The organism is Colwellia psychrerythraea (assembly GCF_000764185.1).
GTDB classification, from domain to species: Bacteria; Pseudomonadota; Gammaproteobacteria; order Enterobacterales; family Alteromonadaceae; genus Colwellia; species Colwellia psychrerythraea_B.
The window spans coordinates 1-57,671 of the sequence record NZ_JQEC01000054.1 but is presented as its reverse complement, the minus strand read 5'-3'; the positions used below and the strand labels follow the sequence as shown (position 1 = coordinate 57,671).

General features: G+C 37.6%; 52 protein-coding genes, 1 rRNA gene and 1 pseudogene (1 of these 54 running past the window's edge). 29 read left to right on the top strand and 25 right to left on the bottom strand.

The features are described from left to right. The 9 genes from GAB14E_RS04560 to GAB14E_RS04600 form a co-directional block, all read left to right on the top strand. Positions 1-422 carry the end of a pilus assembly protein PilM gene (locus GAB14E_RS04560; RefSeq protein WP_033083781.1) on the top strand. 658 nt of this gene lie to the left of the window's left edge, so the window shows 422 of its 1,080 coding nt (coding positions 659-1,080); its start codon lies off the left edge, out of view; the stop codon is at positions 420-422. Beyond that, positions 410-985: a PilN domain-containing protein gene (locus GAB14E_RS04565; protein WP_033083780.1), complete on the top strand. Its 576-nt coding sequence runs from the start codon at positions 410-412 to the stop codon at positions 983-985. Before GAB14E_RS04560 ends, GAB14E_RS04565 begins: the two co-directional genes overlap by 13 nt. Further along, entirely contained in the window at positions 985-1,581 is a 597-nt protein-coding gene (locus tag GAB14E_RS04570; RefSeq protein WP_033083779.1) for a type IV pilus inner membrane component PilO, read from the top strand. Before GAB14E_RS04565 ends, GAB14E_RS04570 begins: the two co-directional genes overlap by 1 nt. Continuing rightward, positions 1,578-2,135 carry a pilus assembly protein PilP gene (locus GAB14E_RS04575; RefSeq protein ID WP_033083778.1) on the top strand — a complete coding sequence of 186 codons (558 nt, stop codon included), beginning with the start codon at positions 1,578-1,580 and terminating at the stop codon, positions 2,133-2,135. Before GAB14E_RS04570 ends, GAB14E_RS04575 begins: the two co-directional genes overlap by 4 nt. Before the next feature lie 11 nt (positions 2,136-2,146). Next, positions 2,147-4,228: a type IV pilus secretin PilQ gene (locus GAB14E_RS04580; RefSeq protein WP_033083777.1), complete on the top strand. Its 2,082-nt coding sequence runs from the start codon at positions 2,147-2,149 to the stop codon at positions 4,226-4,228. A gap of 240 nt (positions 4,229-4,468) precedes the next feature. After that, the gene (gene aroK, locus GAB14E_RS04585; RefSeq protein WP_011041333.1) at positions 4,469-4,987 is read left to right on the top strand and encodes a shikimate kinase AroK; all 519 of its coding nucleotides are present in this window, start codon (positions 4,469-4,471) and stop codon (positions 4,985-4,987) included. Between the two features lie 31 nt (positions 4,988-5,018). Continuing rightward, on the top strand, positions 5,019-6,083 hold the full coding sequence (gene aroB, locus GAB14E_RS04590; protein WP_033083776.1) for a 3-dehydroquinate synthase: 1,065 nt from the start codon (positions 5,019-5,021) through the stop codon (positions 6,081-6,083). Between the two features lie 62 nt (positions 6,084-6,145). Then, a complete protein-coding gene (locus GAB14E_RS04595) occupies positions 6,146-7,588 on the top strand; it encodes an SPOR domain-containing protein (RefSeq protein ID WP_033083775.1) in 1,443 nt (480 codons plus the stop codon). Between the two features lie 58 nt (positions 7,589-7,646). Beyond that, positions 7,647-8,465 (top strand): Dam family site-specific DNA-(adenine-N6)-methyltransferase, encoded by an 819-nt coding sequence (locus GAB14E_RS04600; protein WP_033083858.1) that lies wholly within the window; start codon positions 7,647-7,649, stop codon positions 8,463-8,465. 11 nt (positions 8,466-8,476) lie between these two features. On the opposite strand, the gene GAB14E_RS0123350 is transcribed toward GAB14E_RS04600, so the two are convergent. From GAB14E_RS0123350 to GAB14E_RS04610, 3 genes are all read right to left on the bottom strand, one after another. Further along, on the bottom strand, positions 8,477-8,707 hold the full coding sequence (locus GAB14E_RS0123350; protein WP_231562090.1) for a DUF2970 domain-containing protein: 231 nt from the start codon (positions 8,705-8,707) through the stop codon (positions 8,477-8,479). Next, complete coding sequence (locus GAB14E_RS04605; protein ID WP_033083774.1) at positions 8,679-8,984, bottom strand: hypothetical protein; 306 nt, start codon at positions 8,982-8,984, stop codon at positions 8,679-8,681. Before GAB14E_RS04605 ends, GAB14E_RS0123350 begins: the two co-directional genes overlap by 29 nt. A gap of 96 nt (positions 8,985-9,080) precedes the next feature. After that, positions 9,081-9,749: a TorF family putative porin gene (locus tag GAB14E_RS04610; RefSeq protein WP_033083773.1), complete on the bottom strand. Its 669-nt coding sequence runs from the start codon at positions 9,747-9,749 to the stop codon at positions 9,081-9,083. 294 nt (positions 9,750-10,043) lie between these two features. Between GAB14E_RS04610 and rpe the strand changes: the two genes are divergently transcribed. After that, the gene (gene rpe, locus GAB14E_RS04615; RefSeq protein ID WP_033083772.1) at positions 10,044-10,718 is read left to right on the top strand and encodes a ribulose-phosphate 3-epimerase; all 675 of its coding nucleotides are present in this window, start codon (positions 10,044-10,046) and stop codon (positions 10,716-10,718) included. Positions 10,719-10,803: 85 nt separating this feature from the next. Beyond that, positions 10,804-11,811: a tryptophan--tRNA ligase gene (gene trpS, locus GAB14E_RS04620; RefSeq protein WP_033083771.1), complete on the top strand. Its 1,008-nt coding sequence runs from the start codon at positions 10,804-10,806 to the stop codon at positions 11,809-11,811. Positions 11,812-11,953: 142 nt separating this feature from the next. Here the strand turns inward: trpS and GAB14E_RS04625 are convergent, their stop codons facing one another. Together GAB14E_RS04625 and GAB14E_RS04630 are read right to left on the bottom strand one after the other, a co-directional pair. Further along, positions 11,954-13,009 (bottom strand): FHA domain-containing protein, encoded by a 1,056-nt coding sequence (locus tag GAB14E_RS04625; RefSeq protein ID WP_081967881.1) that lies wholly within the window; start codon positions 13,007-13,009, stop codon positions 11,954-11,956. After that, positions 13,000-14,271 carry a S1 family peptidase gene (locus tag GAB14E_RS04630; protein WP_033083770.1) on the bottom strand — a complete coding sequence of 424 codons (1,272 nt, stop codon included), beginning with the start codon at positions 14,269-14,271 and terminating at the stop codon, positions 13,000-13,002. The genes GAB14E_RS04625 and GAB14E_RS04630 overlap by 10 nt, the downstream gene beginning before the upstream one ends. A gap of 217 nt (positions 14,272-14,488) precedes the next feature. Between GAB14E_RS04630 and GAB14E_RS24925 the strand changes: the two genes are divergently transcribed. The 7 genes from GAB14E_RS24925 (at position 14,489) to GAB14E_RS04650 (ending at position 22,090) form a co-directional block, all read left to right on the top strand. After that, positions 14,489-14,629, top strand: a complete 141-nt coding sequence (locus tag GAB14E_RS24925) for a hypothetical protein (RefSeq protein WP_156115778.1) — start codon at positions 14,489-14,491, stop codon at positions 14,627-14,629. Positions 14,630-14,722: 93 nt separating this feature from the next. Beyond that, positions 14,723-14,872 (top strand): hypothetical protein, encoded by a 150-nt coding sequence (locus GAB14E_RS24920; protein WP_156115777.1) that lies wholly within the window; start codon positions 14,723-14,725, stop codon positions 14,870-14,872. Positions 14,873-15,033: 161 nt separating this feature from the next. Continuing rightward, positions 15,034-17,280 (top strand): TonB-dependent receptor, encoded by a 2,247-nt coding sequence (locus GAB14E_RS04635; RefSeq protein WP_052093965.1) that lies wholly within the window; start codon positions 15,034-15,036, stop codon positions 17,278-17,280. A 326-nt stretch (positions 17,281-17,606) separates the two neighbouring features. Then, positions 17,607-19,715 (top strand): TonB-dependent receptor, encoded by a 2,109-nt coding sequence (locus tag GAB14E_RS04640; RefSeq protein WP_033083769.1) that lies wholly within the window; start codon positions 17,607-17,609, stop codon positions 19,713-19,715. A gap of 36 nt (positions 19,716-19,751) precedes the next feature. Then, a complete protein-coding gene (locus tag GAB14E_RS04645) occupies positions 19,752-21,023 on the top strand; it encodes a sialidase family protein (protein ID WP_033083768.1) in 1,272 nt (423 codons plus the stop codon). Positions 21,024-21,033: 10 nt separating this feature from the next. Beyond that, a complete protein-coding gene (locus GAB14E_RS24275; protein ID WP_052093963.1) occupies positions 21,034-21,564 on the top strand; it encodes a TlpA family protein disulfide reductase in 531 nt (176 codons plus the stop codon). 133 nt (positions 21,565-21,697) lie between these two features. Beyond that, on the top strand, positions 21,698-22,090 hold the full coding sequence (locus tag GAB14E_RS04650) for an MmcQ/YjbR family DNA-binding protein (RefSeq protein WP_033083767.1): 393 nt from the start codon (positions 21,698-21,700) through the stop codon (positions 22,088-22,090). Between the two features lie 35 nt (positions 22,091-22,125). On the opposite strand, the gene GAB14E_RS04655 is transcribed toward GAB14E_RS04650, so the two are convergent. Together GAB14E_RS04655 and GAB14E_RS04660 are read right to left on the bottom strand one after the other, a co-directional pair. After that, positions 22,126-23,658: a tetratricopeptide repeat protein gene (locus GAB14E_RS04655; RefSeq protein WP_052093960.1), complete on the bottom strand. Its 1,533-nt coding sequence runs from the start codon at positions 23,656-23,658 to the stop codon at positions 22,126-22,128. A gap of 443 nt (positions 23,659-24,101) precedes the next feature. Continuing rightward, positions 24,102-24,917, bottom strand: coding sequence for a hypothetical protein (locus tag GAB14E_RS04660; RefSeq protein ID WP_033083766.1), 816 nt, complete (start codon positions 24,915-24,917; stop codon positions 24,102-24,104). Between the two features lie 744 nt (positions 24,918-25,661). Here GAB14E_RS04660 and GAB14E_RS0123340 point away from each other — a divergent pair. From GAB14E_RS0123340 to GAB14E_RS25145, 3 genes and pseudogenes are all read left to right on the top strand, one after another. Continuing rightward, the gene (locus GAB14E_RS0123340; RefSeq protein WP_156115776.1) at positions 25,662-25,832 is read left to right on the top strand and encodes an MmcQ/YjbR family DNA-binding protein; all 171 of its coding nucleotides are present in this window, start codon (positions 25,662-25,664) and stop codon (positions 25,830-25,832) included. A 137-nt stretch (positions 25,833-25,969) separates the two neighbouring features. Continuing rightward, on the top strand, positions 25,970-26,389 hold the full coding sequence (locus GAB14E_RS0123335; protein WP_156115775.1) for a hypothetical protein: 420 nt from the start codon (positions 25,970-25,972) through the stop codon (positions 26,387-26,389). Between the two features lie 126 nt (positions 26,390-26,515). Continuing rightward, positions 26,516-26,659, top strand: a pseudogene (locus GAB14E_RS25145) (MmcQ/YjbR family DNA-binding protein); the annotation flags it as partial. A 125-nt stretch (positions 26,660-26,784) separates the two neighbouring features. On the opposite strand, the gene GAB14E_RS04670 reads toward GAB14E_RS25145, so the two are convergent. Then, on the bottom strand, positions 26,785-28,611 hold the full coding sequence (locus GAB14E_RS04670) for a DUF885 domain-containing protein (protein ID WP_081967880.1): 1,827 nt from the start codon (positions 28,609-28,611) through the stop codon (positions 26,785-26,787). A 943-nt stretch (positions 28,612-29,554) separates the two neighbouring features. On the opposite strand from GAB14E_RS04670, the gene GAB14E_RS04675 reads away from it, so the two are divergent. Continuing rightward, the gene (locus GAB14E_RS04675) at positions 29,555-31,810 is read left to right on the top strand and encodes a YHYH protein (protein WP_081967879.1); all 2,256 of its coding nucleotides are present in this window, start codon (positions 29,555-29,557) and stop codon (positions 31,808-31,810) included. Between the two features lie 93 nt (positions 31,811-31,903). Here GAB14E_RS04675 and GAB14E_RS04680 read toward each other — a convergent pair whose 3' ends face one another. The 6 genes from GAB14E_RS04680 to GAB14E_RS04705 all read right to left on the bottom strand — a co-directional run bounded on the left by GAB14E_RS04680 (position 31,904) and on the right by GAB14E_RS04705 (position 37,510). Continuing rightward, positions 31,904-32,464 carry a hypothetical protein gene (locus GAB14E_RS04680; RefSeq protein ID WP_033083762.1) on the bottom strand — a complete coding sequence of 187 codons (561 nt, stop codon included), beginning with the start codon at positions 32,462-32,464 and terminating at the stop codon, positions 31,904-31,906. A 213-nt stretch (positions 32,465-32,677) separates the two neighbouring features. Next, positions 32,678-33,286: a hypothetical protein gene (locus GAB14E_RS04685; protein WP_033083761.1), complete on the bottom strand. Its 609-nt coding sequence runs from the start codon at positions 33,284-33,286 to the stop codon at positions 32,678-32,680. Between the two features lie 160 nt (positions 33,287-33,446). Further along, the gene (locus GAB14E_RS04690) at positions 33,447-33,977 is read right to left on the bottom strand and encodes a hypothetical protein (protein ID WP_033083760.1); all 531 of its coding nucleotides are present in this window, start codon (positions 33,975-33,977) and stop codon (positions 33,447-33,449) included. Between the two features lie 536 nt (positions 33,978-34,513). Further along, positions 34,514-35,377 carry a THxN family PEP-CTERM protein gene (locus GAB14E_RS04695; RefSeq protein ID WP_033083758.1) on the bottom strand — a complete coding sequence of 288 codons (864 nt, stop codon included), beginning with the start codon at positions 35,375-35,377 and terminating at the stop codon, positions 34,514-34,516. Between the two features lie 279 nt (positions 35,378-35,656). Continuing rightward, the gene (locus tag GAB14E_RS04700; RefSeq protein ID WP_052093958.1) at positions 35,657-36,622 is read right to left on the bottom strand and encodes an NAD(P)-dependent oxidoreductase; all 966 of its coding nucleotides are present in this window, start codon (positions 36,620-36,622) and stop codon (positions 35,657-35,659) included. A gap of 369 nt (positions 36,623-36,991) precedes the next feature. Continuing rightward, positions 36,992-37,510, bottom strand: coding sequence for a putative 4-hydroxy-4-methyl-2-oxoglutarate aldolase (locus GAB14E_RS04705; RefSeq protein ID WP_052093956.1), 519 nt, complete (start codon positions 37,508-37,510; stop codon positions 36,992-36,994). A 170-nt stretch (positions 37,511-37,680) separates the two neighbouring features. On the opposite strand from GAB14E_RS04705, the gene prmA reads away from it, so the two are divergent. Further along, positions 37,681-38,562 carry a 50S ribosomal protein L11 methyltransferase gene (gene prmA, locus GAB14E_RS04710; protein ID WP_033083757.1) on the top strand — a complete coding sequence of 294 codons (882 nt, stop codon included), beginning with the start codon at positions 37,681-37,683 and terminating at the stop codon, positions 38,560-38,562. Between the two features lie 150 nt (positions 38,563-38,712). On the opposite strand, the gene GAB14E_RS04715 is transcribed toward prmA, so the two are convergent. The 11 genes from GAB14E_RS04715 to GAB14E_RS04760 form a co-directional block, all read right to left on the bottom strand. Then, entirely contained in the window at positions 38,713-40,566 is a 1,854-nt protein-coding gene (locus tag GAB14E_RS04715; RefSeq protein WP_052093955.1) for a GGDEF domain-containing protein, read from the bottom strand. Between the two features lie 20 nt (positions 40,567-40,586). Then, entirely contained in the window at positions 40,587-40,865 is a 279-nt protein-coding gene (locus GAB14E_RS04720; protein WP_033083756.1) for a hypothetical protein, read from the bottom strand. A 78-nt stretch (positions 40,866-40,943) separates the two neighbouring features. Further along, complete coding sequence (locus GAB14E_RS04725) at positions 40,944-41,765, bottom strand: SAM-dependent methyltransferase (RefSeq protein ID WP_033083755.1); 822 nt, start codon at positions 41,763-41,765, stop codon at positions 40,944-40,946. Between the two features lie 159 nt (positions 41,766-41,924). Further along, positions 41,925-42,515, bottom strand: a complete 591-nt coding sequence (locus GAB14E_RS04730) for a GNAT family N-acetyltransferase (RefSeq protein WP_052093953.1) — start codon at positions 42,513-42,515, stop codon at positions 41,925-41,927. Positions 42,516-42,568: 53 nt separating this feature from the next. Further along, positions 42,569-44,359: a GGDEF domain-containing protein gene (locus GAB14E_RS04735; RefSeq protein ID WP_052093952.1), complete on the bottom strand. Its 1,791-nt coding sequence runs from the start codon at positions 44,357-44,359 to the stop codon at positions 42,569-42,571. Next, positions 44,346-44,609, bottom strand: a complete 264-nt coding sequence (locus tag GAB14E_RS04740; protein ID WP_033083754.1) for a hypothetical protein — start codon at positions 44,607-44,609, stop codon at positions 44,346-44,348. Before GAB14E_RS04740 ends, GAB14E_RS04735 begins: the two co-directional genes overlap by 14 nt. A gap of 461 nt (positions 44,610-45,070) precedes the next feature. Beyond that, positions 45,071-45,628, bottom strand: a complete 558-nt coding sequence (locus GAB14E_RS04745; protein ID WP_033083753.1) for a GNAT family N-acetyltransferase — start codon at positions 45,626-45,628, stop codon at positions 45,071-45,073. 173 nt (positions 45,629-45,801) lie between these two features. Then, a complete protein-coding gene (locus GAB14E_RS04750; protein ID WP_033083752.1) occupies positions 45,802-46,242 on the bottom strand; it encodes a hypothetical protein in 441 nt (146 codons plus the stop codon). Positions 46,243-46,284: 42 nt separating this feature from the next. Next, positions 46,285-47,151, bottom strand: a complete 867-nt coding sequence (locus GAB14E_RS04755) for an SAM-dependent methyltransferase (RefSeq protein ID WP_052093950.1) — start codon at positions 47,149-47,151, stop codon at positions 46,285-46,287. A gap of 74 nt (positions 47,152-47,225) precedes the next feature. Further along, complete coding sequence (locus GAB14E_RS0123325; RefSeq protein WP_052093948.1) at positions 47,226-47,807, bottom strand: GNAT family N-acetyltransferase; 582 nt, start codon at positions 47,805-47,807, stop codon at positions 47,226-47,228. 44 nt (positions 47,808-47,851) lie between these two features. Beyond that, positions 47,852-49,177, bottom strand: a complete 1,326-nt coding sequence (locus GAB14E_RS04760; protein WP_033083751.1) for a pepsin-like aspartic protease — start codon at positions 49,175-49,177, stop codon at positions 47,852-47,854. A 302-nt stretch (positions 49,178-49,479) separates the two neighbouring features. Between GAB14E_RS04760 and dusB the strand changes: the two genes are divergently transcribed. The 6 genes from dusB (at position 49,480) to GAB14E_RS04790 (ending at position 57,615) form a co-directional block, all read left to right on the top strand. Next, on the top strand, positions 49,480-50,496 hold the full coding sequence (gene dusB, locus GAB14E_RS04765) for a tRNA dihydrouridine synthase DusB (protein ID WP_033083750.1): 1,017 nt from the start codon (positions 49,480-49,482) through the stop codon (positions 50,494-50,496). A gap of 62 nt (positions 50,497-50,558) precedes the next feature. Continuing rightward, positions 50,559-50,846, top strand: coding sequence for a DNA-binding transcriptional regulator Fis (gene fis / locus GAB14E_RS04770; protein ID WP_019029596.1), 288 nt, complete (start codon positions 50,559-50,561; stop codon positions 50,844-50,846). Positions 50,847-50,994: 148 nt separating this feature from the next. Next, the gene (gene purH, locus GAB14E_RS04775) at positions 50,995-52,596 is read left to right on the top strand and encodes a bifunctional phosphoribosylaminoimidazolecarboxamide formyltransferase/IMP cyclohydrolase (protein ID WP_033083749.1); all 1,602 of its coding nucleotides are present in this window, start codon (positions 50,995-50,997) and stop codon (positions 52,594-52,596) included. A 410-nt stretch (positions 52,597-53,006) separates the two neighbouring features. Next, positions 53,007-53,855, top strand: coding sequence for a class I SAM-dependent methyltransferase (locus tag GAB14E_RS04780; RefSeq protein ID WP_033083748.1), 849 nt, complete (start codon positions 53,007-53,009; stop codon positions 53,853-53,855). 40 nt (positions 53,856-53,895) lie between these two features. Further along, positions 53,896-55,191: a phosphoribosylamine--glycine ligase gene (gene purD / locus GAB14E_RS04785; protein WP_033083747.1), complete on the top strand. Its 1,296-nt coding sequence runs from the start codon at positions 53,896-53,898 to the stop codon at positions 55,189-55,191. A gap of 881 nt (positions 55,192-56,072) precedes the next feature. After that, a 16S ribosomal RNA gene (locus GAB14E_RS04790) occupies positions 56,073-57,615 on the top strand. Positions 57,616-57,671: the final 56 nt, after the last annotated feature.

Below are 57,671 nucleotides of genomic sequence, written 5' to 3'. Positions count from 1 at the left end.
GAGATCAAATGTTTGGCGGCGAACAATATACTCGTTCGATTGTTTCATATTATAATAAATCTTTTGAACAAGCTGAAGAAGCTAAGACTACTAACGATTTGCCACCAAATTATACTTTTGAAGTATTAGCACCATTTCACACTGTGCTGATGCAGCAAATAAGACGTGCTATTCAAATGTTTTTAACCACTAGCGGCCAAGAAAAAGTTGATTATTTGTTAATTTCTGGTGGCACAGCCGCATTGGAAGGGCTCGAAACTTTGCTGACTGAAGAATTAGGTATACATACTGTTATTGCTAATCCTTTTAATGATATGTCATTCAGTGACTCTGTTGATCAGGAAGAGCTTGGCAATGTAGCCCCTCAGCTAATGGTAGCGACCGGTTTGGCTTTAAGGAGTTTTTCGCCATGGCATATATAAACCTTCTACCTTGGCGTGAAGCAGCACTCAAGGCTCAACAAAAAGAGTACTTTACGATATTAGGCGCTGTAGGCACTATCGCTCTAGCTCTGGTTTTATCAACTAATTTTTATTACGACACTCGTGTTAATGGACAAAACACTAAAAATCAATATTTAAAAAATGAAATATCACAACTTGATATTCAAATTACCGAAATACAAAACTTAAACGCTAAAAAGGCGGCTCTACAAAAGAGAATTAATGTTGTTGAGCAATTGCAGCGTAGCCGTAATGTAGGAACGCAAGTACTTGATGAAATAGCTAAGATAATCCCTAATGGTATTTATATAATAGAGTTAGAGAAACAAGGTAATACCCTACAGGTTACGGGAAAAAGTGAATCGAATAATCACTTAGCGAACATGATTAGAGCGGTGGAATTATCAGATTTATTTGTTGGTGCTACACCTGAGTCTATTACCGCTGATGATGGTTCACCGAAATTACTGAGCAGTTTTAAAATGAAAGTTAAAATAAAAGGCTTAGTAAATGACGCTACAGTTAATAGAGGGAGCAAATGATGAAGTTCGATGCATCCCAGTTTGATAATCTTGAACTTGATAATATAGGTCAGTGGCCTGCCGCTGCAAAATTATTGTTAGCTATTTTTTTAGCGGTAACTGTGGGGTTTTTAGGTTATATGGGCTTGATTAGTGATCAAGTAAAAAAGCTTGAAGGCGCTTTCGCTGAAGAAATTACTTTAAAGCAATCTTACCGTACCAAATATCATGTTGCGGCAAATTTAGATTTATTTCGCGCGCAGATGGTAGAAGCAGAAGATACTTTTGCTAACCAGCTTCGAAGCTTACCAAATAGTCATGAAATTCCAGGGCTCTTAGATGATATAACTTTTGTTGGTACCACAAGTGGTCTTGATTTTGTTAAATTAGAATGGCAACCAGAAATCAGTAAAGAGATCTATATTGAATTACCAATTGATATTGAAGTAATAGGTCCATACCATTCATTTGGTCAGTTTGTGAGTAAAATTGCTGGTCTTCCAAGGATTGTAACATTGCATGATTTTAAAATTAAAATTGAGAAAGGTGACAATGAGACATTAAACTTGAAGTTGCAAGCTAAGACCTACCGTTATCAAGAGGGGGGTGTTCAATGATAATACAGAATTCTACTTATAAGTCAGTTAAAGTATTTGGGGTGATATCGCTAGCTCTATTATCAGGATGTTTCGATGATACTACTGAAATAAAAGCACATATGGCTCAGGTTAAAGCAACAACAACTAACTACATTGATCCCATGCCTGAGGTAAATCCATTTATTCATATAGCTTATTCTGCTGATGATTTACGTAGCCCGTTTGTACTACCAAAACCTGAGGCTATTCAACAAAAAATGCAACAAATGGCCGGATGTCTCAGCCCTGATACTAATCGTCGTAAGCAACCGTTAGAAAAATATGCTTTAAGTGACTTAATAATGCGTGGCACCTTAGGTGACGCAAGCATGCTCTGGGCTTTACTAGAAGCATCAGATTTAAGTTTACATAGAGTTGCTGTTGGTAACTATATTGGCTTATACAATGGCCGTATCACACAAGTGAGTGCAAAAACTGTGAAAATAATTGAATTAGCCCCAGATGGTGCCGGATGCTGGGCAGAACGAGAAGCAAAATTGAATATCGTACAATCTGAAGAGTCAAATAAGTAAAGGAATTAATAATGCTATTTAATCAAACGAAAAATTATAAAAGCTTTACTGCTATCAAAGGGCTCTGGCTTACTGTACTAATGCTGTTAACAACAAGCTTCTTGTCATTAGCGGCTAACGCAGCAACTGCTAGTAATAATGAATTAGTAGGTATCTCCTATAACACCATTCAAAGTGACCAGATTGTTTTAGTTTTTAGCTTCTCTGAAGACATTACTACTTTGCCCGCGGTGCAGACATCAATGACACCTGCTTTTGTTGAAGTTACATTTGATGCTAACGTGTTTGGTAAGGAGCTACAAGAAACCTTAGTTAACCATGCTGGTGTTAAAAATATTAAGTTAGACGCGACTACAGGTAAAGTTGTAGCTTTAATCAATTTGGAGAAACTTGCTGTTTTTGATGTCGCCCTCAATAATGACAAAGAGTTCGCCATTACTTTTAACTATGGTGAATCTGCTGAAATTGTCGAAACTTTAAGTCCAGCAGGTGAAACATTCATCAACCATATAGAGTCAATAGATTTTAGGTTAAATGCTGATAACGAAGGGCAAGTCTTAGTTTATCTAAAAGATAATATGCTTGCTGCAGATGTAAATGATAAGTTAGGTAAATTAAATGTTGAATTTCATAACACTGAAATTATCGATGATTTATTATATAAATTAGATGTCACTGATTTTGGTACACTAGTTACTAGTATTGAAACTTTTAAAGAAGGTCGTAATGCACGCTTAGTTATTGACGTTGAAAGTGGCTTCATTTTCACTCAAAAGCAAGAAGCAAATTTATTTATTCTGACGATAAAAGAAAAACCTGAAAAAGTTCCTACGTATTTAGGTGAAACTGATGATTTTAATGGTCGAAGTATTTCATTAAGCTTTCAGGATATCCCTGTACGTACAGTTCTACAGATTATCGCTGATTATAATGAATTTAATTTAATTATCAGTGATACGGTGACAGGTAATATTACTTTACGTCTTGATGGTGTTCCTTGGGATCAAGCATTAAGTATCATCCTTAAAGTTAAAGGTTTAGATAAACGAATGCAGGGTAATATCTTGATGGTTGCACCAAGTGATGAACTTGCGGCTCGAGAAGCTCAAACCTTACAAGCAAAACAGCAAGTCGAAGAACTAGCTACTTTATACTCAGAGTACGTGCAAATTAATTATGCTAAGGCTGCTGAATTTGCCGAGTTGATTAAAAATGAAGATACCAGTATTTTATCTGCTCGGGGTAGTGTCTCGGTAGATGAACGTACAAATACATTATTAATTCGAGATACAGCAAAGAGTATTGAAGACATTAAACGCATGGTGACAATTCTTGATGTTCCTGTTCGCCAAGTTGTGATTGAAGCTAGGATGGTTACAGTAAAAGATAATATGAACGAGGAGCTCGGCATTCGCTGGGGTGCAACAAATACCGATGGTGAAGGTACTACATCTGGAAGCTTAGAAGGTGTTGATACCGCTCGTGGTGGCGCGGTACCCTCGTTAACCGATCGATTAAATGTCAACCTACCAGTGGCAACGCCCGCTGGAACAATCGCCTTTCAAGTGGCTAGATTAGCTAATGGCACCATCTTAGATCTTGAACTTTCTGCTCTTGAAAAAGAGAATAAAGGTGAAGTTATTGCAAGTCCACGTATTACTACATCAAATCAGAAAGAGGCGTATATAGAGCAAGGTGTTGAAATACCTTATCAGGAGGCTGCATCAAGTGGTGCAACTGCAACTCAGTTTAAAAAGGCTGTATTGAGTTTAACCGTAACACCTCATATTACTCCGGACGATAAAATAATTTTAGATTTAATCGTTACACAAGATACCGTATCTGAAGTTAAAAGTGGCTTAGCACCAGCAATTGATACCCAGCGTATTGGTACACAAGTTTTAGTCAATAATGGTGAAACTATAGTGCTTGGTGGTATTTATCAGCAAGCGATTATAAGCACAGTAACAAAAATTCCTGTATTAGGTGATATTCCATATCTTGGTTGGTTATTTAGAACAACGAGTCAGCTGAATGAGAAAAAAGAGCTACTGATCTTTGTTACACCAAGAATTGTAACTGAACACTTTTAACTAAGTTGATTAAAAAAATCCATTACATACCGTATTTTTACGGTAGTTAATGGATTTTTTATTTTTTAAATAGAGTTTTTAACCAACTTAGTCGCATTGTACTTGCATTTTGTGGTCAAGACTTGCGATAATTACGCCCTTGAAATTTCCGGGGGAGACCTCTTTTGCGCCAAAAGTAATATTTCAACGAGATATAGGTTTTGGCTGTTCCGTAAACACAACGAGTATTAAGTAAATCTAATGGCAGAAAAACGTAACATATTCCTTATAGGCCCTATGGGTGCAGGTAAAAGCACTATCGGTAGAGAAATAGCCGACAGATTGCATCTTGAGTTTTTTGACTCTGATCAAGAGATAGAGCGTCGTACAGGTGCAGATATTGCTTGGGTTTTTGATCTTGAGGGTGAAGAAGGGTTCCGTAAAAGAGAAGAAACAGTAATCGAAGATTTAAGTGAAAAACATGGTATTGTTTTAGCGACAGGTGGTGGTTCAGTCATCAGCACCAATGTGCGTAATCACTTATCTGCTCGAGGTATTGTAGTTTACCTTGAAACAACAATCGATAAACAAGTTGCCCGAACCCAGAGAGACCGTCGTCGTCCTTTATTACAAACATCAGAAGAGCCTCGTACCGTATTAGAGAACCTTGCTGTTGAGCGTAATCCACTTTATGAAGATATCGCAGATATTATTGTACAAACTGATGATCAAAGTGCCAAAGTAGTCGCGCACAAAATCATAGAAAGACTCGATTTTTAATTTAATTTGCGTTGGAAACTAGTAGTACTATATGGCAACACTTAACCTTGATTTAGGAACGCGTAGTTATCCCATCTATATTGATTCAGGTCTGTTAAGTAAAACAGATCTGCTTTCATCACATATACGCGCTAAACGGGTTTGCATTGTTTCAAATGACCTTGTTGCTCCTTTATACCTAGCATCTTTAAAATCAAAGTTAACCGCCTTCGACGTAGATGAAGTTATTCTTCCAGATGGTGAGGCCGAAAAAAGCCTTGCTAACTTCGATGTCATTATGTCTCACTTGCTTAATAATGAGCATGGTAGGGATACAACACTGATTGCATTAGGCGGTGGTGTTATTGGCGATATAACTGGCTTTGCAGCTGCTTGCTATCAACGAGGTATTGATTTCATCCAAATACCTACAACTTTATTATCTCAAGTAGATTCATCGGTTGGTGGTAAAACAGCAATAAACCATCCTTTAGGTAAGAATATGGTTGGCGCTTTTTATCAACCCAAAGCTGTTTTTATTGATATTGATAGTCTTAGTACTTTACCTGTTCGTGAGTTTAATGCAGGGATGGCTGAGGTTATCAAGTATGGAATATTAGGTGATAAAGACTTCTTTGAATGGCTTGAAGCAAATGTCAAAGGGATAAAATCAAGCGATAAACAACTGCTCGCGGTAATGATTGAAAAATGCTGCAAATGCAAAGCCGATATTGTTGCCAGTGATGAGACGGAAGCTGGAGTTCGAGCGCTACTCAACCTTGGTCATACCTTCGGCCATGCTATTGAAGCAGAGCAAGGTTATGGTAACTGGTTGCATGGTGAAGCTGTTGCTACTGGCATGATACTTGCTGCTAAGTTAGCAGTAGCAATGAATTTGCTTGAAGTGTCAGAATTACGACGAATAGAAAAGTTAATCACAGTATTTGACCTTCCCGTTGTAGCCCCAAAAAATATGGGCTTCGATGAGTTTATCCGTCACATGCGCCGAGATAAGAAGAATATCGCAGGTAAGTTAAGATTTATTATACCAACAGCGATAGGACAGTCTGAAATTCGTGACGATGTCACTCAAGGTACGCTTCAAGAAATTCTATAATTATTTTTTATTATTAACTTTAATGTTTTTAATAAGGGTATACAGCATAGAAAGGATTAAGCATGTCTGCATTGGCAAACACTTCGTCAACAAATCAATTCAAACACACGTTAACGGGTAACAAACCCTTGTCTGCGATGGTTTCAGATATAAGTGTAACTACACGAATTGATTATAATTTACGTTTTACTAAGCAAGCAGTCTTAGTTGTAGCAAATGCTGCTGAGCAATACTCCCAATTAGCTAGCCAATTTCTTGTTAGCCTTTCCAACAGTCAAGCCGAAGAAAATACTAAGCAAATTAATGTGGCTTTTGTCTCAGCATCAACAAAATTGAATGATATTCAAATTCGATGCCGATTGATAGAGCAATTATTTGTAAATACCCTGTTTGATCCCGAGCAATCACTAGCTGTAAGTATATTGAAATTTGCTAAACAGCATGGTGAAGCTATTTCTATAGTGGTAGACCATGCGCAGGCACTTTCTTTACAGGTAAACTATGAATTAAGTCAATTGGTAAGTTTGGCGAAAAAGCAAAAACTAACAATCAATGTTGTTCTATTTGGTTTAATAGAATCGGCTCAAAAATTAACAAGTAATAAAAGCCTGTTTAAAAATAAAATGGTAATTATTGATGCTAGTACCGGGCAAGTACTTAGTTTTGAAGATAAAAAAATCCAACTAGAAAAATCACAACCAGCATTAACACTTTGGCAAAAGGGTGGTTTATGTGTTGTATTATTAGTTCTGTTAGCGATATTGGTCTGGGGCTACCAATTGTTATCTGAGGAGTTTAATAAACAAAGCACTAAGTCTAATTCACTGCCAGTAACAATTGGCGGTAATGATATGGTTTTGCAATCAGTAAGCTCTCCGGAGCAGACTGTAAGGTTGATGAAGAAGAAAGAAAAAAACACTGATATTAATAGCTTCATTGATACTAACTCAATGTCCGATGCAACCAGTGAAGAAATAAATAAAGCTATTTTAGCTCTACCTATCGCCAATCAATATAAGCAAGTAGCTGCCAAAGCGAATGATGTATTAAAGGCGTTATCATTGGTTAATGATTATGATGAACTTCAAGCAGCAGATAGTAGTTCACATGATAACAGTTATAGCCAAGCTGATAACGAAAGCAATGCCGATAAAGTTATCGTTAATAAAAGAGATATTGAATTAGTCAATAAAGCTGAAATTAATAGTAATTATTATCAAAACCAAGCAGTAGTGCACGAACAAGGTTATGTTATTCAAATAGCCGGTTTTACTGACAATAATCTTTGGCAACGATTTATTAAACAACACGGACCCGAAAACCTATATAGTTATCAAAAGTTATTAGCAGACAAAGGTTTTATTGTTGTTACTTCTAAAGTTTACTCCAATAAAACCCGAGCAAGAGCAGCAATAAAGTCGTTGCCAGCAAGTCTTGGGGTACGTAAACCATGGCTGAAGGATATTTCATCGGTAATCAATGAAATAAATACCTTTAAAGGATAATACAAGCTACAATCCGCCTTAAATTTTGTATAGTGAAGTTGCGGGTTTAGTCGGTAGCATGAATAAAAAACATCGGGCATTTTTGAAGTGGGCGGGTGGAAAATATAGCCTATGTGATGTTATATCGAAAATGCTCCCTAATGAGCGTCGACTCATAGAGCCGTTTGTCGGTGCAGGATCCGTTTTTCTAAATACTGATTATGATGAATATATTCTAAATGACATTAATAAAGACTTAATTAACCTTTATAAAATTATCCAAGTACAACCCGATAGCTTTATTGAAGATGCTCGAAAATTTTTCAATCCAGAGCATAATCAAGCTGAGACATACTATCAATTACGCAGTGATTTTAACGCGAGTAAAGATAGCTACTTTCGTTCGTTAGTGTTTTTATATATGAACCGTCATGGTTATAACGGTTTATGTCGTTATAATAAAAAAGGTGGTTACAATGTCCCTTTTGGTAAGTATAAACGCCCCTATTTCCCTGAGTTAGAGCTCAACTATTTTGCTGAAAAATCTCAAAAAGCGACTTTTGTTTGTGAGGGTTATCGTCAAGCTTTTGAACGAGCAGAAAAGGGTGATGTGATTTATTGCGATCCACCTTATGTACCGTTGAGTAAAACAGCAAGTTTTACTAGTTATGCCGGCAATGGTTTTGGCTTAGATGAGCAGGCAGACCTTGCTAATGCAGCAGAAGAGGTAAGCGAGAATGGCACTGTCTCAGTGGTAATATCTAATCATGATACTATCTGGACACGAAAAATTTACGAGCATGCTAATAAAATAAAATCAGTTAAGGTTGCGAGAACGATCAGTCAAAGCGCAAACAAACGTAAGAAAGTGGCAGAGTTATTAGCATTATATAAATAGGCAAGGTCAAATTAGTTTGGCATCACTAAGCTAACAACCGCTATTAATGAAGCGATAAATATCAGTACTGAGATAACCCCGACAATAATAAAGTGGCTCAACTTGCCTTGTGAGAAATCTCGTTTGCGACTACTTTCACTTTGCACACCAAAAAAAGCAGCTGCAACACTTTTAAAAGTATCTTTTAAGCTACTTTGTATGGCAAAAATACCTTTAATGAAAGCTATAATGGATAAGCTCAACTAAATCTAAAAAGTGTAAGTGGGTCGATTTACTGTCACCAGATAACCAGGATAACCAGCTTTTATTTGACATGCCAGCAGCCTGGCAGGGATGATTAGTATGGCTCATCGGTAGGTTTGATTGCACCGCCATACATGAACTTAATAATTGTGCCTGTATCTGTTGGTTGTTTGTGTGCTTACTCAGTGTATATAAAATAACAAGAGTAAAGGTAAAAGCAAAAGATAACTGCTTAAATTTTGAAAATGAAGAGTTTGTCATAATCCGTTTTGACATGGTTTTACACTGTTTACTAATAGAGGTGAACCAGTATAACCTAGATTTACCTCTCTGTCTTTGGCTGTTTTTCCAGCAATTTATCGAAAAACTAACTTATAAAGAAATATCTACCGAGTAAGATACGTAGAATTTCAGATCATCACTACTGCCACCATCATCGTAATCAGTTTTTGAAACACCAAAAGTGAAATTATCTTTGCCTATTGAAACACCAAAATCAGTTGAGTCAGTAGAGAAATCACCACTGTAATTACCAAGGTGAAAATTAATTTCAGCTTCGTTATCAAGGGGTAATGAATAGTCGGCATTAACGTAGACAGAATCACCAGCATCGGAACCTTCAGCTGAAGTTAATACTGCAGCACCTAAAGTTAAACCGCTAAAAGTGAAGCTACCATACACTTCAGAAAAATCAGCATCACCGCTTATTGAATCAGGGTAAGCATAATAAATGAAACCAACATCATATGACATGCTGTCATTGATATCTGCTCCAAAGCCACCGTAAAGATCCAATTCAGTTTTCATGTCACCCCACGAAGCGTTAGAAATCCAAGTACCAACATAAAATCCAGAATCAGACGCATAATCAATACCACCTGAAACTGCTGCAGCACCACCTGTTTGTTCAAGGCCGCGCCATAAATAGTTGTTAGTAGCAGCAAGGTTAGCTGACAAGCCTTCAGTAGCTGATACTTGGAATGAAATAGCAAATGTTGCTAAAAATGATGTCAATGCGATAGTTGTTATTGCTTTTTTCATAAAAAATCTCGTTATAGTTTGTTAAAATGAATATCTACTAATGAAGTTGCAAGCTTAGTGCCTTTATATAAAATTTCATAGATGATTTTAAATTTTATAATTTACTAATAGAATCAGCTCGTTGCATTACTTTTTTACTTTTATCCCAATTAATTAAAACAGGTTTATGGCATCATATGAGCATAAAGGGTGCATTATAAAGTTACATGCGCAAAAAAAGTGCAACAGTCCGGAACTCGCATTTTTAACTAGCATGGGTATAATAGCGGCATATTTTTTTAGGATAACCCACTTATGTCACCATTTTTAATTGCACCCTCTATTTTATCTGCCGACTTTGCTCGTTTAGGTGATGATGTTGCTAAAGTCTTAGCAGCCGGTGCAGACGTTGTTCATTTTGACGTGATGGATAATCACTTTGTACCAAATTTAACGTTTGGCCCAATGATATGTAAGTCATTGCGTGATTACGGCATTACCGCGCCAATTGATGTGCATTTAATGGTTAAAAATGTTGATACGCTCATTCCTGGCTTTGCAAAAGCGGGTGCGGATATAATCACTTTCCACCCAGAAGCGAGTGACCATATTGATAGAAGTTTGCAGTTAATTAAAGACAGTGGTTGTAAAGCAGGCCTAGTACTAAATCCAGCCACACCTCTGCATTGCTTAGATTTTGTTATGGATAAGCTTGATGTCATTTTATTAATGTCAGTTAACCCTGGTTTTGGTGGCCAATCTTTCATTCCTACTACATTAGATAAATTACGTTTAGTAAAAGAAAAAATTAAGCAAAGTGGTTATGACATTCGTTTACAAGTTGACGGTGGTGTTAAAGCCAATAATATTGCAGAAATTGCCGAGGCAGGCGCTGATATGTTTGTTGCTGGCTCAGCAATATTCTCTCAAAGTGACTATAAAGTGGCAATTGATGAAATGCGCACTGAATTAGCCAAAGCTTCTCAATAAAAACTCGTACCAAGCAGGTTAATATAATAATGCGTTTGGTATAAGCAAAAACAAGTTAAGTATTCAGACTTTAAAGGGTAAAAAAATGACAAGTAAACCTATTGTATTAAGTGGCTGTCAGCCGTCAGGCGAGTTAACTATTGGTAATTATCTAGGCGCATTAAAACAATGGGTTAATATGCAGTCAACTCACGAGTGTTATTACATGCTGGTTGACCAACATGCTATCACCGTTCGCCCTAAAGCCGAAGATTTACGTAAAGCTACTTTAGATGGCTTGGCTTTGTATCTAGCTTGTGGTGTTGACCCTGAAAAAAGTACTATTTTCATTCAGTCACACGTACCTGAGCATGCTCAATTGAGTTGGGTGTTAAATTGCTACACTCAAATGGGCGAATTAAACCGCATGACTCAATACAAAGATAAGTCACAAAAAGCTGAAGCAAATATGAATGCAGGTTTATTTACTTACCCGGTATTAATGGCTGCAGATATATTACTTTATGGTGCTAATCGGGTGCCTGTAGGCGATGATCAAAAACAACATCTAGAATTGGCACGAGATATTGCCACGCGTTTTAATAACCTTTATGGCGATATTTTCACTGTACCAGAGCCTTTTATTCCAGAGCATGGTGCACGTGTAATGAGCTTACTTGAACCGACTAAAAAAATGTCTAAGTCTGATACTAATCCAGGTAATTTTATTGGTTTATTGGAAGATCCTAAAAAAATAGCTAAGAAAATTAAACGTGCAGTAACTGATTCTGACGAGCAAGCAAATATATATTTTAATACCGAAGAAAAGCCGGGCGTTTCTAATTTATTATCATTGCTTTCTTGTGCAACAGGCAAAAGCATTGCAGATTTAGTGCCTGATTATGAAGATAAAATGTATGGTCACTTAAAGGGCGATGTTGCTAATGCTGTTGTGGAATTATTAGAGCCAATTCAAGCTAAGTATCATGAGTATAGAGCTGACCAAGAGTACTTAGAAGAAGTGATGCGTAAAGGCGCAGAGAAAGCTTCAGCACGGGCTAGTAAAGTATTGGCTTTAGTATATGAAGCGGTAGGCTTTATTCCACGCCCATAAACCAGGCAAATGAATATCTTGCATTGTAAGGTTTGATAAACATTAATATTAGTACTGCAGCATAATTAGCAGTTCGGCATAACTAAAAAAGGCTTATTTTCATATGAAAATAAGCCTTTTTTGTTTTCACTTAATGATTATATTAATCTTGTTTGGCAGCATTGTTAGCCTGCTCAAATAAGGCATTACTTTGTTTTAAAAACTCATCTACGTTGTTGCTCGGGGCAATTAAGTAACTGGGTGCCATTATGGTAGAGTTGTATTGCGGGTGTGGATTAAAGTCAGGCCTTTTGCTGTATTGATTTAAGTAACTACCACCAAAGAGTAGGGTAGTAATGCATATGGCTACAATCATGCGGCGCTTAGCACTAACATGAAAGCCAATATAGCTATTTAACCAAAATAGACTAAAGGCTAACCCTATGGGGAGTAGGCTAACAGTTACTGTTAAGATTGAATTACTAGCGAAGTTAAAGGAAATAATTTCCTCCAAGAAATCACTGAGCCAAAGCAGAATGAAAAAAGTAAAACTTATGCCAAGTTGAGCTAGTATCCGTGGATCATGTTTGGTGAGATGAGAAACTAATGCTACTCCTGCTGGCCATAACGAAAATAATAAACTCATGCTAAAGGCGCTAACCAACAATTGACTAAGATTAAGTTCAGTTGGCTGGTTTAAATAGGAAATGTTGCCGGCAATTAGCATGAATAACGCAATACTTATAAATACAGCTACGGGGTGGCGAATGAAATCAATGAGTGACTCAAAAGGGCTGAAGGCAATGGTATCTTCCACCAAATGAGTTTTGAAGATAACTCTTAATTGGCTTTTCCCTATGAGAATAACATCACCATCATTAATTGCTTGTTGATTAGCATCTTGACTCACAGCGTTATTTTTTTCTAAGCGAGTACCATTAACCGAGTTTTTATCATTTAGCTGCCATTGACCATTCGAAAAGCTTAATGATAAATGCTGTGGACAAATATGAGGGTCAGATAAAATAATATCATTGTGATAATCTCGACCAATAGATACTTCCGCTTGATTCAGTCGGTGACGATGCAACAATTTATGATTACGGGTGATTTCTTCAATAATTATCTCACCTTGCTGCTCAGGTAGTTCATTATCTGTCGAAGGTCCCACAATACCTGCTTCTGTATGGATATTTGGAATTTTATTTATTACTTCCATGAGACAGCCTCCATAAATTTAGCCGTAAATGCCATGGCATTCTCTTGACTGACTCCAGCAATAGTAAAGTGACTAACTAAAGCCTGCTGGTTTCTATCAATACTTGCCCCTAAATACAGCACATCAAATAACCCTGGGAAGTCTTTATAAGCACGCGTACAAAATATGCTCTTATTATTAATCTCTTTACTGGTATTAGCCGTGCTTGCTGGTTTAATTAAATCATCATGACATTGGAATTCACTAATATCATCCTTTCCACCTCTGTTACCAGCACTAGCTCGAGCAATTTGTCGTTGATATAAGTGATAAAATTTATTATCACTTAGGTTTTTTGCCTGCATATAGCGAAACTCAATTTCGACGCTGCCAGTAAAGAAGTGAGATGAGAGGTAGGTATTCTCATCTAAAGAGCAACTGGCAATAGCGGCTAAGATAAGTGCGTCTTTTTTATCTGCATTAGAATCTCCCCAGCAGCGAATAAAAGGCACATCTATAAGTGGAAATAGTGCCTTTGAGGCAAGTTCTTTACTTTGCCAATTACTGTTGATAAGTGCCGACATCAGCTTGTCTTGGTTTGCCATTAATTGTGCTGACATTTGTTGTTTAATATCTGTGGGGGCTTTTTTATTGTAGTCATTAAATAGTGTTACTAACTTATCGTGAGGCACTAAGAAGCCAATTTGGTTACCTGAGGTGGCGACATTAATACCCACTACCTTTTCCAATTTGTTGACAACCGGCCCGCCACTCATACCAGAATTAATTGAACCAGTGAAATGGATACGTTCGTTGAAAGATTCTTTTTTTAAACCGTTATAAGTGCCAGGTACCACGATCATACCTAAATCATGAGGGTTGCCTAAGGCAAACAGCTTTTCTCCCTTGATTGGTTTTTTATCGGAAAGTTTGAAATAGGGCATTTCATTGTTAACTTGACGTTTTACTAACGCTAAATCATTGATGACATCAACACTAACTAAGTCTACTTCAGCCATGTTGCCTTGGTGATCTAAATACTCAATACGATATTTTTCAGGGTGACGGGCATAGCTAGATATCACATGATAGTTAGTTGCAATAATGCCGTCTGCACTGATCTGAAAACCAGAGCCAATAGATGACTTTTCGCCACTGGCTTTATCAATTAATTTTATTTGGTAAAGGGATGGGGTTAATTGGGCAAATATTTCCTCAGCTTGCTCTGTAGCAAAAGTAGTCGAACTAAATAGTATAAAAACTAAAGTAAAAAAAGCTTTCATTCATCTTCCTGTTAATAACCTATTAAACCATTGTGACATTAAATTTTTATTTGTCACTCTAACAATGACATAAATTATGCAGGGTGGTTTATATCAATGTTTCGCTCAAGCAAGTCGCGTATGATTTTTCTTCTATATCGATATGCACTACGGAATTTATAAACTTTAAAGTGTTTGGGTATAAGTATTTTTTCAATTATTTAATAAAGGGTTTTGTGTGAAAAAAATTATCCGTATTGTTAGTGCACTAGCACTGAGTAGCTTTACTCAGCAAGTCTTCACCAGCAATGAACCTTGCCTTGAGGGAAGCAATGACTGTAATCTTGTTAAGCTAAGCCACAAAACATTGCTGTACTAAAAGAGTAATGTTGGTTGAGAGTACCGATGATTATAAGCTCTATGCTCAAGCGGGAGCTGGTAGGCCAACAGGGCAGATACAAAAGATAAATCAATGTTAGGTTGGTATATCGGCTTTGTTGAAAATGTTGAGTGTGTGCACTATTTGACTTTTAACTTTACCCGCGACTCTTATGCAAAAATGAAAGCCTCTCGTATTGCCATCGCTAGGAATCACCTTAAACAAGCAGATATTATTAAATAAAAGTCCTGGCTAAACTTCGCTAACTTGACCTAGCGCAAATAAGCGAGTTTTAAGGTGCGACACTTTGTCGCACATTATTCATTTCCCTTTGTTTTTAAAGGCAATAACTTACAAAATAGCGGTATACCAAACCTATTAGATATTATGTAAGTGAATAACCCATGAATTTTACGCTTAAACCTCTTGCTGTCGCTGTTAACCTAGTTGTATTGGGTAGTAGTGTCTTGGCCTTTCCTACATTAGCCGATGATATCCAAGGTGCTGTTAAGGATTATCAAAACAATAAAGATATTGAAATAATTACCATCTCAAACCAGCGTCATAATATGTTAAATGATAATCAAAGTTATGCGCAAGGAAAAACCACCGAAGCTGACTTGGCCAACTGGTTAGCATCAGTACCTGGCGCGAATATTAATAGTAATGGACCCATTACCGGCATAGCTCAATATCGCGGTTTATTTGGCGACCGTGTTGCTACCTCACTTGATGGTCACCCTATTGTTGGTGCGGGTCCTAATGCAATGGATACACCCTTAAGTTATTCAACGCCACTCATTGTTGACTCTATGACTGTTTATCGAGGTATTGCGCCCGTATCGGCAGGTATGAATACTTTAGGTGGCGCTATTGATATTAAAATGCGCAAAGCAGAGGTTATGAATTCTAAAGCAACGCAAGTAAGCGGTGATTTACAAGCGGGTTATCGCAGTAATAATAGTGCCAGCACATTTTCAGGTGTTACTAACATAGCTAAAGGTGATGTTGCTGTACTGCTTTATGGTAATACTCAGGCGGGTGATGACATGGAGAGTGGTGATGGTACAGTGATATCTCCCACAGAGTTTGATAAAACTCAAGCGGGTTTTGATGTCAGGTACTCTGTTGAAAGTAATACCGTTGGTTTAAGTTATCATTATACTAAAACCACAGATTCAGGCACGCCAGCGCTACCAATGGATATTGAATATATCGAAAGTCAGCGTATTAATATAGATGGAAATTTCCAATTGGCGCAGTGGCAAGGTGAATGGTCATTAGGTTATTTAGATGCAGATCATGGAATGACTAATTTTGAAATGCGTGTCCATGAGCCGATGAAACAGCGTCGTAATACTGCTCTTGCAGATACCACTGATTTCAAATTTATTTTAAGTCGAGAATTGAGCTTTGGGGACTTCTCTTTAGGTGAAATAGCGTTTGGTATTGACGGCTACCTTGCTAGCCATGACTCAGTTATTACCAATCCTAGTGATAACATGTTTGAGGTGGTTAACTTCAATAATGTCCAAGATGATCGTTTTGGTATCTTTACTGAGTGGCAAAATCAATATGGACAAACTGATGTGCAATTTGGTGTCAGACTTAAACATGCGATATCGAATGCTGATGAAGTAAATACCTCTATGGCAAACATGCCAATGAGTGGTATGGCTCATAATATGGAAAATATGAACTCAGCTATGGATTCTACCATGGGCAGTATGAATGATATGGGAAGCAGCATGCCAATGGCAAGCATGGGAGAGTTAGCCAGTGATTTGGAGAATGACTTTAATAACGCTGACCGACAAATTTCTGATACCAATGTAGATATAGCCTTAAGTACACAAACTCAGTTGAGTGAAGGGTTATCGCTTTATATTGGCGCTGGCGTGAAAAGCCGTGCACCTTCATATCAAGAGCGTTATTTATGGACCCCAATGGAGTCAACAGGTGGTTTAGCTGATGGCCATACTTATATTGGCGATATTAACCTTAAGTCTGAAACAGCCTATCAAGGTGATCTGGGATTAACATGGCAAAGTAGCGACTTCGTGATTGCACCGCATATCTTTTATCAAAATATTGATAATTATATCCAAGGTACGCCACTGGAAGAGGAATACTCTTCAGCTAAAATGATGGCGTCTATGATGTCAGGCGATGAAAATCCGCTTAAATTTAGTAATGTTGATGCTAAGTTATATGGTGCTGACGTTAACTGGTATTACAATATAAGCGACAACTTTCAATTATCAGGTATTGCTAGTTATGTTAAAGGTGAACGCCGTGATAGTGATGATAACTTATACCGTATAGCGCCACTCAATGGCCAAGTAAGTTTTAGTTACCATGATGAGAATATCATTACTAATTTAACCCTAGCTGCGGTAGCTGCACAAGATGATGTTTCATTAACTAATACTGAACAAGCTACTGCAGGTTACGGTTTAGTCAATGTTGATGTTGAGTATTTTGTTACTACAGGCTTTACCATTCGTGGCGGTGTCGATAATTTATTTAATCGAGAGTACCAAAACCATCTCGGCGGCTATAATCGTGTCAAAGACGTTGGTACGCCAGTAATGACTCGCTTACCTAGCGAAGGGATAAGCGCATGGATTGAAGCAACTTATTCTTTTTAACCCTTCTTAAAAGTGGTGTTAACAGACACTGCTTCTTATCTGTCCACGTGTGTTTCGTCGGCAATGTATTTCCTACTCAGAATCATTAATGGCGGAATACACTCTTCAAATACCTATCAATAAAAGCCAATAACCGCCAGTGTAATAGCGCTTGTTTTAATTGACTATTCTTATTTTTATCTTTTTTAACATCCCACTCAATATTTTGATTTAAATAAGTATTATGTCATTGTTATTTACGTTTGTGCGACAATATGACACACCTGAAATCGAATTTAAGCTGTTAACATAATAATTATCTAATAACACAAAATAACATTTTATCTATGAAGCTTAAAATTTTTCCACTAACTTTGTTTACGCTTATTATCGCTAATTCTTGTTACTCCTTAGCAAGTGAAACATTACCTGATGGCTCTGCAAAAAGTGATGTTGAACGGATGACTATAACGGCAACACGTAAAGAAGCCCTTGATACTGACTTAGCCATGTCAGTTCATGGCGTTAGTAAAGAAGAGCTACAAATGGATAATGGGCAACATGTTGCTGAATCATTAAACAGTATTTCAGGGGTGTTAATCGATCAACTTTCAGGTGGACAGGGGCACAAGACCTCAATAAGAATGCCGATGAATACCAGTGGTTACTATTTATTCCTTCAAGATAATGTGCCACTGCAGTCGGCAGCTTTTTTCAACCACAATGCGTTATGGTGGTCTAGTTTTAACTCTAATGTTGGTAGAATGGAGGTCTTAAAAGGCGCAGGTACTGCGCTATACGGCTCAGGCGCTGTTGCAGCAACAGTAAACATATTGACAGAGCCAGTGGCAAAACAAACAGAAACCGCTATGGAAGTTATGTTTGGTGCGGAGCAATACGGTAAGGTACAAATTAGTCATAGCAATAAATTATCTGCTAAGCAAGGGCTTAGGACATCAGCATCTTATGTCACCAATGATGGCTGGCGAGATCATACTGGCTCACAGCGAGCAGAGATAAATTTACGGCATGAATATGAAATCTCAGCTAATGAGCGGTTAGTTACTGCTTTTGTTGCTTCAGATCTTGAACAAGAAATGGCCGCGAGTTTAAATGATGAGCAGATTGAAAATGATAGGACTAACTCAGGCTTATCAGATGAGGTTTTAGCTAGTGATCCACTGCGTAAAACACAGTACTTTCGTCTTTCTAGCCAGTGGGATCAAATAAATACCGATAGCTACTATTCACTTATTCCGTACTTTCGCCATCGTACTAATGACTATACCGCGACATGGAATAAAAACATGCCTAGAGTACAGTCAACCGTCAACACGCTAGGTCTATTAGCAATGAGCAATTTTGTTCACGCAGAAGATCATGAAACGACGGTGGGTATTGATTTTGAATATACCGAAGGTGACCAACTCTCTTATCAACCATTAGACTTCACTACGACGGGCTGGGGCGCAGATACCTATATTGCAGGGGAAAAGTTCTATGATGACACGACTAGTTACACGAGTGTTTCACCTTACCTTCAACATAAACGGCCACTTAGCGAAAATATCGACTTAACTGTTGGTTTTCGTTATGACTATGCACAATATGAATTTACCAACCACTTAGGTATATATGGTGATATCGGCCACGGTAAAATTAGCGTAGCTGATCGAGAAGATGATTTTTCGCACCTCAGCCCTAAAGCGAGTATAAATTATCACTTATCTGAAAATACCAGTACGTACTTTAGGTATGCCAATAGCTTTAGGTTACCAACCGCAGGTAGTCTGTATCACTTAACGACTAAAGACAGTAATGTTGCAAAACCTGTTGATCCAGAAACATCAGATACTTATGAAGTTGGCTATAAAGGCAATTTTGAAAAAATAACTTTTGATGCTGCATTGTATTTTATGGATGTTGATGACGGTATAGTGCATGCCTACAATGAACAAGGACAACGCTATTTAACCAATGCTTCTAGAGTGCTTCATAAAGGTATAGAGCTCTCTACTTTATGGCTTATTAATGAAGAGATAAACCTCAGTGTTGCTTACAGTAAAAGTAAACACGAATTCGATAAACATGAAGAATACTCAGGTAATGAAATGCGTATGGCACCTGACTATATTGCCAATGTTCGTCTACGCTACTTACCGACCTATCTTGAAGGATTTTCAAGCCAAATAGAGCTTCAATCAATTGGTGAATACTGGATGGATGATGCCAACAGTGTCGACCCTGAAACCGGTTTAGAGCGCACTTATAATGGTTATAATGTTGTGAACGTTAAAGCACGTTATCAATTTAATCAACAAGTGTCGTTTCATGCACGTATTCTCAACTTAACAGACAAGGTTTATGCCCAAGAAGGTGAATACCGTTACGGCAGAAATTCTTGGTCGCCTGGCGCACCTAGAACAGCATACATTGGTATGAACTATCAATGGTAGTTTTAGGCTTAACAATGTATTTAAGGGAGCATAAAAATGATATTAGTTAAAAAGAATGCACTGTTAAGCTATGTTGCTGTGTGTATGGTGCTGGCTGTTATTCCTGAAGCATTTTCTGGCCATCACCAGCATCAACCCAAAGCCAAAACAGTGGGCGAAATTAATCAAATTGATTGTCAGCAAGTCGATATTCGTTGTGCTAAAACGGTCACGTCGGCTTTTTCACCTAAGGGGGATTTATGGCGTTTATGGAGTCAACAGCAAGCACTATATTATCAACGTTCAACAGATAACGGCGCTAACTTCACAGCGGCTAAAAGAATTGCTATTCCAGATGAAAAAATTTCAGCTCGTAATGAAAATCGTCCTAAAATTGCTTTTGATAAGGCGCAAGGGGTTTATTTATCATGGGCGATGCCACGTGAGCGAAAATACACCGCTGATATACGCTTTAGCTATTCTAAAGATGATGGTAAGACCTTTTCATTACCAGTGACGATCAATGATGATGACTTATTAACAGGGCATAGCTTTAACGAAATGCTGGTTGATGAGCAAGGCAATGTGAATATTGTTTGGTTAGATGGGCGCTTAAAGCTCGCTAAACAGTCAAAAAAAAGCGCAGCGCAAGGCTCTGCTATCTTTATGGCGACGGCTAATATGAAAAAGGGGGGCTTGACACTTAACCCCGAAGACAACAATCAAGAGACTTTTGTTAATAAAGAAGTTGTTAACGGTACGTGTGTTTGCTGCCGGTTAGCTATTGATGTAAACAGCAAAGGTAACTTAGCTATTCTATGGCGGCACATATATGGCGACAATATTCGTGAGTTCGCTATTACTACGGTAAATGAGCAACAACAAGCTTACCAAGTGAGTTATGATCACTGGCAGATTAATGGCTGTCCTCATCAAGGTGGTGCATTATCAATCGATGATACTAACCGCTATCATCTCGTTTGGTTTAATCAGGGGGATAAAGGTAAAGGTATTTTTTATGCTCACTCTGATGATGCAGGTAAAACGTTAACAACTCCGCTAAATATCGGCGAACAAGCAGCACAAGCTGCGCATGCTCACATGAGTGAATATAACGGTATTGTAGATATCGTTTGGACACAGTTTACCGGCACCGAGCATCAATTATGGCATCAGCGTTCATCGGACAATGGCCAAACATTTACGCCTGCTATTGTCATTGCTACGGCAAAAAAAGGTGCGGATAGACCCTTTATATTAACTCATAAAAATAAAAGTTATGTCTCGTGGTTGCGATTTGGGCAAGGGCATTGGTTAAGTCAATTATGAAGAAGCTAGTATGAACAAAGCTATTATAAAAAAAGTGGTCGCCCTTTATCTTGGGTTAGCCATAATGATGCTTTTTAGCAACAAAGTCAGGGCTGAGCAGGAAACCTCTGATAAGAAAATAATACATCAGCAGGTATTTAACCAGCAAGTCTTTGAGCAGCTGAAACAAAAGTACCAAGGTAGCCGATGGCTAATGCTACTTTGGTCTGTTGATTGTCCACCTTGCATGAAAGAGCTGGCGTTAGTGAAAAAGTTGCAGCAGCAAAAGCAAGATCTTGCTGTTGTGATAGTTAATGTTGACAGTGATGAGGAAAGTGAGCAGCAAAGACAAGCAATCATCAAGCATTTTGAATTAACACAACTTACCCATTTATATTTTCGAGATGGTTTTGAAGATCATAGCCGCTATTTAATTGATCCTCAGTGGTATGGCGAATTACCTCGTAGTTATTTTATTGATGAGGCCGGCACCTTTCATGGCAAAAGCGGTTTAGTCACTAAAGCATTGCTCGATAAATGGTTACTGAGCAGCCGTGCTTAATGTTATTCTTGTGGTTATCTGGGCTGCCATTATTGCGATTTAATATTTGATTAATCACAAAGTAGCGATACATCAAGGCAAAATTATTTAGCTGTAATTCATTGAATAAAACGCTCGTGAGAAGGAACTTGTTATGACTCTCTTTACTTATCAACAGGCCGAACAATACTTATTAGCTAAGCCGGAAGCAAAGTTGGATTACCCTTTTGGCGACGACATTAAAGTATTTAAGGTTAAAGAAAAAATGTTCGCCACTTTAGCACTTGGAAAAATGGGCAAGGGTGACGGCGATAACCAAGACTGGTGGATGAATTTAAAGTGTGACCCGGATGAAGCGGTAATGTTAAGAGATATTTTTGCTGCAGTAATTCCTGGTTACCATATGAATAAAAGGTTATGGAATACAATTATTCTTGATGGCTCAATCCCTCAAGGTGAAATAGAGCGCATGATAGATAACTCATTCAAATTAGTTGTTAGTAAAATGACCAAGAAAGAACAGCAGTCAATCTTGGTTTATATGTAGATTTGATTCAAGTGATGGAACAAGTTACAAGGGGGTTATATCTTAGTTATGTTAACCAGAGCTTGTTGACTATATCTGCGTTTAGAGCCATTATTTAAACTCGTTTGATAGGATTTTTTAGCAGCATCAATATTTCCTGTCAGGGTATACATGTCTCCTAATAATTCTCGTATCGGTAAGACAGGCCCTGGAGTCACAGGACTTTTATCTACAGAGTCTTCGATACGAGCCGCTTCTTTTAGTAATGCTAAAGCTTGCTGTTTTTCTCCTTGGGCAAAATATATCCAAGCTTCAACGGCTTTTCGTTGTGCATCTACTAGTACAGCCCAGTAATTTGGACTTATAATTTGTGTTTTAATGTAAAGCTTTTTAAGTATTTCTAAATTTTCTTTTGCACTTTTTAGGTTATTACTCCTAGCAGAGCCAATTCCACGAGCGAAATATGTGATGGCTTCAACTTGGGGGAATTTTTCCCAACTTATGTAACTAGGAACCCTCATTTTAAGTTGACTAGCTTGTAGCCAGTCTTTCTGTTCAAGGTGTATTCTTGCGGGCATAGTGGAAAGAGCATACGCAGCAGGGAATGTGTTCTGTATAGGATGATGAGTTTCGATTTCTTGCAATGTTTGTTGCGCTTTTTGTTTTTTTCCTAATTGTAATAATCCGTAGACTTTGTAATCTAGAGCATGAACATAATGCATGGAAGTTGAACCCTTAGTCGGGTATTTTAATGCTACGGTTGCAGAGCGAGAGTTCCAATTAATAGTATCTTGCCACTCTCCTAACCTGACAAAAATATGTGTTGGCATATGTAGAGCGTGGGGAACATCCGGTGCTATTTGGCTATAGTCTCTTGCTAATTTTAATCCTAATTGGGCATGTTTGGGGTTATCGTATGCATGTATACTGTAATGAATGGCTCCTGGATGTAAAGGTTGTTTATCTATAATTGTAGATAGAATATCTCCAACCTCTTTATTGGTCGAAAAGGTTTTATCTTTTTTGGATGCGATAACGAGTTGAGATAACCCGTAAAAAGCAGTGGCGTCTATATCGTTAGGGTAATTTTGGTATAGCTTAGTGTGCGCATTAGCCCATGAGTTAATGCGGGTCTTTTCGGGAATTGTTTTCCAATTGATATAGTACTTTTCTGCTGTAGTTATATAAGCTTTTTCACGTTGTGTTTTATGAATGTTTTGAGCTGTTGTTAAGGCTTGTTGACCTTTAATTAAAGCGTCTTTAGTGATTTTATCTGGCCATAGTGGGTGGAATAGCGACATTGAATAACCCCAATACAACATAGCGCACTCAGGTTGTTGTGCTATCCAATTCTGAAAAAGCTGCTCTGCTTGGGCATACATCATATGATGCAAAAGCCCTACACCAGTATTAAACGCTTTTTGTGTCTCAGTTTTACATGAAATTTCAAAGTTTACTTCTCCTAAGTTACCTAAATCTTGTAATACAATATCCTCATTTTTATGGCCATCATGACTATAGAGTAAACTGCTGACAAATAATAAAGCGAAAGCTGCTATTGAAAAGAAAGAGTTACCATGTAGTTTCATAGTCATAATCTTTGGAGGAGTCTTTGTTCTAAAATATAGGTTAGTAATCAGTATTGAGCAAACAGGGTTAGTTTTCCTATTGATACTTGCTAAAATAGTAGCGCTACTGTTGGTATGGTTAAGCGTTTGTGGATTACAGTTATTCTTGATGGCTCAATTCCTCAAGGTGAGATTGAGCGCATGATGGATAATTCTTATAGACTGGTGGTCAGTAAAATGGCTAAGAAAGATTAGCAGTCGATTCTTTTACATATAAAAACATAGTTTCTATATACTTCACAGAAGAGCTATTAGCTAATGAGAATGAAGTGACTTGATAGCATTAAAGAATTGTTTAATGCTATCACATCACAATTAAGTAAAGTCGATGGCATGACAATAGTGTTTTCGTAATTGCCGATATTACTCCAACGTTATTGTCTCGGTTATTCATAATCACTAGCTTAATTACCAAACAGACATGGTTGATTAGATTGAATGGTTTCCGATGCTAATTGCTTTAAAAGTTGTTGGGTTGATTCTTCTACCTCTATTTCTTTAATAAAGGGCAACAAATCTGCAGCTTCACCGGTGATCACCTCATAAAAAACAAAGGCAGTAAGTAATTTTCCTAAAAAAGCTGCATGGTTACCATCACTACTATGTAAAACGAGTTGTGGCTCTATAGTGATAACTTTGTCCCAAGCTAAGCCAACTGGCGCAACGCATGATCTTTGTATATTGGCAATACTAGTATGGATTCGATGAACTCGTCCCCCTTCCGTTGTGTTACCTTCTTGTGGATGTTCAGGAAAAAGGATAGGAGTTATTTTGTACCTCTTCGCCTTATCTATCCACATTTGTGCGGCAGTTGTTGGATAAATAATGCTTCCTGATTGCGAATATTTTTGACCTTGTAAAATAACATGTGTCCAAGGATTATTTTCGAGTAAATCTGTCCTTTTTTGCGTAATATTGTCTAGAAACCCCCCTCCCGCATTAATAATTTTTATTTTGGCATAGGGTTTTCCTGTACTTATAAGGGTTTCTATTAAACTACTCAACTTTGATGTATGACTATTTCCAAATATCAAAACTTCATAATTATTCGAAAAACGATTATCCGGTATTGCTAAATTGTTGGAATGTATTTTTTCTATTATGTCCGGTTGGTCTATTAAGTCCACTTGACTAGGTGTTGGATCACTTGTTTCTACTGAATCACTCGAGCAGGCAGATAAAGTAAGTAATATAATTATTAGGGAGCAGGTTGAACGCATAATTCCTCCTTGTTAGGAATGATAATCGGTTTTTATTTTTGTTAATTTGAGTTACTTTTTTAGGCGTACCAGGAGCACCATGAAGAAAAATCGCGATGCCTTCAAGTATATCCTTCGGTTTATAAACAACTACTCCTTGATTGTTTAAAGTCATACAACTTGTATCATCAGCAAGCCCCTGTCCTGCGAATTTTGTACTTTTTAGGGATTTTTACGTGTTTTTTTTCATAATATCACCTTTATTTCATTGAAGCTTTATTGTGTCAATTTATTGATTTAATACAATAAAGAGATAACAATGGTTTAGTAATGATTTAATAATGGAATGATAATTTATTGATGACATTGTGGGATTTTAAATGCGCTTTGCATTTGCCGATATAATAGTTGACTGCGACCAAGTAAAGTTAACTAAACATGCAAAACATATGGAGTGTGAACCTCGGATTTTCGAACTGTTAGTCTATTTTTTCAAACATCGCAAGAAGCTATTTCGAGAGAGAAATTTAGGTCGAAGACCCAATACCTGTAACATTTCCTATCAACACGATTTTTTTGCGTGCGAAAAAGTGGAATCCAATACTAGTAATATTTGGCAATTTCAACTTCCACTGTGAAAAAATTAACAATGCTTAATCAACTTTACCTGTTGTGTCAATTGCCTTATTTATTGTATCTTTCTTCTAAATGAGAGTTAGGTTGATAGTTCTAATTCGAACTTATTAATTATCGATGCTCGCGTTCGTGTTTAATAGCAGTGTTAACGATTACATGATTAAGCGTTTGTGGAACACTGTCATTTTAGATAGCTCAACCCCCAAAGGTGAAATTGAACGTATGATGGATAATTCTTATCTGTTAGTGGTCAGTAAAGTGACTAAGAAAGATCTGCAGTCGATAATTATTCACCTTTAGTGATGAAGTTTTTAAGTGGACTAAGCATAAGTTACGCCACTGTTACCCCTAACATCAGCTTCAAGGCTTTAAAAGTTAAACCAGTCAAAACAGCAGCTTATTTCTTTTTAATGAGGCCGTACACAATGAAACTCTTAATGACTTTTTTACTGTTACTAACTTGTCTTAGCTGTAGCGATGAGGCAGAGTTTTACTCGGTTGAAAGTTTCAATGACCAATTTACCAATGGCTTATTTATTTCAAAATTAAGGAATCATAATATTCCATATCAATACGACTACCTGATGGGTGAGGATTATGTTTTAGTGCACTTTAGTTTTAAAAAGAGCTTAATTCAACTGCGTAAAGACAGTTTAAAAGAAGCCAAGTCACTTTCACTAATAAACCTGGATAATGTGTGTAGTCAACAAAATTTATCTCAAAAATTCAACGAATCTAATGTCTTTCATATGACCTTGAATAAACGAGGTATCCCTATGATTAGAATAACGAATAAGGATCATAGTAGTAAAAATGTATCCGCTATTTTAAGTGCATATGATTGGCGCTGTGATTAATGCCACTCTTATGGTTTAGACTCCAACTTACTTTTAGATATTCAATAGTTAATACCTGCTAATGGTATCTATAAATTTCTGGATTGAGAATAAATCACCTTATTCAAATGAGGTTGATTGTTGTCTATGAATAAACGACTGTGGAATACCATCATTATTGATGGCTCAACCCCCAAAGGTGAAATTGAGCGTTTGATCGATAATTCGTATATGTTGGTGGTTAGTAAAATGAGCAAGAAAGATCGGCAATCGATAACTCTACATATTTAGTAATAAGATTGATTAGGCACGAAGGATATAAGTCGCACATAGTGCTTTAAAATATTAACCTTTTGGTTAATGAAAAGAGCCTGTAACAAAATCTGTTACAGGCTCAAAGGAAATAAGTGCAAAATTTATTTTTTCAATGTCTGAGCTATATAATCATCAATAAAGCGTTCCAAAATATTAAGAGGAACTGCACCATTTTTTAATACCACATCATGAAAATCACGTAGATCAAATTTATCACCTAATGCGGTTTTTGCTTTCTCGCGTAATTCTAATATTTTCATCATGCCTACTTTATACGATGTAGCTTGACCAGGCATTACTATGTAACGTTCAATTTCAGAAACAACGTCCGACTGTGCCATACCTGTATTCACTTTCATGTAATCAATAGCTTGCTCACGGGTCCATTTTTTATAATGAATCCCTGTATCAACAACTAAGCGCACAGCCCTGAACAGCTCGGCTTGCAAGCGGCCAATATTATCAAAGGGGTCGTCTTGAAAGCCCATTTCCCATGCAAGATATTCACTATACAGCGCCCAACCTTCTACATATGCTGTAAATGGTGAAAACATTCTAAACAGTGGTAAACCTTCTAACTCCATTGCTACAGCAATTTGAAAATGATGGCCAGGAATACCTTCATGGTAAGCTAACGTTCTCATTGAGTACTTAGGTGTCGCTTTTATATCGTATAGATTCGCAAAAAATCTTCCAGGGCGGCTGCCATCTATAGCGGGTTGTTGGTAATAAGCACCAGGCGCGGTTTTTTCTTTAAATTCTGGAATTCTAACAACTTCCATCCCTGCTTCTGGACGAATTCTAAATGCAGAATCTAAACCAGCATCAATTTCATCAAGAATTTTTTGATAATCAACGAGAATTTTCGCTCGGCCAGCATCACTGTCTTCATAATAAAAGCTCTCTTGTGCTGCTAATTTCTCTATCGCGTCACTAAAGCCTTGCGAAACGTCATAGCTTTGCTCTGCAAGAATGGTCATTATCTCTGTTTGAATACGATTCACTTCTTTGATCCCTAAATCGTGAATGTATTGTGGTGTGTAATCAGTAGTAGTAAAGAATTTTAACGAGTTTTCGTAAGCCTCTTCACCGTTAGGTAAACGCCAAAAGCCATCATCGGTTGTTGCTTTTGATTGCAAATTGGTAAAATAATTAATCAGTAATTTGTAGGCAGGATGCACATATTCAGCAATATTAACTTTCGCTTTGGCTAATAAGTCTGCTTGCTCTGCATTATCAATATTACCACTGTCTGTCATTTTTTTTGCCAGTGACGTATATAGAATATTTTCTTTTATTGGTTTATCTACCAATGTGTTCATTTCTTCAAGCACACGTTCAATAACAAACAACGGTGGTATAATGCCCTTTGCTTCTCTTAGCTTTATTCCTTCAAGTTCTTGCGTGAATTTAATTTTTATTAATTCTAAACGAGATAAGTAGTTTTCTACATCATCAGTGCTATTGATTTGGTGTTGAGCTTCCATAAAGCTAGGATAGCCATTTTGAATACCAAATAATTGGTTTACAGGGTAATTATGATAACGAAACTGTTCAGAATTTTTGGCAAAATCTAATAAATATAATGCTATTTCTTTAGATAAAAGATCTTCTTTACTTAAGTTGTCGTTTTCATAATAACTAAGGGTTTTATGCACTTCTTTTAATTTGATAAATAGCTCATCTGCTTTAGCAAGGCTTGCATCATCCAGTTTAGCGTTATGCCCAGTGATACCTAATGATTCTAAAAAGCCTAAAGAAGTTAATGTTTCAGGGCTTTCAAATGCCATCTTCAACACTTCTCGATCGACAAAAGATCGAAACCTCAGAGGCTTATCTGCATTCCATTCGTAAGCGGCGAAACTGCCGCCAATAACAATCGCGGTGAGCAATAAAAACCCAAGCCATTTAAATGTTTTTTTAATCATAGTTCCCTCTGTTCTTCAGATTATTAAACTATTAAAATCAGATGTTTAATAGTAATTATGTATTGTAATCGAATTGAAGTTAACAAACTTATAACATCAAGTAAAAGAAAATGAGAAATTAACAAAAGCAGACATACTTCTTTTATTAAAAGGGAAAGCAGATATTTAATATTCACTCATCATTTTTATTGTCTATTTATGGAAACCCGAAGCGGTAGTAATTCGACTAATTGATTTACTCTGATTAGTGATAATACTCAGAGGTCAATGTGTTAGTGATGAGCAGCATTGTAAAAATTGGTAGCGCTAATGTTTACACGATTTAAAAGCATTAGGTATTGGTGTGTTTTTATGGCACCAGTACCTACTGGTGAAGTACTAAGACTTATAAATAATTCCTTCATGCTTATTTTGAATAAAGAAGCTAGTGGTAAGTAATATGACTAAAAAGAGCATCTCCGTGTAATTATTTTTATTTGATTAATAGCTTTTATGATATGTATTAGAAAGATACAGCGTAATTTTTACTAATCTTAAACTATTTACCACCGCTTTAGTGGCTAAGGTAAATACCTTTTTAGTTCCTAAACGTTTTGTGCTTCTGTCGCGTTTTATTTGCTAGATTTATTGTTAAACAGCATTCAACATCTCTGGAGTAAGGGCATGTTAGCTGGCTCAATTCCTCAAGCTGAAATTGAGCGCATTATCGATAATTCGTTTAGTTTTGTGGTCAGTAAAATAGTCAATTAAGCTCAGTAGTCAATTATCATTCATATGTAGTCGGTGTACCTATACTTTTAAAGTTGTGTAAATTGGTAGCGACTGTTTTACATAACTTTACTTATGCTTTACCCAAACTTACTTTTTTTAGTACAAACTAAGTTAATAACATTAAAGCTGTGTTGTATTATATATAATCATTTATTACGAGGTTAGGGTCGTTATGTTTAAAGTATTACGCTATTTTTTCATCACTATTACATTCATTAGCCTTGTAAGTTGTGGGGCAGATTCTACAGGAGAAGCTGATAGCTTAATTGATATTCCGCTAGATACGCCGATCGAAGCTCCGGTAGAAACACCGATAGAGGAGTCTAGCGAAAATGATGAAGCACAAGTACAAGCTAATATCTTGTTTATAATCTCGGATGATCAAGGTTTAGACGCCTCTGCTCAATATGCGTTGAGTGAAAATATGCCAAAAACTCCAACGCTGAATATGCTTGCGCAGCAAGGAATTACTTTCGAGAATATGTGGGTTACACCAGCATGTTCAACAACACGTAGTACGATTATTACTGGAAAATACGGTGTTAATAATGGCGTTGAGTCATTGCCTGGAAACCTATCCTCAGAGCATGAAATATTACAACAGTATTTAAAGGGTAATGCCGCTTCAGACAACTATCAGTCGGCAGTATTTGGTAAATGGCATATTGGTGGAACTAGTGAGACACACCCCAATGATGTTGGTGTTGATTATTATGCCGGTAATATAGGCAATTTGTCTGACTACTACAATTGGTCACTTACCGTTAATGGTGTGGTAGAAAATTCTACAGAATATCACTCCACTAAAATTACTAACTTAGCGCTTGATTGGTTGAGTGAACAAACAACACCTTGGTTTGTATGGCTAGCTTACTCTGCTCCACACTCACCTTTTCACTTGCCGCCAGCAGCTCTACACAGCCGAGATTTATCAGGTACGTCGAGTGATATAACTGACAATAAGCGGGATTACTATTTATCGGCAATTGAAGCAATGGACGCTGAAATAGGTCGATTGTTAGATTCTTTAGATGAAGAAACTCGCAACAATACCATTGTCATTTTTATTGGTGATAACGGTACACCAAGTAGTGTTATCGATACATCGACTTATAGTAAAACACATGCCAAAGGTAGTTTATATCAAGGGGGTATTGCTACGCCCTTTATTGTATCAGGCCAAGGTGTAACACGAATTAATGAAAGAGAAAGTGCTTTAATCACTGCAACTGACTTATATGCAACGATAGCTGAAATTGCAGGAGTGTCAGCAACTAAAGTACATGATAGCCAGAGTTTTAAATCTCTATTTACTGGTGGGAGCGTTGGGGGAAGAGAATATAGCTACACAGCTTATAAGTCAGATGAGGTCAGTGGCTGGGCAACACGATCAAAAGACTATAAGCTGATTGAGTTTGAAGATGGCAGTCAAGAGCTGTATTTACTATCAGGTAACTCATCAGATGATTTATTGGATATGTTTTCAGAAACCAATAACCTACTGCCAACTAATGATGTTGAGTTATTAGCACAAGTCACTAACTTAACTGCTGTTTCAGCCCTTATATATGGCGACGAAACCGTAAGCAGTATTGATATAACCAACACTACGCTTACCAATAAAAGTAATAACTGTGTTGATTATATTGAGAAATTTACCTCAACGGTGAATGATATAAATATAGGCACTGTGTTTCAGGGCGATCTTGTTATTTCACAAGTAGGTAATAAGTGTGTCTTTAACACCAATGCCATCCCTAATCACGATTTTAATGATGGCGGCAATGCATTTCCAAATGATGTCAGTGAACAAAATGATCAGTTTGAAATTACTATCTCCCCAACTAAAGCAAGCCAAGTTACCCCACTGTCATTGCAAGTAGACAATGCAATATTACTCAATGGTGTTAAGGTCGACCTGTTAGCTGCAGGTTGTTATGGTGTGGGTAATGGTAAAATTGGCTGTAATGATATAAACGAGCCTTGGCGATACGATCCAATGCATAGCGCCAATGGTTTTGCCGTTGACTCTCATAATGCTCACGCTCAACCAGATGGTACTTACCACTATCATGGCTCACCTATCGCCTTATTCGAAAACAATGATCAGCAAGACTCGCCGGTTATAGGCTTTGCTGCGGATGGATTCCCTATCTATGGGACTTATTTTGATGATCAAGGTGAAGTTCGTTCAGTCAGATCCAGCTATCGTTTGAAATCAGGTGATAGACCAACAGGAGCCGGTGACCCAGGGGGAAGTTATGATGGATCATTTAGAGACGATTATGAATATATTGAAGGTTTGGGCGATTTAGATGAATGTAATGGCATGACACTAAATGGTGGTTATGCTTACTACGTTACGGTTAGCTATCCTTATGTACTATCCTGTTTTTCGGGTACACCAGATAGCAGCTTTACTAAATAATCTTGCAGCAGGATCATCGATAATGATAAAAAATTCTACTGCAAAAGGCAGTCACTAAAAAATTTCAATAACCAATTCTGGTAGGTGTATTTTCTAAGCCGTTTGTTTTGTTGATTTGAGCCTGCTAACTTTTGCCCAAATAAAATGTACCACAAAATAAACTATCGCTGATGCAAGCCCGATCAGCGCAGCAAATATTGTTGGCAATACCGCGCCAAACACAAAGCTCATACTCAGAATAAAACCCAGTAAAAACTCTGCTCTATAAACTCTGAAAAATAGTGCAAAAAACAATATGCCAGGAAACAATACCGATGAAACTTCTGCATATCCATATAGGAAAGTTAACGAGAGTATTACGCCATAGATGAGTGAAATAACCAAGCTGATAACCACTTGCTTAATAAGTAATGGCCTACTTGCTTCAGGTGAGTTTATAATGCGTTTTTTAATCAAGCCAAGTAGAGCCCATGACAAAACGGGCAATAATAAAGCTCCCCACCAATTCGATAGTTCAGGGAATTCAGGGTTTTGTAGTAGGTAATGACTTGGCACACCTTCGTTAAGGTATTGCCAAATGAGCAATGACCAAATAATTAATGTGACAAAACCGACAAAATACTTACTGATCAGTGTTAGTTGTTTTTCGTTCATAGCTGTATCTTCTTTTTAATGGGTTAGATTTACTTTGTTATAGCAAATAGTATTCCAATCAAAGCGAAACACTGTTTATAAGGGCTATGAAAGGTTTTTATAGAAGTTAGCGTTTGTACTTAACCAATAAATGATTAAATTAACCATTTATTGTAGGGAGAGACAGGAACAGCATAGTGCCTCTAGTGAGTAAATTATATTCGCTCCAACCCTTTATCTTGAGGTTATTTTAGTCAATTGACCGTTAAGGGCAAATTGAAAAATAGCGAATTCGGCTTGAACTTTATTTTTATTGTAATTGATTGATAAATTAGTGTTTTTTAGTCGATGGATAAATGTTTTTTTATTTGTTTTACTCACAGCCACAAAGGTAGCTCTTTCTAGTAAATTATACCTAGTAGTGATAGAGCTTTTTGAGTTGTTGTTAAGGTACTTAGCTATTACCTCTTCTTCACTGGGATTATTAAAGTAATTCTTTCTAGCGTAATACTCTTGTTCTTTAGCAGTCAAAGCGGGAATATTACTAATAATCAGATTAATATATTGCTTAGATTGTGTTGCAAGCAACGCTTGCCAAACACTACGTAGTGATTCGTTATATCTAAACGTTGAGTAATAGCGATGACTATCGCTTAAGTCGTAATGAAACCTTTTTATTGGCTCTTCTTTTTTAGCTCTAAATAAATGAGTGATTGAGCGCTCACCTTCAATAACTTCAAGCACAGAGAGATAAGAAATATGGTAACCACTAAAACCTGCATACATCAACATACAGCCAGTGATCACCATAAAAAATAGCCATGACATCCTTGTTTTAGACATAATCTTCCCTAACTAACCTAATAACTTTAATATATCGTAATTAGGCGCAAAGTTTAAGGGGGAAATTAATAAGAATTCACTCTTCTAAAAAGGAGGAATCAGTAATTAATTAAGCTCAAGTAACTAAGCTCAGATTACTAAGTTTAGAATCATTTAGCTTTTAATAGTTTTTCGGTCTATGTCGAATAACAGCACAGGCTATTTTATCCCAAGCTAAGCTATTATAACTTGCCACCATGTCGTGTTTTACTTCTTTCCATAATGGCATTACGTCCTTATCTAGTTTAAATACTGCAATATAATCGTGTTCTACTACAATAAATTGATTTTTATAGGGTAATAACCATTTTGATGTCGAGCTTTTGAGTAAGGTCTTTTCGGCTAAGGAGTACTCGGCAAACCATTCATTAATAAAACCACCACAGCTCTTAGGGTAAAAGTAGCTCCCCATATTTACTGTCGTCGATGAAGGTTTTGTACCTGACAAAATCTGCTGAGCTTCATGCCAATCCTTAAAGCCTAATTCAATTGCGACCAAGCCTAAGCAGTGCTTTAATTTTAATTCAGAAGGTGACGATACTGCGACTTTCTTTAGGGGCAATCTCATCATCTGCATTAAGTTTATGTCAGCTCTAAGTGCCTTTAGTAATTTTTTTGCCTGCGTTTTTATTTCATTTATTGCCAGATCCATAATGCTCTCCTTATTTCAATTCAATACTGGCGTGAAAAAATAGACTATTAGCGAATGAAAAATCACAACTAGCGATGAGAGTGGTGGCTGGAAATAAACTATAAAGCTGAATAACGGTTAAAAAACAGAAAAGCAAAACCAGTTTACTAAGTAAAGGCTGAGGGGCATTTTGCATTTTAGGTTTGGGTAGATAATACTTGCGTGAAGTCACAATTCAATTCCTCTAAGTATCTATGGCATTCCGCAAAGCCTACTTAGTTCATATTGAACTGATTAATCGTTGATATCAGAGTGAATTCATCTTGGGCGGAAAAGGCGTCTCTGCAACCTGTACAAGATTTTAGACGCATTCATTTTTTAAGTCAACGGATAAGGGCTAGTACATTTTCAAATATCATAAAACTAAAACTAAAACTAAAACTAAAAAAAAAGCAGCCATTTTGGCTGCTTTTGGATTTATTCAATGTAAAAATATTTACTTTAGGTGTAACTCATTTTATCCAGCGTTATTTTATGAGATATAATTACCTCCACTGTTAACTATGTTTTTTACGCATATTGGCGACTATACCAAATAAGGCCAAACTCATGAGTAAAATGGTTGAAGGCTCTGGTACTTGGGTAATTGTCATATGCACATTAAAGGTATTCGCTTTATTCTCTTCAGTAGTAACACCAATACAATCATCATCAGCACCTGCAACTCTATCACAAACTACTTCATCCAATTGTGCCAAAGTATCAACAGAAAGGCCTATGTTGTATGTATATGCACCTAAGCTAAATTGTTGATTAAAACTATTAGTGAACGGGTTGTATTCAATTCCTTCAATAATACCGTTTTCATCAATGTCGGTACCAAAAGCATCAACAACAAATATGTCATTTTCACACAGTGGTAATGTTGTACCTTCTTCAGGATCTCCTGAATAGATACAACCACTGCCATTATTTGGTGTCTCCTTAAATACTATATCGAAAAGTAAAGGTGGAATCGCACCACTTAAGGCTATATCAGCGGGAGCAAGAAATAGTTTTGTACTAAGTGTGGCGGAAGTTAAGGTTGACCCTGTGATAATGAAGTTGTTATGAGTTAACGAGGACGTTATTGTAGAGGCGCCGTTAGCTAAGTCTTCTCCAGTAACATGGCCAGCAGAGCCACTAGAAACATCAAGTGAACTACCAAAGGTTCCCACAGGGGTACCCCATGTCAATATCGTAGGATCAAGCCAATGGTGGTTGTCGGTGGAACCAATAACATCAGGGCCACCAGGAATAAAACTAGTAAAAGCACTATCAACTTCCCAATCCCATAGGGTTATCGGGGTAGCGTTACTCGTAAAAGTAAAACCTAGAGTTGATAATGTTAAAGCAATTATGACTTTTTTAAGTGTGTTCATTATTTACTCCTTGTCAGTATAAAATTAAAGTACACCTTAAAGTAGTAATAAGTGACAATTGCAACTTAGGCCGTTAAGTAGGTCACTAATCGATACACTCCTTGTTTGATTTTCACTTATAAAAGCTGCATAGAGCGCGCCATAGTCGCTATGTGGTTAAATAATGGTCATTTTGTGTTTTTAAATGTTAGAGTTTTTACTCAGAGTGTAAAAAATCCCGACAGTACTTTTGTACAATTTATTCTTGCTAGAAAGTATTCTATCAAGTTTTGATAAAATCTAGCTTCCGCTGGTAATGATTTTAGTGCTAATACCACTACTAACTACTGCCGCATTACTTGGTAGTTCTTCATTACCGCTGAGTAAGTAAATGACTTGTTGGCCTTGCTGGGCAAGCTCTAGAGCATGTTGATAGTTTAATAAAATAGTTGAACTTATGCTCTGAGGATACTTTTGTGCATCACGGCGAACATATTCAATAAGCTCAATATTTACCGCTTCATCATAAAAAACCGCGTCAGCAAACTGTAAAGCGCGATGAGCGTTCAGCGTTAAGTTATCAGGATTACCTTCAAGGGTTTGAATAAAAACGATTTCACCCTTTGGCGGTGCTATTTGCTCTTTCAAACTTGCAATTAATTGTTGCTCAGCTTGTTGTTGTTTACCATCAAGTAAGTTTTGACCTATTGAACCGCGCAAAGTGCTTTCCCAAAAAGTACGGCGATTGCGTATACCTTTAATACGGGCTTTTACATGATCACGAAATTTTAATGAGAAATCAGCCAAGCGGCCATAGCCTTGCGGTAAAATTTTCTCTATCTGTTCGCGTAACATACGAATGAGAATAGGGGCGCTACCAGAGCTGGAAAGGGCAATAATCATTGGCGAACGATCAATAATAGCCGGCGTGATATAAGTACACAGGGCAGGTTGATCAACCACATTAGCAAGAATTTTAGACTCTACTGCTTCATAATAAACTTGCTCATTTACTGCTGCATCATCGGTGGCAGCAATCACTAAGGTGGTTTTAGTTAATAAATCTGCTTTATAATTATGCTGTAACCAAGTTAAGTTATTTTCGTTAATTAATCGTTCAACGCCTTCGGTAACACTGGCAGCCATTATGGTAATGGTTGTGGTAGTTTTTAATAGTAATTCAATTTTGCGGGCGGCTACATCGCCACCACCAATCACCATGGCATTGATTTTACTACCATCAAGAAAAACGGGAAAATACTTCATCGACAAGCCAACTCTACTTATTCATCTTTATATGTTCAGATTAACATAGCAGAAAAGATAAAACCTTAACCTGCATTAAGTTGATGCTTTCATTGTTTATAACTAACCTGAACTCTGGATAATGAGTGCTTGATGTTTAATTAAAAACAACAGCTTACGATTATTGAAAATAAAATTTACCGGATTAAATAGCGATATACTCTATCAATGTTTCAATTTATTCGATTATTAAGGCAAAACGTTTATGAATAACGGGTTATTTATCGACGTTTTAACGCTGAGAATTGGATAAAGAGGAATATTGAGCAAATGCTGCTTATCCAGAGTTCAGGTTAACTAGGCAATAGCTCTTCATTAGTTCAGTAAAACTTAGATCATGTTTCGGCTATAATTCGCTTGAGAATCGCTTGATATGAGTTTTGATTCACTGACCGCCAAGCCATTTGCATCACCATAAATAGTCCAACCCGGAATAAAGTCAAGACCTGCAAAACTAACTACCATGTTAATATCACCCACTCCTAACTTTTCTGTTTTTATCGGGTTACAACCAAGGGCTTTTACCGCAATCGCTAAAGTAGCAATAGTACCAGCATCACGAATGCAGCCATTTATAACTACCGCCTGCCAATTGTGCTTAACCGCATTTTCAGCTATCAAATCACCTAATAGGGCGCGGTTCATACTGCCTTTACCATCAACTACCAGCACTTTGTTTGTACCATCAGTAGCTAATAGTTCTTTCACCTTTGAATTATCTTCAAAACAAGACACTGTGACTATCTCACCATAAAAAATAGTATTCTTGCCGTAATCAGTAAAAGCTGGATCAGCGAGGTCAAGTTGCTCAGGGTATTGATCAAATAAGTCTGGCAGTAAATCCAGCATGGAATTTCCTTTTTATAGTTATTTATGCCTACTCTAGCAGTAATGAATGATAAACTAGCATCAAGCTTATTTATGGCTACTATTTACCAATTACATCGACCTTTTTTACTAACTATAAGGGCGACGGTAACCAGTAGCAGCACACACAAAATACCAGTAGAGAATATCAGATGCCTTGGATACAACTTAGATTAAGTGCTAACGAAGATAACGCAGAAAAATATAGTGATTGGCTTTCAGCCTGTGGCTCACAAGCGGTTACTTTTGTCGATGCACAAGACACCCCAATATATGAGCCATTACCCGGCGATGAAGTCATCTACTGGTCGAATACTGTTGTCATGGGCTTATTTGAAGCAAGCCATGATATGGATAAGGTTATTAGTTACTTGCAAGGTATTCATCCTGATAAAGAGAAAATGCAATACAAGCTAGAGCAGTTAGAAGACAAAGACTGGGAACGTGAATGGATGGACAACTTCCACCCAATGAAATTTGGTGAACGCCTTTGGGTATGCCCAAGTTGGCTTGATGTGCCAGAGCCAGACGCTGTAAATGTTATGTTAGACCCTGGGCTTGCCTTTGGTACCGGTACTCACCCAACAACTGCATTATGTTTAACTTGGTTAGACGGCCTAGACTTGCAAGGTAAAACCGTGGTTGATTTTGGTTGTGGCTCAGGCATTTTATCACTAGCGGCGCTTAAGTTAGGCGCAAAGAAAGTTATAGGCATTGATATCGACCCGCAAGCACTACAAGCAAGTCTTGCTAATGCCGAGCGTAATAATGTCTCCGATAGATTGGAATTATACCTACCTAAAGATCAGCCTAAATTTAAAGCGGATGTAGTTGTAGCAAACATTTTAGCAGGACCATTACGCGAGTTAGCACCTACTATCATCGAATATGTTGGTGATAAAGGTCTATTAGCTTTGTCTGGTGTATTAGAAGAGCAAGCACAAACCCTACAAGAAATTTATGGACAGTGGTGTGATATGGAACCAGTGAGTGTACAAGAAGAATGGGTACGCTTGAATGGACAACGTAAATAAGCTTTAGTTAAGTAGAGTCACGCTCGAACAAAAATAATCAGTAACAGCCCTGAAGTCACAATATGTCATTCCTGAAAATAGGACCTTTAAGTGTCATCCCCTAAGTTTCTAATCGGGTATCTAGGGCTTACCAGCAGGATGACAAAAGTGTTAAGAAACAACACTCCATGAATTATCTAATGGTTTGGTTTCGTCGGTAGCGGCAGGTTGAAAAACAGTGACTCTATTTCGCCCTGCATGTTTCGAAGCATAAGCGGCACCGTCAGAATCAGCTAAAAGTTTGTCCAAATCAAAACCTGAACGTTTGACATCGGTTACGCCAAAGCTAGCGGTAATAGAAAAATCACAGCCAGATTCCTCAGTAATAATCTCTTCAATTGCTGCGCGACATGCTTCAGCACGTAGTTGAGCTACTTCAATACTACAACTAGGCAATACTAAGCAAAACTCTTCGCCGCCTAAGCGGGCAAAAATATCATTTTGCCGGCCAATATCTTGGCAAACTTTAATGGTTGCCTTTAATGCCCAATCACCACAAGCGTGACCATAATTATCATTAACTAATTTGAAGTGATCTAAATCGAACATGATCACACTCAAATCTTGTTGAGCATTTTTGCAATACTTTAACGCGCTCTTGGTTACCTGAGTAAAGTGGCCACGATTATAAATGCCGGTTAAGGCATCATATTCTGCTAACTCTTTTACCTGCCTATGAGACTGCAATAAGCGTCCGCCCCATAATACTAAGAGTGCTATGGTTACAGTTAATATCGCAATAAACATTTGTACATTAGCTACTTTCGCCTTGGCTAATGCTTTTTCACTGACTAATAAGGCATTTTTTTTATTAAGTAATTTTATTTGGCTTTTTTGCTCAAGCGATTGGTGCTGGGCGATCTGAAACGCTAGATGTTTGGCTTTTTCACCCTCAAGCTGGTTTCTTTCTACTTCGGCATATTTTTCAAAGTAATCTAGCGCGAGCGCTAAGTTTTGTTGTTGTTTAGTTACTTGATAAAGCAAATAATAGGTATCAACACCTTGTAACAGGTTACTCATATTATTATTTATTGTTAATGCCTCGCTAGCATAAAGTTGGGCATTATCTATATCATTGATCTGCCAATAAGCTTTAGCAATAATATTAGCCGTTTCGGCAATTAACATAGGATATTGTGTCGAACGCACTTCATCTAAACTGCCTAGCATGAAATTTATTGCAGCTTCAGGCATGTTCTCTTGTAAAAATAGCTTAGCCTTATAGGTACGTACTATATTGGTATTAATCTTATTATCAGCAGTTATACATTTTTGGATAGTATCTTCTAAAGCAGGATTTCCTGATTTTAGTTCGTTAAGTTTAAATTTTGTTTCTAAGGTAAGTTGTCTTAACCAGCAATCATTTTTAGCTGAGAGATCTTGTTTAGCAAGTTGTTCAATATAACTCAGAGCTAATGTATATTGCCCGATCTGATTATAAAAAATAATGGTGATCAGTAAGCCATTTTGGTAGTGCTCACTATTATTAATGCTTGCTAAAGCGTTAATGTTTTTAGTCACATATTGCAGACCATTTAGCCAGTTTTGTGTAGTCATTGAAATGGTAATGAGAGCATAGTTAGCTCTAAATTTGATTAAACTACTCGCATCAGAATGGAGAATTTCCTTTATCTTACTTTCGGCTGAATCATACTCACCAATGAAGCTTAAATGGTATGAATGTAAGAGGTTTAGATAATGTCGCTGTTCAGTTGTTAGTGTTTTTTGTTGCGCCAGCTCAAAAATCAACTGTTTAAATTTTGTCGGATTGCTGCGCTTATATTTATCAGCCAGAGCTAATTGCGTTGAAACTTCCTCACTAGTGAGTATTTTTTTGCTAGTTGAGTATTGTTTTTTTATTTCAAATGCTTGTGCTGGTACAAAAGTAATATTGTATAAAATGAAGCACAGCACAATAAGACTAAGTTTATTGAAATAGTTAAATACGGTACGGTGCTTTTTCATGTGAATATCTACTTTAGAAGCTAGAAGCTAGAAGCTAGAAGTTTACTGCTTGCACTATTGTCATCTTCTTGTTCATCTTCAATTGGTGCATCTTCGTCAGCGGGAAGAACTTGAGAGAAAGCCATAAGTTCAGGTAAATCAGCTATAGTTTCAGCTAACTGTCCTGCGCTTTTGGCTGTGATAGCTCGCTGTTGCTCAGCATTGATCTCAGTGGTTGTTAAAAATGTGCTGATATTTTCTTCGTTAATTAAAGATGCATCACTTGCCATTGTTTCTAATACTTGAATTACTTTACTCATCCATTTACTCCTTGTTATTGTTAAACTCTTTTTTAAATCCGTATTTATATTTAAGCTCTTAGCTAACGTAGATCTGTTTTATAAAACTAAGCTCAATACTGGGCCATCTTTCGCCCTTTTTTCTTTTTTGTCTATTTCAGCTAAGCGTGCCAAAACTTTATCATTTGGCTGCATTTTTGTACATGGTGGAATGACCAAAGTAGTGTGCATAAATAATTCAGCATCAATTAATTCCGTTAAGGAAATATATTCAGCGCGCATAGTATCTATGGCAATGCCTTTGGCTTGATACAAAATAACTTGGTGATCGCTAGGGTAATGTTCTAATAATAACTCCACCAACACTTCTCGGTAGGCACTACCGGTAGAAAATTTAGCTAACGATTTATCACCGGCTAAGGCCACTTGCCATAAAATTAAATGGGCAGAGGTCTCAATATTACGTTGATAAAACATAAATTGACTGGTTTCATAATGTGTACAACCTGTTTGACCTGGATCTATACCTAAGTCAGCATAGAGGCAATCTTCGGCAGAAATTCCAGGCTCCATAGTTGCAGGTAGATCTTCTTTTTTTGCTTTGTTAATGGCTCTATGACTAACACAGGCAAATACACCTGGGTGGCCATAAAAGGCAGCGACAACTTTTTTACCATTTCGTACTTCGGTTAAAATAGCTTCAACCATTTCATTGTAAGTAATATTGCGGTTTTTACCCTCTTGATAAAAGCCTTGTAGTGTGCGGACTTCATCATTCATTTCTTCAAGCCATTTTTGCGCAAAACCATTGGCCATTAGTGAGAATACTATATCGGCTTGTTCGATATGACTTCTTGCTATCGGGCTAATATGCGCCCCTAAGGTCATACCCGTACCAACACACACTAAACTACCTGACATATAATTCATCCTAATTTTATACGTATTAACCATTCAGCTAATCTGAAAATTAATATAAGAAATTTACGTTCTATCTTTTGAGATAAAGTATCAGAAAAACACTATGGGTTACAGTTGATTACTTATTATTTTTTTAAATAATAAGTAATAAATAATTCATTAATAAAGTTGGTAGATCAGTTTTTGTTGCCATTGGTTTTTATTTGCATATTGATAACTATCATGAGTATCAACATTTTGTAAAGCAGGGTTATAAATAAAACCAAGCTTTTTAACAAAACGTTTAGTGGCCAAGTTTTTACTGGCATAGAAGGCATTAATTTTATCAAATTTAAGGTGAGTAAACCCATACTCCATTAATGCGCCCATGGCTTCTTCAGGAAACAGTTTTCCGTTGGCTTTTAGGCTGAGTACTATGCCTATCTCTGCTTGTTTTGTTTTATTCACCGCTACCAAGCTCATTATTTTGGCATTGTGTGGCCTAATCAAAAAAGAAAAGGTTTGAGTACCAATTATCGTGTTATTACTTTTACAGATAATTGCCCATGTAAGTATTGTTTTTTTTTCACCGTTTATGGCTCTATTATTTGCTTTTAGTGAGCGAATAAAGGCTTTGTTGGCTTCAACAGGCGTTATTGCGCCGCCATTGTGGCGCATTACTTTTTCATTACTATATTGCTGACAAAAGAAAGTTTCGTCTTCAGCAAGTAATGGTCTTATTAATAACCGCTGGGTAGTAAAGCTATGCATGTTACATTTTATTTTATTAGTGTTTATGATTGAGATGAGAATGAGTTATAACGCTATGCTTTATCTGTTTCGGCACCAGGTACTTGAAATATGGTGACTCTATTTCGTCCTGCATGTTTAGAAGCATATGCGGCACCATCCGAGTCAGCTAAAAGCTTGTCTAAATCAAAACCGGAGCGCTTTACATCGGTTACGCCAAAGCTCGCGGTAATAGAGAAATCACAACCAGACTCTTCAGTAATAATCGCTTCAATTGCTGCACGGCATGCTTCAGCACGTAACATAGCAGCATTAATATTACAGCTTGGTAATACTAAGCAAAACTCTTCGCCGCCTAAGCGGGCAAAAATATCATTTTTCCGCCCTATATTTTGACAAGCCTTGATGGTTTCTTTTAACGCCCAATCACCACAAGCGTGGCCAAAATTATCATTAACTAATTTAAAGTGATCTAAATCGAACATGATCACACTTAAATCTTGTTGAGCACTTTTACAATATTTTAACGCAATCTTGGTTACCTGAGTAAAGTGACCACGATTATAAATTCCTGTTAAGGCATCGTATTCAGCCAGTTCTTTTACTCGTTTGTGTGACTTCCATAGGCGTCCGCCCCATAACATTAATAGAGCAATAGTCACGGTTAATATCGCGATGAACATTTGCACATTAGCAACTTTAGCCTTGGCTAAAGCCTGTTTACTGATTAACAAGGCGTTTTTTTCTTTAAGTAATCTTATTTTACTTTTTTGCTCAAATGACTTGTGCTGGGCGAGTTGAAAAGCAAGGTGTTTGGCTTGAATTTCATCTAAGTTGGCTTTATCCAATTTTGCATGTTGCTCATGATAGTTTAGTGCTTGTCGATATTCTTTTTGCTGAAGAGTAATTTGATAAAGTAGCTTATAAGCTAGTACTACTGCTTGAGTAGTTTTGATACTTTCACCAGTTTTAATGGTTTTTAAAGAAAATTCTGTAGCCTTTTTTAAGTTGTCTTGCATTAAATATGCTTGAGCAAGCGCGGCATAAATTTCAACAATGAGTCTCGGGTATCTAGTGGATTCTACTTGCTCGATTTGCGGGCTTAATGATTTTATAACTTTAAAGTGATGATTTTTAGCAATATCAAATTTTGCTCGATTTGAGCGAATAAAGTTTGCTGCAATAGGTTCATTTTTACATAAAGTGATTGCGTCTTCTATGTCTGTTGTCTCATCTTCTAGTTTATTGAGATGTAGTCTTGATTCAACACTGCTCATTGCAGCTATACAAAGAGATCTTGTGTTAGCGGAACTTAATGTAAGTTTATTTGCATAGTTTAAACTTAAGTCATATTGACCAATTTGGTTATAAAATATTGCGGCAATAGCTAAGCCTTCTTCTTTCGTTTCTTTTTTAATCGCTGTATTGGACAGTTCTTTTAATGCCTTTGATAAGTGTAATAAGCCTTCACTCCAGTTTTGTTCAATACCGAATATATTAACGAGTGTAAGCCGAGCTCTAAATTTTATTGATACATGCGCTTTTGAAGACAATAAACTTAATAATTTAGTAGTCGCTTGTTTGGCTTTTCCTTTATATATGAGCTGGTAAGCGGTTAGGTAGTCAAAATAATCACTTTGTTGTAGTGACATCATCTTCTGTAATGGTTTAAGTTTATCTAGTAATACAGAGTATTCTACGGGGTTACTTGAACGTGTTTTATCGGCAGCTTCTAATAATACATTGATATTGTTGCTTGGAGCAGATAATGCATTTTGTAAGAAAAAAGTAAGTAAAATAATAATACCAAAACAAAAGTTTATAGTAGTTCTTATTTTACTCTTGAATAATTTAACCGTTAACAACAGACTGGGTCCTTGCTTGATCTTCATCGGTTTCACTATCTTTGTCATCGTCTTCGGCGGGAACTAGAAAGCAAATAATATCAGGACAAATGTCCAATTGCCGCTCAAGTGAAACCACATTTTTAGCAATAATCGCTTCACTTTGGCCAGTTTTGATTTTAGCTGTAGTTAACAACGTTTCAATATCTGTTTTATTTTGCAAGCTAGAATCACTAGCCATTTGTTCTAATACTTGTATTACTTTATTCATTGTTTTCATACTCCATTATTGTTATTAGTTATTTTTTCTTTATTTCATCGCTGCATTTATAGCAGTAAACTGAGTGTCAGACGATTCTTTAGTTGTTCTTCTTGTTTGTCTATTTCGGCTAATCGAGTCAATACTTTATCATTTGTTTGCATTTTTTTCACTCGGCGGTATTACCAAGGTAGTGTGCATAAATAATTCGCCTCCCATTAGCTCCGATAAAGAAATGTGCTCAGGAAGCCGGTGACGTTTATATTTGAGTTTTTTTAATTACTCGATATCTAATTACAAGAAAATACCTTAGTCTGACCATAAAATGCGGCTACCACTTTTTTACCCTTGTGCACTTCGCTTAATATCGCTTCGACCATCTCGCGTTTTTTACCATGTTGTTTTTATTTTGATGCTTTCGTATTTGAAAGATAACAGTATTGTTACGTTTTAAAAACCCAAAAGACTCTATTTTATAATTTTATATAGCTGCGTAGCCAATTGTTTTTAAATACGCTTTCAATTCTTTGTCCTGGTTCATCTTTGTTCTCTTTGAGGTTACAAACAAAACCTGCTTTTTTAGATACTCTTGCCGTTGCTAGGTTTTCTTTCGTAAAACATGCATTGATTTGTTCGAGCTTTAAATGTTTGAAACCATATTCAATTAAAGAACCGATTGCCTCTTCAGGTAATAACTTACCACTACTGCTACGCAATAACATTATTCCTATTTCGGCGACGCTTGGCTTAGTATTACTTAGAGGACCATTTTTCATCGGTGACCAAGTAAACCCTTGTATGCCAATGGCTCTGTTATCGATAATATTCACAATTGCCCATGACATTATTTTAGGCTGAGCTTTATTCATGATACTTAGTGTGTTGTTGAAAGCTTTCTCTGCTTTTTCATCGCTCAAGGGCGCAGCAATATTACGCATAACCTTGGCATCGGTATATAGGTTAATAAATAATGCTTTATCTTGTATTGATAATGGTCTTATCAGTAACCGCTCAGTAGTAAAGCTATGCATATTTATCCTTATCACTTTTACTTATTAGAGGATGCAGATTGTGAATCTTGCTAAATAACCAACGAAAAATAAAAAAGGCCACTATCAATAAAATAGCGGCCTCTATAATCAGATACTAAATAAAATGAACCATTTTATAAAATATAACACGGCTCTATAGCGTTAGTTATGAATTAACAATGTAACGAGAATTCTTGACCATCGTTAGCAAAAAAAACTGCTTTATGGTTATTCTCAACTTCAGCCGACATAGTAAATTCTTGGCCATCGTTAGCAAAAAAAAATGCTTTATGGCTATTCTCAACTTCAGCCGACATAGTAAACTCTTGGCCATCGTTAGCTACTAAAAGTGCTTTATGGTTATTTTCTACTTCAGCCGACATAGTAAATTCTTGGCCATCGTTAGCTACGAAGAATGCTTTATGAGTATTTTCTGCTTTAGAAGAAACGGTCAGTTCTTCATCATTGTTAGCAAAAAATAATGCTTTATGGGTACTATTACCTTCATTGAACTCTGCTTTAAGCGAAGCTAAAGCTTTAACATCGTGTGTAAATGCATGTTTTAACTTAGCATTTGAAGCAATGGCAATTAATTGTTCTATATTATTGTTCATAGGTCTTCCTTGTTGTTGTTGTTGTTGTTGTTGTTGTTGTTGTTAATTTACTTCAGTAATTTCTGTACGCTTTTCTTGATGAGAGGTTAGGTCTGCAGCTTTTAGGCCAAACATCGCCAAAGTCTCATGATCTAATTCTAATTTCTTTGCCGGTGGAATTACCAACGTTGAAATCATGCTCAGTTTACATTTGGCTAAATCTTTAAGTTTTATTCTGTCCATTCTTACAGTTTGTGTTGGCAGAAAAGGCGCCTCATAAACAATAACTTCATGATCATTGTCATACCACTGGTTTAAAAACTGCACGGTTAATTCTAGTTTATTGATATCACTATCGTAGGTGGTGAAGGTGTGATCACCAGCAATACCTATTTGCCATAAAATAAGTAAACTCGCCGGATCAACAGTGTGTTTATAAAACAATAATTGGCTGGTTTCAAAGGCTTGGCAACCTACAGTGCCAGGGTCAATACCTAAGTCGGCATAAAGGCAGTCTTCAGCAGATATGCCTGGCTCCATATAGGCAGAGTAACCTTCACTACGGGCAATGCGAATTGATTCATGTGGCGCCCAAGCAAATACCCCTGCATGACCATAAAAAGCTCCAACGACATTTTTTCCCGTTCTTACTTCGGTCAATATGGCATTGACCATATTTTGATAACATTCAGTTCTTGGCATACCATCAACATAAAACTGCTGCAAATTAATGATATTAGGGTTTAAACTGGCCAGCCATTGATCAGCAATGCTGTTTGGCAAAGCGGCAAAAACAACATCTGCATTTTCAATATGGCTTTTGGCTATGGTAGTTATTTGCCCCGCTAGCGCGATACCTGTACCAACACAAACTAAACTACCAGCTTTTGAGCTATCTAGGTTTGCTGAATTTTGAGCCTTGTTTACCATATATCTTCCATTTTAAATAAGTAAAGCTATTACAATGCAGCTAAGTTACTAAAAATCAATGATTTGTCAATAGTCTAATCAACACTTACAGCCACAAGTGATTTTTCTTCTTTAGCTATTTCAGTTATTATTTCTGTAATATAGTTTTGTTTTATATGTTGCACTTGCATATGACAATCTTGGTTTTCATCTTCCTCTCTCACAGCCCCAGCAATAAAGCCTAACTTCTTCACAAAACGTGCTGTGGCTAGGTTTATTTTTTGGTATTCGGCATTTATTTTATTTATTTTTAAATGCTTAAAGCTATATTCTATCAAGGCGCCCATAGCTTCTTCTGGAATCAACTTACCGTTGGCAGAACGAGTAAGCATAATACCGATGCTTATTGTCTCTGAATCACCTTGATCCCACGTGATACCTTGAATGCCGATGGCTTGCTGACTAGCCTTTTCAATAAGTACCCAACTTAAACGTTTATTATTAAATCGGTCTAGTTGTTTTAAGCTGGACTCAAATAGTTGCTCTGCTGCGTGTTTGTTTAGGGGCGGGCAAATATTTCGCATTACTTTAGCGTCAGTATAAAGTGTTATATAGAGTGCTTTATCTTGTTTGGTTAATGGCCTAATTATCAACCGTTCTGTTGCAAGTGTTTGCATTTATTGTTTACTTCCTTTTGTATTGATCGATAAATAAAATGTAGCTACTGCTGCTTTGCAAACTTCACCACACCTGTTTTATCTTTAGTTCGATCAAACACCACGTAATAATTATTCAACAGCGGCAAGCCTATAATGCTTTGGTTGGGCCATTGCGGTAATTGACTTAATAAGCGAAAGCAGGCTTTACCATAATTGGGCGTGTTAATTTGCCAGTAAGTTTCAGGTGTACAAGCTAGTTGCACTATTTTCTCAGCTTTTGTAGTCGTTGCTGGCTCGCTAACAAAATTGAAATAAATGCTGGGCCACTCAGACAGTTTTAATTCGCTGGCATCAATGCCAGTTAGCTGTGCACTAATTTCTTTAAAAGGAGCTAAACACTCGGCAAAGTTGGCGTTATAAGTAATAAGGTCGCTAATCACTTGTTGGTAAATATCAGCAGTAAGTACTATGCCGCCGGCACCGGTATCAATAATGGCGTTAGTGAAGTATGTTTTTAGTTTTTTTGGTTCCAGTGGTGCTGCTGTTATAGGTTTACTAATACCCACTTGCACAGACTTAAGTTCTACATTGTAATAAACATCGTGTTCAACTTTGAGATTTTGAAACTCTCCTTGATACAAATCACTTTGTTCTTCACCGCCACCTAAAATGAGTAAACCCTGATTGAGTTTGTCTTTGGCTAACTCATCAGCAGATGTTTTTTCAGTATTATCGGCATTAATATGTATTGCTGAGCGTTTACTATAAAAAGCAAACTTATTTGCGCTCAGTTGTTGCTGTTCTAATAAGGTGAAGTAGGGCGTTACATCATGTTCGGGGTATTTCCACATCAATTTTTTAAAACTGGCTAGGTCTTCACTTATCTCGTCACTAAAAGGCCAAGGATAACTGAGTGCAGGCGTAATGTTATGCTCGGCAAAGTAGACGCTAAAATCAAAGCTTTTATTTAGGTGGTGATAAGCCAAACCTAAAATACCATCGGCATCACCAAAGGTTTTACTCTGTTTTGCTGAATGCACCACGGCAACGGGGGCATTTGATAAGTCCATGCTTGGATTTTCTGCGATACTTTGTGGGTGTTCTGACTCATGGCAATGTTCATGAATATTGATACTGGTATAAACAACAGGGCCATTCCAGCCGCCAACACCGTAATTAACTTCTTGAACTGCGCTGCTAGCTGTTAATTTTTTATCAAGGTTTGCTTGGTAAGCTGAATTTTTTACCACTAGGGTACTGCTACCTGTATCGAGTAACAGGTTTACCGGCGATTTTTCACTACCAAGGTGCAAAGTGGCACTGTAGTCACCTCTTCCAAATACATTGGTTGTTGGGATTCTTAGAATAGTCGTTTTGGATTTTGTCATTATATTTATAGTTATTATTGATTTAGCTATTAGTTTAGCGAAGTGTTGTTATTTTACTCTGCCACACTTGCAGGCGTTATTCGAGCTAAGTTTTGGCTGTATTTGGCTTTGTCTTTTTTTGTTGCCATTGTCAACTAATTTGTTAGTCAATTGTACAAATTGCGCTCACATTAATGCTTTAATAAATGTCAATATCAAAAAGGTGAAAAAAAACAAATATTGTTCAAATTCTATGCTTTTAAATTGAAAAAAAGACGTGTAAACTTAGCGCCCTTTTGAAGGTAGCTCAAAAAAACAGCAGTATGAAAATAGGCACATATCAACTTAAATCCAAGGTAATACTCGCCCCTATGGCTGGAATTACGGATCAACCTTTTCGGCAATTATGTTGTCAATTGGGTGCAGGGTTAGCGGTATCCGAAATGCTTTCGTCAAATCCGAAAGTATGGCATACCGAAAAGTCTAAATTGAGAATGTTGCATAGTGATGCCGCAGGAATCCGCAGTGTACAAATTGCCGGAAGTTGTCCTGATGAATTAGCCTTTGCTGCCAAAGTGAATGCTGATAACGGTGCACAAATTATTGATATTAATATGGGTTGCCCGGCAAAAAAGGTAAACAAAAAATTGGCGGGTTCTGCTTTATTAAAAGAACCAGCACTGGTTGAGCGCATTGTTCAGGCGGTGGTAAAATCGGTAGATATTCCGGTTACGCTAAAAATTCGTACAGGATGGTGCGAAGATACTCGTAATGGTATTGAAATAGCTAAAATTGCCGAAAATAGTGGTATAGCATCACTCGCAGTGCATGGCCGTACCCGTAATGACTTTTATAAAGGTTATGCGGAGTACGACACTATTAAAGCAATTAAAGCGGCTATTTCAATTCCTGTAGTGGCAAATGGTGATATTACGTCACCAGAAAAGGCACTACAGGTGTTAAGCCATACGGGGGCAGATGCCATAATGATTGGCCGTGGTGCACAGGGTCGTCCGTGGATTTTTCGAGAAATTAATCATTTCTTGGCAACGGGCAATAAAATGGCTGCACCAGCATTGGACGAAGTACGTTCAATAGTAGTGGCCCACGTTATGGCGTTACATCAGTTTTACGGCGATTTCAAAGGTGTGATGATCGCCCGAAAACATGTGTCTTGGTATATACATAATCTAGTTGAGACCAGTGATGGTTTCAGCGTAGCGTTCACTATTGACCAAGGCAAAGCGTTTAGAGCTATTTTTAATGGTTTAACGTCAACCGATGAACAATTGGCGACGTTAGACAAATTTTTTGATGATTTTGTCACTGCTTCCTTATAGGAATAGTACAAGTTATCGTAGTTTTATTTTATTTTTATTAACAAAAGAAAGAGTTATATCATATGTTCGAACAAAATATTTCTTCTCCATTTATCACTGGCGATATTCAAACACAAACTAAAACGTCTCCATTACGTAGCCAAGCTAAAATCGCAATTAGCAACTACTTATCACAATTAAATGGTAACGATGTTGATGATATGTATGACCTTGTATTGAGCGAAATTGAAGCGCCAATGTTAGAAGAAGTTATGATGTACACTCGCGGTAATCAAACACGCGCTGCTAACTTACTAGGCATCAACCGCGGTACGTTACGTAAGAAACTTAAAAAATACGGTATGAACTAATATCGAATTTTAAATGAAAAGCACCCTCGGGTGCTTTTTATGTTTTAAAGCACTTTAAATCTCTTTAAATAATTAGGTAACTTTGCAAGTTAGCGGCGAGTCGGCACTAAGTTAGCAGTAAGTTACAACTACAAAGGTAAATATACAGATGGATACTCCACGTCCAATTAAACGCGCACTTTTAAGTGTTTCAGATAAATCAGGTATTGTTGAATTTGCTCGTCGCTTAAGTGAGAAAGGTGTTGATCTTCTTTCTACTGGCGGAACTGCAAAATTATTAGCTGAAAACGGTATTAAAGTTACTGAAGTATCTGACTATACCGGTCACCCAGAAATTATGGATGGTCGCGTTAAAACATTACACCCTAAAGTACATGGCGGCATTTTAGCGCGTCGTGGTATTGATGAAACTGTAATGGCCGAAAACAATATCAGCGCAATTGATATGGTAGTGGTTAACTTGTACCCATTTGCTAATGCAGTAAGCGATGAAAACTGTTCTTTAGAAAATGCTATCGAAAATATCGATATTGGTGGACCAACTATGGTTCGCGCTGCAGCTAAGAACCATAAAGACGTGACTATTGTTGTTAATGCTAACGATTATGATCGTGTATTAACTGAATTAGATAACAACAATGATTCACTAACTTACAAAACACGTTTTGATTTAGCGATTGCTGCCTATGAGCACACAGCTAGTTACGACGGTATGATTGCTAACTACTTTGGTAAAATGTTACCAGCGTACGGCGAAGTTGATTCAGCAGCATCATTAGATAATAAAGTTAAATTCCCACGTACGTTTAACAGCCAGTTTATTAAAACTCAAGATTTACGTTACGGTGAAAACTCGCATCAAGAGGCTGCTTTCTATAAAGAAGCGAACCCTGAAGAAGCGTCAGTTTCTACTGCGACTCAATTACAAGGCAAAGCATTATCTTATAACAACATTGCTGATACTGATGCAGCATTAGAATGTGTTAAAGAATTTGATGAACCAGCTTGTGTAATCGTTAAACATGCTAACCCTTGTGGTGTTGCTATTGGCGATAATATTTTAGCGGCTTATGAAGGCGCTTATAAAACTGACCCTACTTCAGCGTTTGGTGGCATTATCGCGTTTAACCGTGAATTAGATGCTGATACTGCTGAAGCAATTGTTTCTCGTCAATTCGTGGAAGTTATTATTGCACCTAGCATTTCTGATGCTGCTGCACAAATTGTTGCTGCTAAACCTAACCTACGTTTATTAGAATGTGGTCAGTGGGACAGCAAAACCACTGGTTTTGATTTTAAACGCGTTAATGGCGGTTTATTAGTACAAGATACTGACCATGGTAGCGTGACAAGTGTTGACCTAACGGTAGTAACTAAACGTAAACCTACTGATGACGAGATGCGTGATTTACAATTTTGTTGGAAAGTAGCAAAGTTTGTTAAATCTAACGCGATTGTATACGTTAAAAATAGCGCTACTATCGGTGTCGGCGCTGGCCAAATGAGCCGTGTATACTCAGCGAAAGTTGCTGGTATTAAAGCCGCAGACGAAAACTTAGAAGTTAAAGGTTCAGTAATGGCCTCTGATGCATTCTTCCCATTCCGTGATGGTTTAGACGCTGCTGCTGAAGCAGGTATTACTGCTGTGATTCAGCCAGGTGGCTCTATGCGTGATAATGAAGTTATTGCCGCAGCAGACGAACATAACATCGCGATGGTGTTTACTGGTATGCGTCACTTCCGCCATTAATATTGCTCCTTGTCGCTGCTAAGTCCAATTTAGGCGTTAAAAGTACTCACTGACATTCGTCAGCTCCGTGCTTTTTTCTTGAAATTGAACAGAGCAGCTTAAAGGAACTTCATTAATTAGGTGTACTCTAGATAAAAATTGTTAAAAGCTAGGTGGGTTTATGCGTATTGCTTATTCAAGGAGTAATACTTCACCGAATTAGAGCCATTATATAAGCAGTGTTGATTTATTATGTTACATAACAGCAATAATCAACGCTGCTTGTTTGTTTCAAATCTGTTATAAATATTGCCGTAAATTAATACCCTAATCGTTTTATACCCGTCGCACTTCAAAAAGTATCGCGAAGTAGGGTGGCTATATCAGATATAGTGGCATTAATACTAATAATACTTACAAGGACCATAGTTATGACAATTAAAACAAACGCGCTTAAATCAATTGCTATTGCAGTAACATTAAGTTGTGGAGCATTAAGCTTATCAGCTACTGCACATGATACACATGCTCATGAAAATACAGCTTCATCAAAAGCGCTTGAAAATGCTGTTTCTGGCGATCATCGTACCGCTAAAAATAAATCACGTGATCAATATCGTCATCCCATCGAAACGTTAAACTTTTTTGGTTTTACCCCGAGTATGACCGTAGTGGAAATTACTCCCGGTGGTGGTTGGTACACTGAAATACTTGCACCAGCCTTAAAAGGTACTGGTAAACTTTATGGTGCTCATTACCCTGATACGGGTGAAGATAACTATTATAGTAATTCACGTAAAAAATTAGTGAAGAAACTTGCGTCAGATGTTGTTTTTAGTGAAGTTGTATTAACAGACTTTACTCCACGTCAAGAAAGTGAATTGGCACCACAAGGTACTGCGGATTTAATCTTAACGTTTAGAAATCTGCATAACTGGAAAGATGATGGTGTTAAGCAAGTATTTAAAGATGCTTACAATGCATTGAAGCCAGGTGGCGTATTAGGTGTAGTTGAACATAGATTACCAGTAGGTGTTGATGCCGATAAAGCTCGCGGTTATGTATCTGAAGTATCAACTATTAAACAAGCTAAAGCGGCTGGTTTTAGGTTTGCTGGTTCAAGTGAAGTTAATGCTAATAGTAAAGATTTAGCAGTTCATCCAAAAGGTGTGTGGACATTACCACCACGTTTAGCACTTGAAGATAAAGACAGAGCAAAATATTTAGCGATTGGCGAAAGCGATCGCATGACATTAAAATTTGTTAAACCAGCCAAATAAGTTCTGGTTTAACGTATAAGAAAATAAACAGGAAAATTTTATGAAAATCTTAGTTATTGGCGGCGGCGGTCGTGAACATGCACTAGCATGGAAAGCGGCTCAATCAAGTCAGGTTACTAAAGTGTTTGTTGCACCAGGTAATGCGGGTACTGCAACCGAAGCAAAATTAGAAAATGTTGCTATCGATATTACTGATAATGCTGCCTTAGTTGCTTTTGCTCAAAGAGAAGACGTTGCCCTAACTATTGTTGGTCCTGAACAACCCCTTGTTGATGGAGTTGTTGATGCTTTTCAAGCCCAAGGTTTAGCTATTTTTGGTCCAAGTGCCAAAGCTGCTCAACTTGAAGGTTCGAAGTCATTTACTAAAGATTTCTTAGCACGTAATAAAATTCCTTCAGGTAGCTATGAAAAATTCACCGAAGTTGAACCTGCGCTTGCGTATGTTCGTCAGCAAGGTGCCCCAATTGTTGTTAAAGCAGACGGCTTAGCAGCAGGAAAGGGCGTTATTGTTGCACTTACATTAAAAGAAGCTGAAGACGCTATTACAGATATGTTAGCGGGTAATGCTTTTGGTGACGCTGGACATCGCGTAGTGATTGAAGAGTTTCTTGAAGGTGAAGAAGCTAGCTTTATTGTAATGGTTGACGGTAAAAATGTTTTGCCAATGGCAACAAGCCAGGATCATAAACGTGCATTAAATGGAGATTTAGGTCCAAACACTGGTGGCATGGGTGCATATTCTCCTGCAGCAGTGGTTACAGCTGAAATTCATGATCGCATTATGAGTGAAGTAATCATGCCAACGGTTGAGGGTATGGCAGCAGAGGATGCACCTTACAGTGGTTTCTTATACGCTGGTTTAATGATAGCAAGCGATGGTACGCCAAACGTCATTGAATATAACTGTCGATTTGGTGATCCTGAAACGCAACCTATTATGATGCGCTTGAAATCCGATTTAGTTGACTTATGTTTAGCTGCCACACGCGGCGAATTAGATAAAGTTACCATCGACTTTGATAGTCGTGCAGCCGTAGGTGTAGTACTTGCAGCGCAAAGTTATCCAGCAAGCTACCCTAAAGGTGATGTTATTTCAGGTTTAGATACCAACAACAATGTATCTGCCAAAACATTCCATGCAGGTACTAAGTTGAATGAGCAAGGTGAGGTGGTTACTAACGGCGGTCGTGTACTTTGCGCTACAGCTCTTGGTAATACAGTAACTGAAGCTCAACAAACTGCGTATGAGCTATTACATCAAATTAGCTGGGCAGGTGTTGAGTTTAGAACTGACATTGCTTATCGTGCTATTGAGCGTGAACAAGAAAATAGTTAATTAACAGTCATACGAAGTAAGGTAATAGATCACCAGTGTGATCTGTCGAATTATACCCTGTGATCATTTAGTTAACCTTTAAAAACCGACCTTAGTGTCGGTTTTTTTATATTAGAATGAAATTAAGGGACATAATGACGCAAATTTAATGCTTTTTATGATGATTACAAGCAAGTTTACTTTATAAATTTAGGTGTATATTGCACTAGGAACGGATAAAGGATCATCGATGATCATGTCATGTAGTCCAATAAGAAAGCTATATGTACAATAAGTATGCGAACAAGCGGAAATAAATAAAAAAGTGAAAATAAAGCTTGATCCAAAATGAACTATCTCTATAATGCGCTCCAGTTCCAAGGGGGTCAGGCAAAAACCTTTACCAACTGGACGTTTTGATAAGTTATCTACTTGCTTTTAAGCTAAACCAGTTAACTTAACGTCTCGTTTTAAAGTGTTTCAAAATACTTTACTTTAAATAGAAAAAAACGTTGACATCAAAACTCGGAAGCGTATTATACGCCTCCTGCTTCGGGGCAACAGCAACGAGCAACACTGATTAACCACAGAGTTTTCAGTTCAGGTGAAGAGCGAATGCGACTCTCATCTACTTCAACTTAATCTTAGCGATTATTTAGAAGTTATTCTTTAACAATTAGTTATCATGCAATTTGTGTGAGCACTCACATTAATGTTGTTTTACATAGTTTTCCTTCGGGAGAATAAAAACGCTTAATGAATGATGTTCATGCAAATAAATATAGTTACTTAACTTCGGTTAGGTAGCGACTATGTAATGCGCTATTTACTTAGGTAGATAGCACGACAGGATTCATTGAGCAGTAACACATCACTTGTGATGAGGTTACACAAACGATTTTTAATTGAAGAGTTTGATCATGGCTCAGATTGAACGCTGGCGGCAGGCTTAACACATGCAAGTCGAGCGGTAACAGAGGTAGCTTGCTATCTGCTGACGAGCGGCGGACGGGTGAGTAATGCTTGGGAATATGCCTTATGGTGGGGGACAACAGTTGGAAACGACTGCTAATACCGCATAACGTCTACGGACCAAAGGGGGGGATCTTCGGACCTCTCGCCATTTGATTAGCCCAAGTGAGATTAGCTAGTTGGTAAGGTAAAGGCTTACCAAGGCGACGATCTCTAGCTGGTTTGAGAGGATGATCAGCCACACTGGGACTGAGACACGGCCCAGACTCCTACGGGAGGCAGCAGTGGGGAATATTGCACAATGGGCGAAAGCCTGATGCAGCCATGCCGCGTGTGTGAAGAAGGCCTTCGGGTTGTAAAGCACTTTCAGTTGTGAGGAAAGGGTTGTAGTTAATAGCTGCAATCTGTGACGTTAACAACAGAAGAAGCACCGGCTAACTTCGTGCCAGCAGCCGCGGTAATACGAGGGGTGCAAGCGTTAATCGGAATTACTGGGCGTAAAGCGTTCGTAGGCGGTCTATTAAGCAAGATGTGAAAGCCCAGGGCTCAACCTTGGAACTGCATTTTGAACTGGTAGACTAGAGTACTGTAGAGGGTGGTGGAATTTCCAGTGTAGCGGTGAAATGCGTAGAGATTGGAAGGAACATCAGTGGCGAAGGCGGCCACCTGGACAGATACTGACGCTGAGGAACGAAAGCGTGGGGAGCGAACAGGATTAGATACCCTGGTAGTCCACGCCGTAAACGATGTCAACTAGCCGTTTGTGTCCTTGAGACGTGAGTGGCGCAGCTAACGCACTAAGTTGACCGCCTGGGGAGTACGGCCGCAAGGTTAAAACTCAAATGAATTGACGGGGGCCCGCACAAGCGGTGGAGCATGTGGTTTAATTCGATGCAACGCGAAGAACCTTACCATCCCTTGACATCCAGAGAAGAGACTAGAGATAGACTTGTGCCTTCGGGAACTCTGTGACAGGTGCTGCATGGCTGTCGTCAGCTCGTGTTGTGAAATGTTGGGTTAAGTCCCGCAACGAGCGCAACCCCTATCCTTATTTGCCAGCGCGTTATGGCGGGAACTCTAAGGAGACTGCCGGTGATAAACCGGAGGAAGGTGGGGACGACGTCAAGTCATCATGGCCCTTACGGGATGGGCTACACACGTGCTACAATGGCAGGTACAGAGGGCAGCAATACCGCGAGGTGGAGCGAATCCCACAAAGCTTGTCGTAGTCCGGATTGGAGTCTGCAACTCGACTCCATGAAGTCGGAATCGCTAGTAATCGTAGATCAGAATGCTACGGTGAATACGTTCCCGGGCCTTGTACACACCGCCCGTCACACCATGGGAGTGGGATGCAAAAGAAGTGGCTAGTTTAACCTTTCGGGGAGGACGGTCACCACTTTGTGTTTCATGACTGGGGTGAAGTCGTAACAAGGTAACCCTAGGGGAACCTGGGGTTGGATCACCTCCTTATCTTGAAGTAAAATTACTTAATGGAATCCTCGGATTCACGAGTGTTCACACAAATT

Coding starts and splice junctions, on each gene's coding strand:
- GAB14E_RS0123325 (WP_052093948.1), bottom strand. CDS start 47,807: ATGCAAACACTTGCAACAGAACGGTTGATAATTAGGCCATTAACCAAA.
- GAB14E_RS24920 (WP_156115777.1), top strand. CDS start 14,723: ATGTTAGGTTGGTATATCGGCTTTGTTGAAAATGTTGAGTGTGTGCAC.
- GAB14E_RS04610 (WP_033083773.1), bottom strand. CDS start 9,749: ATGAAAAAAGCAATAACAACTATCGCATTGACATCATTTTTAGCAACA.
- GAB14E_RS04595 (WP_033083775.1), top strand. CDS start 6,146: ATGTCTGCATTGGCAAACACTTCGTCAACAAATCAATTCAAACACACG.
- GAB14E_RS04695 (WP_033083758.1), bottom strand. CDS start 35,377: ATGAACACACTTAAAAAAGTCATAATTGCTTTAACATTATCAACTCTA.
- fis (WP_019029596.1), top strand. CDS start 50,559: ATGTTCGAACAAAATATTTCTTCTCCATTTATCACTGGCGATATTCAA.
- GAB14E_RS04755 (WP_052093950.1), bottom strand. CDS start 47,151: ATGGTAAACAAGGCTCAAAATTCAGCAAACCTAGATAGCTCAAAAGCT.
- GAB14E_RS0123335 (WP_156115775.1), top strand. CDS start 25,970: ATGACTTTTTTACTGTTACTAACTTGTCTTAGCTGTAGCGATGAGGCA.
- GAB14E_RS04575 (WP_033083778.1), top strand. CDS start 1,578: ATGATAATACAGAATTCTACTTATAAGTCAGTTAAAGTATTTGGGGTG.
- GAB14E_RS04600 (WP_033083858.1), top strand. CDS start 7,647: ATGAATAAAAAACATCGGGCATTTTTGAAGTGGGCGGGTGGAAAATAT.
- GAB14E_RS04650 (WP_033083767.1), top strand. CDS start 21,698: ATGACTCTCTTTACTTATCAACAGGCCGAACAATACTTATTAGCTAAG.
- GAB14E_RS04750 (WP_033083752.1), bottom strand. CDS start 46,242: ATGAACAATAATATAGAACAATTAATTGCCATTGCTTCAAATGCTAAG.
- rpe (WP_033083772.1), top strand. CDS start 10,044: ATGTCACCATTTTTAATTGCACCCTCTATTTTATCTGCCGACTTTGCT.
- GAB14E_RS04685 (WP_033083761.1), bottom strand. CDS start 33,286: ATGTCTAAAACAAGGATGTCATGGCTATTTTTTATGGTGATCACTGGC.
- GAB14E_RS04690 (WP_033083760.1), bottom strand. CDS start 33,977: ATGGATCTGGCAATAAATGAAATAAAAACGCAGGCAAAAAAATTACTA.
- GAB14E_RS04730 (WP_052093953.1), bottom strand. CDS start 42,515: ATGCATAGCTTTACTACCCAGCGGTTATTAATAAGACCATTACTTGCT.
- purD (WP_033083747.1), top strand. CDS start 53,896: ATGAAAATCTTAGTTATTGGCGGCGGCGGTCGTGAACATGCACTAGCA.
- GAB14E_RS24275 (WP_052093963.1), top strand. CDS start 21,034: ATGAACAAAGCTATTATAAAAAAAGTGGTCGCCCTTTATCTTGGGTTA.
- GAB14E_RS04715 (WP_052093955.1), bottom strand. CDS start 40,566: ATGAAAAAGCACCGTACCGTATTTAACTATTTCAATAAACTTAGTCTT.
- GAB14E_RS04680 (WP_033083762.1), bottom strand. CDS start 32,464: ATGAACGAAAAACAACTAACACTGATCAGTAAGTATTTTGTCGGTTTT.
- GAB14E_RS04675 (WP_081967879.1), top strand. CDS start 29,555: ATGTTTAAAGTATTACGCTATTTTTTCATCACTATTACATTCATTAGC.
- purH (WP_033083749.1), top strand. CDS start 50,995: ATGGATACTCCACGTCCAATTAAACGCGCACTTTTAAGTGTTTCAGAT.
- GAB14E_RS04670 (WP_081967880.1), bottom strand. CDS start 28,611: ATGATTAAAAAAACATTTAAATGGCTTGGGTTTTTATTGCTCACCGCG.
- prmA (WP_033083757.1), top strand. CDS start 37,681: ATGCCTTGGATACAACTTAGATTAAGTGCTAACGAAGATAACGCAGAA.
- dusB (WP_033083750.1), top strand. CDS start 49,480: ATGAAAATAGGCACATATCAACTTAAATCCAAGGTAATACTCGCCCCT.
- GAB14E_RS04645 (WP_033083768.1), top strand. CDS start 19,752: ATGATATTAGTTAAAAAGAATGCACTGTTAAGCTATGTTGCTGTGTGT.
- GAB14E_RS04605 (WP_033083774.1), bottom strand. CDS start 8,984: ATGTCAAAACGGATTATGACAAACTCTTCATTTTCAAAATTTAAGCAG.
- trpS (WP_033083771.1), top strand. CDS start 10,804: ATGACAAGTAAACCTATTGTATTAAGTGGCTGTCAGCCGTCAGGCGAG.
- GAB14E_RS04780 (WP_033083748.1), top strand. CDS start 53,007: ATGACAATTAAAACAAACGCGCTTAAATCAATTGCTATTGCAGTAACA.
- GAB14E_RS04635 (WP_052093965.1), top strand. CDS start 15,034: ATGAATTTTACGCTTAAACCTCTTGCTGTCGCTGTTAACCTAGTTGTA.
- GAB14E_RS04725 (WP_033083755.1), bottom strand. CDS start 41,765: ATGTCAGGTAGTTTAGTGTGTGTTGGTACGGGTATGACCTTAGGGGCG.
- GAB14E_RS04655 (WP_052093960.1), bottom strand. CDS start 23,658: ATGAAACTACATGGTAACTCTTTCTTTTCAATAGCAGCTTTCGCTTTA.
- GAB14E_RS04720 (WP_033083756.1), bottom strand. CDS start 40,865: ATGAGTAAAGTAATTCAAGTATTAGAAACAATGGCAAGTGATGCATCT.
- GAB14E_RS04745 (WP_033083753.1), bottom strand. CDS start 45,628: ATGCATAGCTTTACTACTGAGCGGTTACTGATAAGACCATTATCAATA.
- aroK (WP_011041333.1), top strand. CDS start 4,469: ATGGCAGAAAAACGTAACATATTCCTTATAGGCCCTATGGGTGCAGGT.
- GAB14E_RS04700 (WP_052093958.1), bottom strand. CDS start 36,622: ATGAAGTATTTTCCCGTTTTTCTTGATGGTAGTAAAATCAATGCCATG.
- GAB14E_RS04580 (WP_033083777.1), top strand. CDS start 2,147: ATGCTATTTAATCAAACGAAAAATTATAAAAGCTTTACTGCTATCAAA.
- GAB14E_RS04630 (WP_033083770.1), bottom strand. CDS start 14,271: ATGAAAGCTTTTTTTACTTTAGTTTTTATACTATTTAGTTCGACTACT.
- GAB14E_RS04705 (WP_052093956.1), bottom strand. CDS start 37,510: ATGCTGGATTTACTGCCAGACTTATTTGATCAATACCCTGAGCAACTT.
- GAB14E_RS04760 (WP_033083751.1), bottom strand. CDS start 49,177: ATGACAAAATCCAAAACGACTATTCTAAGAATCCCAACAACCAATGTA.
- GAB14E_RS04625 (WP_081967881.1), bottom strand. CDS start 13,009: ATGGAAGTAATAAATAAAATTCCAAATATCCATACAGAAGCAGGTATT.
- GAB14E_RS04660 (WP_033083766.1), bottom strand. CDS start 24,917: ATGCGTTCAACCTGCTCCCTAATAATTATATTACTTACTTTATCTGCC.
- aroB (WP_033083776.1), top strand. CDS start 5,019: ATGGCAACACTTAACCTTGATTTAGGAACGCGTAGTTATCCCATCTAT.
- GAB14E_RS04740 (WP_033083754.1), bottom strand. CDS start 44,609: ATGAATAAAGTAATACAAGTATTAGAACAAATGGCTAGTGATTCTAGC.
- GAB14E_RS04565 (WP_033083780.1), top strand. CDS start 410: ATGGCATATATAAACCTTCTACCTTGGCGTGAAGCAGCACTCAAGGCT.
- GAB14E_RS04570 (WP_033083779.1), top strand. CDS start 985: ATGAAGTTCGATGCATCCCAGTTTGATAATCTTGAACTTGATAATATA.
- GAB14E_RS04640 (WP_033083769.1), top strand. CDS start 17,607: ATGAAGCTTAAAATTTTTCCACTAACTTTGTTTACGCTTATTATCGCT.